The 57,135-nt window shown below is 71.4% G+C and carries 54 protein-coding genes (1 of these 54 only partly in view); 35 read left to right on the top strand and 19 right to left on the bottom strand.

Going from position 1 to position 57,135, the window contains the following annotated elements:
• The 3 genes from ACIPK3_RS32165 to ACIPK3_RS32155 all read right to left on the bottom strand — a co-directional run.
• A protein-coding gene (locus tag ACIPK3_RS32165; protein ID WP_402575463.1) for an ATP-dependent DNA ligase crosses the window boundary here: on the bottom strand, positions 1-301 show its 5' portion. 653 nt of this gene lie to the left of the window's left edge; only the first 301 of its 954 coding nucleotides appear in the window; its start codon is at positions 299-301; its stop codon lies off the left edge, out of view.
• 93 nt (positions 302-394) lie between these two features.
• Entirely contained in the window at positions 395-1,174 is a 780-nt protein-coding gene (locus ACIPK3_RS32160) for a DUF2690 domain-containing protein (RefSeq protein ID WP_402575435.1), read from the bottom strand.
• A gap of 182 nt (positions 1,175-1,356) precedes the next feature.
• Complete coding sequence (locus tag ACIPK3_RS32155) at positions 1,357-1,749, bottom strand: SH3 domain-containing protein (protein WP_402575433.1); 393 nt, start codon at positions 1,747-1,749, stop codon at positions 1,357-1,359.
• A gap of 259 nt (positions 1,750-2,008) precedes the next feature.
• Between ACIPK3_RS32155 and ACIPK3_RS32150 the strand changes: the two genes are divergently transcribed.
• The 3 genes from ACIPK3_RS32150 to ACIPK3_RS32140 all read left to right on the top strand — a co-directional run bounded on the left by ACIPK3_RS32150 (position 2,009) and on the right by ACIPK3_RS32140 (position 5,914).
• Positions 2,009-2,392 carry a hypothetical protein gene (locus tag ACIPK3_RS32150; protein WP_402575431.1) on the top strand — a complete coding sequence of 128 codons (384 nt, stop codon included), beginning with the start codon at positions 2,009-2,011 and terminating at the stop codon, positions 2,390-2,392.
• Positions 2,393-2,477: 85 nt separating this feature from the next.
• Positions 2,478-4,823, top strand: coding sequence for a SpoIIE family protein phosphatase (locus ACIPK3_RS32145; RefSeq protein WP_402575430.1), 2,346 nt, complete (start codon positions 2,478-2,480; stop codon positions 4,821-4,823).
• A gap of 119 nt (positions 4,824-4,942) precedes the next feature.
• Complete coding sequence (locus ACIPK3_RS32140; protein ID WP_402575428.1) at positions 4,943-5,914, top strand: TauD/TfdA dioxygenase family protein; 972 nt, start codon at positions 4,943-4,945, stop codon at positions 5,912-5,914.
• On the opposite strand, the gene ACIPK3_RS32135 is transcribed toward ACIPK3_RS32140, so the two are convergent.
• Complete coding sequence (locus ACIPK3_RS32135; RefSeq protein WP_402575426.1) at positions 5,915-7,417, bottom strand: metallophosphoesterase family protein; 1,503 nt, start codon at positions 7,415-7,417, stop codon at positions 5,915-5,917. It abuts the gene before it with no gap.
• A 296-nt stretch (positions 7,418-7,713) separates the two neighbouring features.
• Between ACIPK3_RS32135 and ACIPK3_RS32130 the strand changes: the two genes are divergently transcribed.
• Positions 7,714-10,110, top strand: a complete 2,397-nt coding sequence (locus ACIPK3_RS32130) for a M4 family metallopeptidase (protein WP_402575424.1) — start codon at positions 7,714-7,716, stop codon at positions 10,108-10,110.
• Between the two features lie 79 nt (positions 10,111-10,189).
• Here the strand turns inward: ACIPK3_RS32130 and ACIPK3_RS32125 are convergent, their stop codons facing one another.
• Positions 10,190-10,945: a dienelactone hydrolase family protein gene (locus tag ACIPK3_RS32125; protein WP_402575422.1), complete on the bottom strand. Its 756-nt coding sequence runs from the start codon at positions 10,943-10,945 to the stop codon at positions 10,190-10,192.
• A 19-nt stretch (positions 10,946-10,964) separates the two neighbouring features.
• Complete coding sequence (locus ACIPK3_RS32120) at positions 10,965-11,585, bottom strand: L-threonylcarbamoyladenylate synthase (protein WP_402575420.1); 621 nt, start codon at positions 11,583-11,585, stop codon at positions 10,965-10,967.
• A 177-nt stretch (positions 11,586-11,762) separates the two neighbouring features.
• Between ACIPK3_RS32120 and ACIPK3_RS32115 the strand changes: the two genes are divergently transcribed.
• The 15 genes from ACIPK3_RS32115 (at position 11,763) to hypE (ending at position 26,896) form a co-directional block, all read left to right on the top strand.
• Entirely contained in the window at positions 11,763-13,289 is a 1,527-nt protein-coding gene (locus ACIPK3_RS32115) for a helix-turn-helix domain-containing protein (RefSeq protein ID WP_402575461.1), read from the top strand.
• Between the two features lie 477 nt (positions 13,290-13,766).
• Positions 13,767-14,852, top strand: a complete 1,086-nt coding sequence (locus ACIPK3_RS32110) for a hydrogenase expression protein HypE (RefSeq protein ID WP_402575418.1) — start codon at positions 13,767-13,769, stop codon at positions 14,850-14,852.
• 82 nt (positions 14,853-14,934) lie between these two features.
• Positions 14,935-16,719: a nickel-dependent hydrogenase large subunit gene (locus tag ACIPK3_RS32105; RefSeq protein WP_402575417.1), complete on the top strand. Its 1,785-nt coding sequence runs from the start codon at positions 14,935-14,937 to the stop codon at positions 16,717-16,719.
• Entirely contained in the window at positions 16,716-17,261 is a 546-nt protein-coding gene (locus ACIPK3_RS32100; protein WP_402575415.1) for a hypothetical protein, read from the top strand. The genes ACIPK3_RS32105 and ACIPK3_RS32100 overlap by 4 nt, the downstream gene beginning before the upstream one ends.
• The gene (locus ACIPK3_RS32095) at positions 17,258-17,947 is read left to right on the top strand and encodes a DUF5947 family protein (RefSeq protein WP_402575413.1); all 690 of its coding nucleotides are present in this window, start codon (positions 17,258-17,260) and stop codon (positions 17,945-17,947) included. Before ACIPK3_RS32100 ends, ACIPK3_RS32095 begins: the two co-directional genes overlap by 4 nt.
• Complete coding sequence (locus ACIPK3_RS32090; RefSeq protein ID WP_402575411.1) at positions 17,944-18,615, top strand: DUF6084 family protein; 672 nt, start codon at positions 17,944-17,946, stop codon at positions 18,613-18,615. Before ACIPK3_RS32095 ends, ACIPK3_RS32090 begins: the two co-directional genes overlap by 4 nt.
• Positions 18,612-20,033 (top strand): hypothetical protein, encoded by a 1,422-nt coding sequence (locus ACIPK3_RS32085; protein ID WP_402575410.1) that lies wholly within the window; start codon positions 18,612-18,614, stop codon positions 20,031-20,033. Before ACIPK3_RS32090 ends, ACIPK3_RS32085 begins: the two co-directional genes overlap by 4 nt.
• Positions 20,030-20,578 (top strand): hydrogenase maturation protease, encoded by a 549-nt coding sequence (locus tag ACIPK3_RS32080; protein ID WP_402575408.1) that lies wholly within the window; start codon positions 20,030-20,032, stop codon positions 20,576-20,578. Before ACIPK3_RS32085 ends, ACIPK3_RS32080 begins: the two co-directional genes overlap by 4 nt.
• Before the next feature lie 10 nt (positions 20,579-20,588).
• Positions 20,589-20,738, top strand: coding sequence for a DUF6893 family small protein (locus tag ACIPK3_RS32075; protein WP_402575407.1), 150 nt, complete (start codon positions 20,589-20,591; stop codon positions 20,736-20,738).
• A 142-nt stretch (positions 20,739-20,880) separates the two neighbouring features.
• Positions 20,881-21,276, top strand: a complete 396-nt coding sequence (locus ACIPK3_RS32070) for a hydrogenase maturation nickel metallochaperone HypA (RefSeq protein ID WP_402575405.1) — start codon at positions 20,881-20,883, stop codon at positions 21,274-21,276.
• 3 nt (positions 21,277-21,279) lie between these two features.
• Entirely contained in the window at positions 21,280-22,053 is a 774-nt protein-coding gene (gene hypB / locus ACIPK3_RS32065; RefSeq protein ID WP_402575403.1) for a hydrogenase nickel incorporation protein HypB, read from the top strand.
• A complete protein-coding gene (gene hypF / locus ACIPK3_RS32060) occupies positions 22,050-24,422 on the top strand; it encodes a carbamoyltransferase HypF (protein ID WP_402575401.1) in 2,373 nt (790 codons plus the stop codon). Before hypB ends, hypF begins: the two co-directional genes overlap by 4 nt.
• 26 nt (positions 24,423-24,448) lie before the next feature.
• A complete protein-coding gene (locus tag ACIPK3_RS32055) occupies positions 24,449-24,712 on the top strand; it encodes a HypC/HybG/HupF family hydrogenase formation chaperone (protein ID WP_402575399.1) in 264 nt (87 codons plus the stop codon).
• Positions 24,709-25,833 carry a hydrogenase formation protein HypD gene (gene hypD, locus ACIPK3_RS32050; protein WP_402575397.1) on the top strand — a complete coding sequence of 375 codons (1,125 nt, stop codon included), beginning with the start codon at positions 24,709-24,711 and terminating at the stop codon, positions 25,831-25,833. The genes ACIPK3_RS32055 and hypD overlap by 4 nt, the downstream gene beginning before the upstream one ends.
• The gene (gene hypE, locus ACIPK3_RS32045; protein ID WP_402575396.1) at positions 25,826-26,896 is read left to right on the top strand and encodes a hydrogenase expression/formation protein HypE; all 1,071 of its coding nucleotides are present in this window, start codon (positions 25,826-25,828) and stop codon (positions 26,894-26,896) included. The genes hypD and hypE overlap by 8 nt, the downstream gene beginning before the upstream one ends.
• 45 nt (positions 26,897-26,941) lie before the next feature.
• On the opposite strand, the gene ACIPK3_RS32040 is transcribed toward hypE, so the two are convergent.
• The 4 genes from ACIPK3_RS32040 to ACIPK3_RS32025 form a co-directional block, all read right to left on the bottom strand.
• The gene (locus tag ACIPK3_RS32040; protein WP_402575394.1) at positions 26,942-27,397 is read right to left on the bottom strand and encodes a hypothetical protein; all 456 of its coding nucleotides are present in this window, start codon (positions 27,395-27,397) and stop codon (positions 26,942-26,944) included.
• 186 nt (positions 27,398-27,583) lie between these two features.
• Complete coding sequence (locus ACIPK3_RS32035; RefSeq protein ID WP_402575392.1) at positions 27,584-28,699, bottom strand: PP2C family protein-serine/threonine phosphatase; 1,116 nt, start codon at positions 28,697-28,699, stop codon at positions 27,584-27,586.
• Between the two features lie 50 nt (positions 28,700-28,749).
• A complete protein-coding gene (locus ACIPK3_RS32030; RefSeq protein WP_402575391.1) occupies positions 28,750-29,619 on the bottom strand; it encodes a fructosamine kinase family protein in 870 nt (289 codons plus the stop codon).
• A 153-nt stretch (positions 29,620-29,772) separates the two neighbouring features.
• Positions 29,773-30,213: a nuclear transport factor 2 family protein gene (locus ACIPK3_RS32025; protein WP_402575389.1), complete on the bottom strand. Its 441-nt coding sequence runs from the start codon at positions 30,211-30,213 to the stop codon at positions 29,773-29,775.
• A gap of 120 nt (positions 30,214-30,333) precedes the next feature.
• On the opposite strand from ACIPK3_RS32025, the gene ACIPK3_RS32020 reads away from it, so the two are divergent.
• Positions 30,334-30,921, top strand: a complete 588-nt coding sequence (locus tag ACIPK3_RS32020) for a TetR/AcrR family transcriptional regulator (protein ID WP_402575387.1) — start codon at positions 30,334-30,336, stop codon at positions 30,919-30,921.
• 174 nt (positions 30,922-31,095) lie between these two features.
• On the opposite strand, the gene ACIPK3_RS32015 is transcribed toward ACIPK3_RS32020, so the two are convergent.
• Entirely contained in the window at positions 31,096-32,235 is a 1,140-nt protein-coding gene (locus tag ACIPK3_RS32015; RefSeq protein WP_402575385.1) for a PP2C family protein-serine/threonine phosphatase, read from the bottom strand.
• Between the two features lie 143 nt (positions 32,236-32,378).
• Here ACIPK3_RS32015 and ACIPK3_RS32010 point away from each other — a divergent pair, with 143 nt between their 5' ends.
• A complete protein-coding gene (locus tag ACIPK3_RS32010) occupies positions 32,379-33,695 on the top strand; it encodes a hypothetical protein (RefSeq protein WP_402575383.1) in 1,317 nt (438 codons plus the stop codon).
• Positions 33,696-33,739: 44 nt separating this feature from the next.
• On the opposite strand, the gene ACIPK3_RS32005 is transcribed toward ACIPK3_RS32010, so the two are convergent.
• Positions 33,740-35,857 carry a SpoIIE family protein phosphatase gene (locus tag ACIPK3_RS32005; protein WP_402575381.1) on the bottom strand — a complete coding sequence of 706 codons (2,118 nt, stop codon included), beginning with the start codon at positions 35,855-35,857 and terminating at the stop codon, positions 33,740-33,742.
• A gap of 168 nt (positions 35,858-36,025) precedes the next feature.
• Here ACIPK3_RS32005 and ACIPK3_RS32000 point away from each other — a divergent pair, with 168 nt between their 5' ends.
• The 6 genes from ACIPK3_RS32000 (at position 36,026) to ACIPK3_RS31975 (ending at position 40,821) form a co-directional block, all read left to right on the top strand.
• The gene (locus ACIPK3_RS32000; protein ID WP_402575380.1) at positions 36,026-36,223 is read left to right on the top strand and encodes a hypothetical protein; all 198 of its coding nucleotides are present in this window, start codon (positions 36,026-36,028) and stop codon (positions 36,221-36,223) included.
• A gap of 128 nt (positions 36,224-36,351) precedes the next feature.
• Entirely contained in the window at positions 36,352-36,990 is a 639-nt protein-coding gene (locus ACIPK3_RS31995) for an HdeD family acid-resistance protein (RefSeq protein WP_402575378.1), read from the top strand.
• A gap of 123 nt (positions 36,991-37,113) precedes the next feature.
• Positions 37,114-37,788 (top strand): hypothetical protein, encoded by a 675-nt coding sequence (locus tag ACIPK3_RS31990; protein ID WP_402575376.1) that lies wholly within the window; start codon positions 37,114-37,116, stop codon positions 37,786-37,788.
• A 128-nt stretch (positions 37,789-37,916) separates the two neighbouring features.
• Positions 37,917-38,162: a ferredoxin gene (locus ACIPK3_RS31985; RefSeq protein ID WP_402575374.1), complete on the top strand. Its 246-nt coding sequence runs from the start codon at positions 37,917-37,919 to the stop codon at positions 38,160-38,162.
• Positions 38,152-39,540, top strand: coding sequence for an NAD(P)/FAD-dependent oxidoreductase (locus ACIPK3_RS31980; RefSeq protein WP_402575372.1), 1,389 nt, complete (start codon positions 38,152-38,154; stop codon positions 39,538-39,540). The genes ACIPK3_RS31985 and ACIPK3_RS31980 overlap by 11 nt, the downstream gene beginning before the upstream one ends.
• 48 nt (positions 39,541-39,588) lie before the next feature.
• Positions 39,589-40,821, top strand: a complete 1,233-nt coding sequence (locus ACIPK3_RS31975; RefSeq protein ID WP_402575370.1) for a cytochrome P450 — start codon at positions 39,589-39,591, stop codon at positions 40,819-40,821.
• Here the strand turns inward: ACIPK3_RS31975 and ACIPK3_RS31970 are convergent.
• Complete coding sequence (locus ACIPK3_RS31970; RefSeq protein ID WP_402575368.1) at positions 40,818-41,792, bottom strand: YhjD/YihY/BrkB family envelope integrity protein; 975 nt, start codon at positions 41,790-41,792, stop codon at positions 40,818-40,820. The genes ACIPK3_RS31975 and ACIPK3_RS31970 overlap by 4 nt on opposite strands.
• Positions 41,793-41,958: 166 nt before the next feature.
• Between ACIPK3_RS31970 and ACIPK3_RS31965 the strand changes: the two genes are divergently transcribed.
• From ACIPK3_RS31965 to ACIPK3_RS31950, 4 genes are all read left to right on the top strand, one after another.
• Positions 41,959-42,225 (top strand): hypothetical protein, encoded by a 267-nt coding sequence (locus tag ACIPK3_RS31965; RefSeq protein ID WP_402575366.1) that lies wholly within the window; start codon positions 41,959-41,961, stop codon positions 42,223-42,225.
• A gap of 166 nt (positions 42,226-42,391) precedes the next feature.
• Entirely contained in the window at positions 42,392-45,766 is a 3,375-nt protein-coding gene (locus ACIPK3_RS31960) for a pyruvate carboxylase (protein ID WP_402575459.1), read from the top strand.
• Between the two features lie 155 nt (positions 45,767-45,921).
• On the top strand, positions 45,922-46,713 hold the full coding sequence (locus ACIPK3_RS31955; RefSeq protein WP_402575364.1) for an SGNH/GDSL hydrolase family protein: 792 nt from the start codon (positions 45,922-45,924) through the stop codon (positions 46,711-46,713).
• 19 nt (positions 46,714-46,732) lie between these two features.
• The gene (locus tag ACIPK3_RS31950) at positions 46,733-47,293 is read left to right on the top strand and encodes a PadR family transcriptional regulator (protein WP_402575362.1); all 561 of its coding nucleotides are present in this window, start codon (positions 46,733-46,735) and stop codon (positions 47,291-47,293) included.
• Positions 47,294-47,301: 8 nt separating this feature from the next.
• Here ACIPK3_RS31950 and ACIPK3_RS31945 read toward each other — a convergent pair whose 3' ends face one another.
• Positions 47,302-47,910 (bottom strand): GPP34 family phosphoprotein, encoded by a 609-nt coding sequence (locus tag ACIPK3_RS31945; protein ID WP_402575360.1) that lies wholly within the window; start codon positions 47,908-47,910, stop codon positions 47,302-47,304.
• Positions 47,911-47,994: 84 nt separating this feature from the next.
• Here ACIPK3_RS31945 and ACIPK3_RS31940 point away from each other — a divergent pair, with 84 nt between their 5' ends.
• Positions 47,995-48,564 carry a TetR/AcrR family transcriptional regulator gene (locus ACIPK3_RS31940; protein WP_402575358.1) on the top strand — a complete coding sequence of 190 codons (570 nt, stop codon included), beginning with the start codon at positions 47,995-47,997 and terminating at the stop codon, positions 48,562-48,564.
• Positions 48,565-48,576: 12 nt separating this feature from the next.
• On the opposite strand, the gene ACIPK3_RS31935 is transcribed toward ACIPK3_RS31940, so the two are convergent.
• On the bottom strand, positions 48,577-49,239 hold the full coding sequence (locus ACIPK3_RS31935; protein WP_402575356.1) for a DUF4232 domain-containing protein: 663 nt from the start codon (positions 49,237-49,239) through the stop codon (positions 48,577-48,579).
• Between the two features lie 380 nt (positions 49,240-49,619).
• Between ACIPK3_RS31935 and ACIPK3_RS31930 the strand changes: the two genes are divergently transcribed.
• Entirely contained in the window at positions 49,620-50,960 is a 1,341-nt protein-coding gene (locus ACIPK3_RS31930; RefSeq protein ID WP_402575354.1) for an SMI1/KNR4 family protein, read from the top strand.
• Positions 50,961-51,042: 82 nt separating this feature from the next.
• Here ACIPK3_RS31930 and ACIPK3_RS31925 read toward each other — a convergent pair whose 3' ends face one another.
• Both ACIPK3_RS31925 and ACIPK3_RS31920 read right to left on the bottom strand, forming a co-directional pair.
• Positions 51,043-52,983, bottom strand: coding sequence for a hypothetical protein (locus ACIPK3_RS31925; protein WP_402575352.1), 1,941 nt, complete (start codon positions 52,981-52,983; stop codon positions 51,043-51,045).
• Positions 52,984-53,597: 614 nt separating this feature from the next.
• Positions 53,598-53,759 (bottom strand): hypothetical protein, encoded by a 162-nt coding sequence (locus ACIPK3_RS31920; protein WP_402575350.1) that lies wholly within the window; start codon positions 53,757-53,759, stop codon positions 53,598-53,600.
• Positions 53,760-53,966: 207 nt separating this feature from the next.
• Here ACIPK3_RS31920 and ACIPK3_RS31915 point away from each other — a divergent pair, with 207 nt between their 5' ends.
• Together ACIPK3_RS31915 and ACIPK3_RS31910 are read left to right on the top strand one after the other, a co-directional pair.
• Complete coding sequence (locus ACIPK3_RS31915; RefSeq protein ID WP_402575348.1) at positions 53,967-54,251, top strand: GNAT family N-acetyltransferase; 285 nt, start codon at positions 53,967-53,969, stop codon at positions 54,249-54,251.
• A gap of 212 nt (positions 54,252-54,463) precedes the next feature.
• A complete protein-coding gene (locus tag ACIPK3_RS31910; protein WP_402575346.1) occupies positions 54,464-55,267 on the top strand; it encodes a hypothetical protein in 804 nt (267 codons plus the stop codon).
• 258 nt (positions 55,268-55,525) lie between these two features.
• On the opposite strand, the gene ACIPK3_RS31905 is transcribed toward ACIPK3_RS31910, so the two are convergent.
• The gene (locus tag ACIPK3_RS31905; RefSeq protein WP_402575344.1) at positions 55,526-56,296 is read right to left on the bottom strand and encodes a transposase; all 771 of its coding nucleotides are present in this window, start codon (positions 56,294-56,296) and stop codon (positions 55,526-55,528) included.
• A gap of 7 nt (positions 56,297-56,303) precedes the next feature.
• The gene (locus ACIPK3_RS31900; RefSeq protein WP_402575342.1) at positions 56,304-56,990 is read right to left on the bottom strand and encodes an HAD family hydrolase; all 687 of its coding nucleotides are present in this window, start codon (positions 56,988-56,990) and stop codon (positions 56,304-56,306) included.
• Positions 56,991-57,135 lie beyond the last annotated feature (145 nt).

Raw genomic sequence — 57,135 nt, 5'->3', positions numbered from 1 at the left:
CGGCGCGGGCCGGGGCGTGCGCCAGCCCCATCCGGCCCTGCAGCAACTGGAAGTCGGCCCGCCCCTGTTCGTCCAGGGCGAGGACCTCGCCGTCGAGGACCGCCGGAGTGCCGCCGAGGGCTCCGCCCAGCGGCTCCAGCTCCGGATAGGCGCCGGTGATGTCCTCGCCGGAGCGGGCGCGCAACCGTACGCTGCCGTCACCGGGCAGGTAGACCACCGCCCGCTGGCCGTCCTGCTTGGTCTCGTAGGCCCACCGGGCGTCCTGCGCGGCGGGCGGCAGCTTTCCGGGGGTGGCGAGCATCGGCGGGATCAGCGGCAGGGTCACGGCTGAAGGTCTCGACCGCGCCCGCGGCCGTCACGCCCCTTTCCGCTCCGGTTCCCCTGAACGGCCCGCTCACGGCTCGGTGGCGTCCTCCTCGACGTTCAGGCCCGTGCAGGCCAGCCGCCCGGCCACTTCCGCGCAGGCCTCCGTCCCCCGGGGTGACGACGCGGCCAGCATCGGGCTGCTGTAGCCGGTGGGGTCGGCGGCCGGATACGAGGCCGAGAGCACGTCCTGTCCCGCGCGCACGGAGACCTCCCGGGCCTGCTGGGAGCGCATCCGCACCTCGGACCAGACGGTGCGGCAGCCGGGCGACCAGCGCAGCCGTACGTCGTAGGCCTCGTCGCTGACCCTGCTCGTGGTCCGCGCGTCACGCGCGCAGACCGAGGTGTCGGGCAGCCGGCCCTGGCAGGACCCGCCGTGGCAGCCCGCGGCCGCCATGACGAGCGGGGTCCCGGGCGAACCGTGCCGGGCCGTCACGGCGAGGGCGACGGCGGTGGCGAGCGCCGCGGTCAGCACGCTGAGCACCGTGAGCCGTCCCGGCCGGCGCCGCCGTGCGGCGGCCCGGCGGTTCACGGCGGAGGGTTCGGCCGGGGGTTCGGCAGGAGGAGGCTCCTCGGTCGCCTCCCACAGCGCCAGCACCGGCGCCGGGTCGGCGCCCGCGAGCCTGGCCAGCGCCTCCACGGCCGAGCGCGGTGGTCGCTTGCCCTCGGTCAGATAGCGGTGCCAGGCGGACTTGCTGTAGGGGGTGCGGGCGGCCAGTGCCGCCAGGCTGAGCCCCGTACGGTCCTTCAGTTCGCGCAGTCTCGCCTCCAAGGGCTCGTCCTGTGTGGTCGGTCCGGCGGGCTGCCGCATCTACGTTCCTCGACTCCAGCGCCACTATGGGCGTTTCATCCCTGTTGCCGGGATGGTTTCCCGGGAAGTGGAGGCCGCAATCCGCCGTGAGGTGTGCGGCGGGACCACGCCGAAGGCCTGTTCGGCAACGGGTCGCTCCCGAACAGGCCTTGCGGGTCAGGGCGTACGGCGACGGGAAGCCGTCAGCACCACGGCAGGGCCGAGCCGACCCGGAGGTAGTGCGCGGAGACGTAGCCCCGGTCGCGGGAGAGCCGGTACCAGGTCCGGGTGCCGCCCACCCGGGAGCCGGTCGTCCGGCAGACGACCGTCACGAGCCGTCCGGTGCGCCGGTGGCCGACCACGCGGTAGCGGGTGCCCGGACCGGAGCGGACGTTCAGCCTGGCCCGGTGCGTGGTCACCCGCCCGAGAGCCGGGGCGCTGTGCCGGGGGAGCCGGGAGGAAGGGGCGAGCTGTGCCGAGGCGGTCGCCGAGTGCCGCGCGGTGGGGGCCGCCTCGGCGGCGCCGGCCGCCGAGGGCAGGAGCGCGAGCACCGCGACCGTCGCCAGCAGGCCGCTCTTCACGGTCCGTCGGATCATCGAAACCTCCGTGCTGTCGTTCTCGTGACCACCAGCCGTGATCACGACTCCAGCGTGTCCGTGACGACCCGCCGCGATGCCGTCCCGGCGTCCCGCGGAACGCCCGGGACGTCCCCGGGGACGAAGCCGGGTCGGGCACCCGCACTCCTTCACGGTTGTGCCGGTACGGCGAAGGTGACCGTGCGCCCGCCCCTTCGCGGCTACTGTCGAGTAATATCCGGCGCCAGGTCGACAGAGGTGAAACAACAGAGGAGAAACCGTGCCCCGGTCCGAACGCTCACCCCTGCTGCTGGCCGGCCTGCTGGCCGCCGCCGGAGTCGCCCACTTCACGGCTCCCCGGACCTTTGATGCGATCGTCCCCAAGGCGCTACCGGGCCGGCCCCGGGCCTGGACGTACGCGAGCGGAGCCGTGGAGCTCGCGCTCGCCGCGGGTGTCGCGCTCCCGCGGACCCGGGTGCCGGCGGCGCGGGCCACGGCCGCCTTCTTCGTCGGTGTGTTCCCCGCGAACGTGCAGATGGCCGTGGACTGGCGGCACCGCCCCGCACCGCTGAAGGCGGCGGCCCTGGCGCGTCTGCCGCTCCAACTGCCCCTCGTGCTGTGGGCCCGCGGTGTCGCCGCGGCCGGCCGAGCCGGTCGTCACTGAGCGTATGGCGGCCGTTCGGGGGTGAGCGGCGGGTCCGTGGCCCCCGCGCTTGATGCACCCGGGCAGAGGGATCATCCTGGGGCGTATGGACCATGTCGCGGCCGCGGCGATCATCGACGCCCTCGGCGTTGTGACGGGGTGGACCGAGGGCGCGCGGCTGCTCACGGGCCTCCGCGCCGAGGACGTCGTGGGACGGCCGGTCACCGGCCTGCTCGCCGCGCGGGTGGCCACCGCGACCGTCGCGGCACGCGCCGGACCCGTCGCCCTGCGTCACCGGGACGGCCACCGGATCGACGTCACGCTGACCGCGCAGCCGATCCTCGGCCCGGGCGGCCACCCCAACGGCTATGTGATCACCACGGACCCGCCCGAAGAGCTCGCGCCCGCCCTGGTGGGCGAGGTCTTCCAGCAGGCTTCCGTGGTGATGTCGGTCTTCGACACCCGCCAGCACTACGTGCGCGTCAACGAGGCGGGCAGCCGGGCACTGGGCGTACCGGAGGCGGAACTGGCCGGACGGTACTTCATGGACACCGCGGCCAACGGCGAGCGCACCCACGCCTTCCTGGGACAGCTGCGCAAGGTGGCCGAAACCGGGCTGCCGGTCCGCTACGAGGCCTTCGCCGGCGCGGTCGACGAGGACCGGGCACACGCCTGGACCATCGACATGTGGCCGGTCCGGGACCCGGCGGGGAAACCGGTCGCGGTGGCCCTCGCCGCGTTCGACAGCACCGAGCAGTACTGGGCCAGAACGCGACTGGCCCTGATCAACGAGGCGACGACCGCCGTCGGTACCACCCTCGACGTGGTGCGCACCGCGGAGGAACTCGTCGAGGTGCTGGTGCCGGACTACGCCGACTTCGCCAGCGTGGACCTGCTCGACTGGGTCCTCGGGGAGGACGAGCTGCCGATGGTCCCGGACGGCGACGTGACACTGCGGCGCGTGGCCCACGGCTCCGCCGTCGAGGGCACCCCGGGAGTCGCGGTGCACTTGGGCGAGGTCGACGTCTACGAGACGAACTCGCCACCGGCCCGTGCGCTGCGGGAGGGCCGGGCCGTGCTCAGCCGGGCCGGAGAGGCCGAGTTCGACGAGTGGATCGCCGCCCGCGGCGCACGCACGCCCGAGGGCTGCTCCCGCCACCAGGGCGTCCACTCCATGATCGCGGTGCCGCTGCGCGCCCGCGGCACCACGCTCGGCGCGGCCGTGTGCATCCGCATGGCACACCCTGACGACTACGTCACCGACGACATCGTGTTCGCCGAGGAACTGGCCGGCCGCGCCGCCGTCTGCATCGACAACGCGCGCCGCTTCGCCCGCGAACGCAGTACGGCGCTGGCGCTCCAGCACAGCCTGCTGCCGAGGGGCCTGCCCGGTCAGGGCCAGGCGGCGGTCGACGTGGCCCACCGCTATCTGCCGAGCGGATCGCTGGCGGGCATCGGCGGCGACTGGTTCGACGTTATCCCGCTGTCCGGCAGCCGGGTCGGACTGGTCGTCGGTGACGTGGTGGGCCACGGAATCCAGTCGTCGGCCACCATGGGACGGCTGCGCACCGCCGTACGCACCCTCGCCGACGTGGACCTCCCCCCGGACGAACTCCTCACCCACCTGGACGACCTGGTCACCCACCTCGCGGCCGGCGGTGTCGGCGACGACGTCGCCGAACTGGGCGCCACCTGCCTGTACGCCGTCTACAACCCCATCACACGCCGCCTCAGCCTGGCCGCGGCCGGACACCCCGCGCCCGCCCTCGTCCTGCCCGGCGGCACCGCCGAACTCATCGGCATGACGGCCGGACCGCCGCTCGGTGTGGGCGGACTGCCCTTCGAGGCGACCGAACTGGAACTGCCCGAGGGCGCCATCGTCGCGTTCTACACCGACGGTCTCGTGGAGGACCGGGACCGGGACGTGGACCGGGCCACCGAGGAGATGCTGCACGCGCTGTCCGGGCCCGCCGACTCGCTGGAGGCGCTCCGGGACAACGTGTTGAAGGCCGTACTGCCGGAGCAGCCCGGCGACGACGTGGCCCTGCTGCTGGCCCGCACCCGGGCCCTCGGCGGGGACCGGGTGGCCACCTGGGGCATCCCGCCGGATCCCGCCTGTGTGGCCGTGACCCGGCAGGCGGCCACCGAGCAACTGGCCGCCTGGGGGCTGGAGGAGATCGCCTTCGTCACCGAACTCGTCGTCAGCGAACTCGTCACCAACGCCATCCGCTACGGCGTACCGCCCATCCAGCTGCGGCTGATCCGCGACCGGGCGCTCATCTGCGAGGTCTCCGACGGCAGTGCCACGTCGCCGCATCTGCGCCGCGCCCACGCCTTCGACGAGGGCGGCCGCGGACTGCTGCTGGTCGCCCAGCTCACCCAGCGCTGGGGCAGTCGGCAGACGGGCAGCGGCAAGACGATCTGGGCGGAGCAGCCGCTGCCCGAACCCTGAACGGCGATCTCGGCCCGCACTCGGCGGAACCGGTCGGCGAAACTGGTCCGTGGAGGGCACTCGCGGCGACCGGGAGCGGCCCCCTCACGACAGACCGACGGCAGGGGAGCGGAGCGCGCATGACGACAGGCCGGGACAGGGCGGACGTGGCCGAGGCGGCGGGAATCGAGGTGAAACCGGTCGCGGGCCACATCGGAGCCGAGATCACGGGTGTCGACCTGGCCCGGGAACCCGACGACGCCGTGGTGGCCGCGATCCGCGCGGCGGTGCTGCGCTGGAAGGTGGTCTTCTTCCGCGACCAGAAACTCGACCACGCCGAACACGTGGCCTTCGCACGCCGCTTCGGCGAACCGGTGGTCCTCGGGCGGCGCGGCAGCGCCTCACCGCCCGGCTTCCCCGAGGTGGAGACCACGGCCGACCGGCTGGAGCTGGGCGGACGGTTCGGCATGGACCACGACGAGTGGCTGCGCAGGCGCCGGCACACGCTGCTGCGCGGCTGGCACTGCGACCACGGCGCCCGCGTCGACCCGCCGGCCGCGACCATTCTGCGCGCCGAGACCGTCCCGCCGTACGGCGGCGACACCACCTGGTCCAACCTGGCCGCCGCCTACGCCGGACTGTCGGCGCCCGTGCGGGCCTTCGTGGACGGGCTGCGGGCCGAACACCGGCTCGGCGTCGGCTACCAGTCCCGGCCCGGCGACGACGGTTACCTGCGGCATCTGCTGGACCGTCAGGTCGCCTCCGTGCACCCGCTGGTGCGGGTGCACCCGGAGACGGGGGAGCGGGTGCTGTTCGTCAACGGCTACTACGTCGAGCAGATCGCCGACGTGTCCCGGCCGGAGAGCGCCGCCCTGCTGGAGATGCTCCTGGAACAGGCGGTGAGGCCCGAGTACACGGTCCGGTTCCGCTGGGAGCCCGGCAGCGTCGCCTTCTGGGACAACCGGGCCACCATCCACCTGGCCCCCAGCGACAACGCGCACCTGGAATTCCCCCGGATCATGCACCGGGTGATGCTCACCGGAGAAGTACCCGTCGGCGTGGACGGCCGACCGTCGCGGGCCCTCGTGGGCACCGAACCCGGCCGCTGGTGATCAGACCAGCGGAATGACCACCTCGTCCTCGACCGGCGGATCGAGTTCCTGCGCCCGGTTGCCCGTCGCCGCGAAGCAGCGCAGCCGGATCTCCCGCGGGCCGACATCCAGCCGCAGGAAGCACTTGAAGAACGGCGGGCTGTATGTCGCCGAACCCGGCGAGAAGAGCTGCGTGTAGATCTTCCGCACGGGCAGCCGGAACCGGGACGGGCGCTCGGGCCGGCCGCCCGCGCCGAGCAGCGTGGCGACCAGTCTGGTGCGGCGGGTGATGCGGGCTTCCGGGCCGGGGGTGCGGCCGGGCCGGGTGCCCAGCCGCTCGGCGATGACGGCCGTGGCATCGGACGCGGTGAGCGTGAAGAAGCGGCGCAGCCCCAGACGGCGGCCGTACAGCCCGCTGTAGAAGGCCAGCGAGTCACCGCGCAGCGGATAGCAGCGGAAGTCGTCCTCGCCCACGCCGGCGACCGACACGCGGGGGATGGTGTGCGTGGCGTGCATGAACGATCCGCCGCCGCCCGAGACCACGTACTGGATGGTGCGGCCGTCCACGTTCACCGGGTAGCGCTGGTAGTTGTGGATGTCGCCGCCGATGGCCGCGACGAAGTTGCGGTCCGGGTCGCGTACGACCTCGTCCACGGTGCCGCCGCCCTCGATGGGGCAGGGGTGGTACTCGCCGTCCACGTACAGCGGCGAGCCGGTGACGAGGATCTTGGCGCGGGGGCCACGCGACACCTCGCGCAGCCACGCGCCCTGTTCGGCGTCGAGCGTGCCGAGCAGACCGGTGTCGATGCCTATGACGCGTATCGGTCCCGCGTCGATCGCCCAGTACGGGCCCGGCTGGACGGCCTGTTGCGCCGGTGCCGGGCGCAACGCCCGTGCGTCGGCGAGGCGTTGCCCGTCCGTCCGGCGCGGCCTGTGCCACAGCAGGGACCGCCACCAGGCGCGGCCGAGCGGGCGGGGCGCCGGTTCGGGGGCGAGCGGCGGCGCGTCGTCGCAGAAGACGCGCATGAACGCGCCGAGGTCCTCGTACCAGTCGTGGTTGCCGGGTATCGCGTATATCGGTGCCTGGTAGTCCCGGAACGGGCGGAAGAACTTGTCGGCGTAGTCGTCGGCGGCGCCCACCGGATAGATCACGTCGCTCGCGAGCACCGTGAAGTCCGTGTCCCGACTCACCTTCAGAAAGCCGGGCACGACCGCGTACTGGGCGTCGCCGCCCTCCCCGGTGTCGCCCACCACCATGAAGGAGAACCGGTCCGCTACGTCCCGTTCGATCAGCCGGTCGGTGGGTGCGCCGGCGGCCGCGCGCTGCGCCGCCCAGCGGTCGCGGGTACGGCCCGTGGGATCGCCGAACCAGGAAGCGAGCACCCCGTTGCGGGCGGCCCACAGCATTCTGGGGTCGAACCAGGACAGTTTCTGGACATGTTCCGGCATCAGCTGTTTGTAGACACCCGGTTCGGCGGCGCCCCAGCCGGCGCCCTCGGGGGTGTCGCGAGAGGAGTCAGACACGGCGTGCACCGTAGCAACGCCCGTCGTGGTGGCTGTCAACGGGCCTCCGGAAGGCGGCTGTTGGGGATGTCACTCGAGCCCCTGCCGTCCATAGGGAAAACCCTCGATTGTTACCCGACCGTAGTGACATGGACGGGTCAGCGCTGACATCCTCCCTGCGCACCCCCCACCACGAATCTCCCCGATCCGTGCACGGATCCACGATCCCGCACAGCTCAGCTCGTCCCGGGCAGCACACCCCGTCTGCCCGGTCTGTCACCGGCCGCGACCCGGCGGCCGCAGCAGGAGGAGTTCGAGTGAGACGCCTTCCCCACAGACGTTCCGCCGTCGGAGCCGCCCTGGTCTCCGCCGCCGCCTTCCTCGCCGTCGGCATGCAGTCAGTTCCGGCAACGGCCACGCCCGTCACAGCCCACCCCAGCCCGCTGCGGGCCGGTGGCCAAGAGGCCAAGCTCAGCCCCGCGCAGCGCGCCGCGCTCATCACGAGCGCCCAGCAGCAGACCACGGCGACCGCCAGGACCCTCGGCCTCGGCGCCAAGGAGAAGCTGGTCGTCAGGGACGTCGTCAAGGACAACGACGGCACCCTGCACACCCGCTACGAGCGCACCTACGACGGCCTGCCCGTCCTCGGCGGCGACCTGGTCGTGCACACCCCGCCCGCCTCCCTGGCGTCCGGCACGGTGAGCACCACCTTCAACAACAGGCAGACGATCAAGGTGGCTTCCACCACCGCGACCGTCAGCAAGAGCACCGCCTCGGCCCAGGCGCTCAGGACGGCCAGGTCTCTGGCCGCGCAGAACCCCTCCGCCGAGAGCGCCCGCAAGGTGATCTGGGCCGGCAACGGTACCCCCAAGCTCGCCTGGGAGACGGTGATCGGGGGCTTCCAGGACGACGGCACGCCGAGCAAGCTGCACGTCATCACGGACGCCGGCACCGGCAAGGAGCTCTACCGCTACCAGGGCATCGACACCGGCGTCGGCAACACCCAGTACAGCGGCACGGTCACGCTGACCACGACGCAGTCCGGGTCGACGTACACGCTGAACGACGCCTCGCGCGGCGGCCACAAGACGTACAACCTCAACCACGGTTCGTCCGGCACCGGCACCCTGTTCTCCCAGACGAACGACACCTGGGGCAACGGCACGACGTCCAACGCCGCCACGGCGGGCGCCGACGCCGCCTACGGGGCCCAGGAGACCTGGGACTTCTACAAGAACACGTTCGGCCGCTCCGGCATCAAGAACGACGGTGCCGCCGCGTACTCCCGGACGCACTACGGCAACTCGTACGTCAACGCGTTCTGGGACGACGACTGCTTCTGCATGACCTACGGTGACGGCTCGGGCAACGCCGACCCGCTGACCTCGCTGGACGTGGCCGGCCACGAGATGAGCCACGGTGTCACCTCCAACACCGCTGGCCTCGAGTACAGCGGCGAGTCCGGCGGCCTCAACGAGGCGACCTCCGACATCTTCGGCACCGGCGTCGAGTTCTACGCCAACAACACCTCCGACGTCGGTGACTACCTCATCGGCGAGAAGATCGACATCAACGGCGACGGCACCCCGCTGCGCTACATGGACAAGCCGAGCAAGGACGGCGGCTCCGCCGACAGCTGGTACAACGGCGTGGGCAACCTGGACGTCCACTACTCCTCGGGTCCCGCCAACCACATGTTCTACCTGCTCTCCGAGGGCAGCGGCACCAAGGTCATCAATGGCGTGACCTACAACAGCCCGACCTCGGACGGCGTCGCCGTCACCGGCATCGGCCGGGCCGCCGCCCTGCAGATCTGGTACAAGGCGCTCACGTCGTACATGACGTCCAGCACCAACTACGCCGCCGCGCGCACCGCGTCCCTGAACGCGGCCACCGCGCTCTACGGCGCCAACTCCACCCAGTACGCCGGAGTGGCCAACGCCTTCGCCGGCATCAACGTCGGCAGCCACGTCAACCCGCCGGCCAACGGCGTGACGGTCACCAACCCGGGCAGCCAGACCTCCACCGTCGGCACCGCGGTGAGCCTGCAGATCTCGGCGAGCAGCACCAACAGCGGCGCACTGTCGTACTCCGCGAGCGGACTGCCGGCCGGCCTGTCGATCAACAGCTCGTCCGGCCTGATCTCCGGAACGCCCACCGCCGCGGGTACCTCCAACACCACCGTCACGGTGACCGACTCGACCGGCGCGACCGGCACGGCCTCGTTCAGCTGGACCGTGAACACCGGCGGAGGCGGCGGCTGCACCGCCAAGCAGCTGCTCGGCAACCCGGGCTTCGAGTCGGGCAACACCACCTGGACCGCCACCAGCGGAGTCATCACCAACTCCAGCAGCCAGGCGGCCCACGGCGGCTCGTACAAGGCCTGGCTGGACGGCTACGGCTCGACCCACACCGACACGCTCACCCAGTCGGTGACCATCCCGGCGGGCTGCAAGGCGAGCCTGACCTTCTACCTGCACATCGACACCGCCGAGACCACCAGCAGCACCCAGTACGACAAGCTGACGGTGACCGCGGGCTCCAAGACCCTGGCGACCTACTCGAACCTCAACAAGGCGTCCGGCTACAGCCTGAAGACCTTCGACCTGTCGTCCCTCGCGGGGACGACGGCCACGCTGAAGTTCAGCGGCACGGAGGACTCCTCGCTGCAGACCAGCTTCGTCGTGGACGACACCGCCCTGACGACCAGCTGACCCGCCCGACCGATCGCACCTGACACGTCCCGCACGCGGAAGCCGTCCGCGTGCGGGACGTCGGTGTGCCTGACGCGTTTCAGAAGGTGCGCTCCAGCAGGCCGAGCAGCGCGGACCAGTGCCGGTCGTCGGCTTCACGGTCGTACGCGGGCGTGTCGGCCTGGGTGTATCCGTGCCCGGCTCCCGGGTAGACCTCGCAGCGGTGCCGCACCCCCGCGGCCGTGAGCGTGTCCTCCAGCAGCCTGATCTGCTCCTCGGGCAGGGACGGGTCCTGGTCCGCGTGGCCGAAGTACAGCTCGGCGGTGACGCTGCCCGCGACCCGGTGCGGACTGTCCGGGCCGTCGGTCGCCAGCCGTCCGCCGTGGAAACCGGCCGCCGCCGCGACCCGGTCCGGGAAGGCACCCGCGGTCAGCAGGGCCAGCCGGGCGCCCATGCAGTAGCCGGTCACCGCCACCGGACCGTCGACGGTCAACGGGCTGTCGGCCAGGAAACGCAGATAGGCTCCGGCGTCCCGCTCGGACAGTCGGGGCGTCAGCGACTGCATCACCGGGGCGATCCGCTCCCAGATCGTGGGGTCGGCAGCCGGGTCGATGAACTCGGGCAGGTCGAAGAGCGGCGCCCGGCCCTGCCGGTAGAACACGTTCGGCACCAGCACGGTGTAACCGGCCGCGGCGAGCCGGTCCGCCATCGCCCTCAGGTGCGGGCGCAACCCGTACGCGTCCTGGTAGAACAGCACGGCCGGACGCGGCCCCGCACCCTCGGGGTGGGCGAGATAGGCGTCGGCGACGCCGTCCTCGGTCGGGATGTCCACGGCGGTTGCCTGTACGGCGGTCATATGTGAGTGTCTCCCGTTGTCATTCGAAGCGTGAGGTGTCGCCCGCTCCACGCCGTACGATCTCCGCCTCGCCACCGGAGAAGTCGATGACCGTGGTCGGCTCGGTGCCGCAGTCGCCGGAGTCGACCACCGCGTCCACCACGTGGTCGAGGCGGTCCTTGATCTCCCAGCCCTGGGTCATCGGTTCGGCCTCGTCGGGCAGGAGCAACGTACTGGACAGCAGCGGTTCGCCCAGTTCGGCCAGGAGCGACTGGGTGACCACATGGTCGGGGATGCGCACGCCCACGGTCTTCTTCTTCGGGTGCAGCAGCTTGCGCGGCACCTCCCGCGTCGCCGGAAGGATGAACGTGTAACCACCTGGGGTCGACGCCTTCACGGCCCGGAACACGTCGTTGTCCACCTGCACGAACTGGCCGAGCTGCGCGAAATCCCGGCACACCAGGGTGAAGTGGTGCCGGTTGTCGAGCTGTCGGATCGACCGGATCCGGTCGATGCCGTCCCGGCTGCCGAGCTGGCACCCGAGCGCGTAGCAGGAGTCGGTCGGATATGCGATGAGAGCCCCCGAGCGCACGGCGTCGGCGATCTGACCGATGCTGCGCGGTTGCGGGTTCTCGGGATGCACGTCGAAGTACTTCGCCATTCACCGAGCTTATGCCGTTCGGCCGGGGCCGGGCGCGCCGGGCGGCCCCACGGGGCACGAACCGGCCCCACGGGGCACGGACAGCCCGTCGGGTAACGTCGGTGCCCGTATGCCGAGGCCGACGCGACGGACCGCGAGGGGCCGCGACGGACCGCGGAGGACGAGGTGGGAGCAGCCGTGGAGGGCAGGGCGGACGACGGCGTGCGGTCGCGGACGCCGTACGGGCCGTACGGGTCGCATGACACGGACTCCTCGTGGGCCGAGGAACTCCTCGACCACCTCCGTCCCGCAGGACGCGATCCGCGGCGGGTCGTCGCCTGGCTCGCCCGCACGCTGCGCGGAACCGCCTGCCTGCGCGACGCCGACGGCACGCTCCTCGCCGGGGAACCGATGGCACTCGACGACGCGGTGGCCGCGGATGTCGTCGCCGGCCGGATCTCCTCCGCCGCGCTCCAGGACACCGACCACCACGTCCGCCTGGTCCCCGTGCGGCACCCCGGGCCGCATCCGGCGCCGACATTCCTGCTGGCCGCCGCCCGGCCGGCCCCCTTCGACCGGCGTGCCGCCGAGATCGTGACTCGTACCGCCGCGGTCGTGGAACTGCTGCTCGGGGACCGCGAGCTGGCCTCCGCCGGGCTACGGCTGCGGCGTGCCGCCGCCGATCTGCGGCTGGCGATCCTGCAACTGCTGATGGTCGAGGACACCGTCTCGGCCCGCCGGGTCGCCGCGGGCCTGTGGCCCGGCCTGCTCGACACCGAGACCGCCCGCGTCTACGTCGTCGAGGGATCCGCCGACGAACGGGACCGCCTCGCCGAGAAGTGCCTGGACGTCACCCGGGGTCAGGCACTCGTCGTGCGCTGCCCCGCGATGGACGGGCACGTCATCGTCGTCAGTCCCGCCCCCGCGGCGGAGGAGCGGCTGCGCGCGCTCGTCGGTGAACGCCCCGGAACCTTCCTCGGCGGCAGCGTCCAGCAGAACCTCGCCCAGACCGCCACCGCCTACGGCCAGGCCATCAGCGCGCTCGCCGTCGCCCGCTTCCGACCGGAGCAGGCGGCCGTCTACGCCGAACGCACCCATCCCGAGCTGCTGATGGACCCGGCGAGCCGGTACGCCTGGGCCGCCGACGTGCTGCGGCCCCTGGACACGCTGCCCCACCACACCCGCGCCGAACTGCTCGCCACCACCCGGCTCGGCCTGGAGTTCACCGCCGTGAGCGCGGCCAAGGTGCTCGGCGTCAGCCGCAACACCGTCCGCGCCCGCATGGACCGCGTCGAAGGACTGCTGGGTGCCGATTTCGCCGACCTCACCGTCCGGGCGGCCGCCCACCTCGCCCTGAACACCCAGGCGGGCTGGGCGGAACCGGTCACCGACGGCTCCGGCCCCCGGAGCGGCGCCGTCCGGCTCGCCGACCTGCTCGCCTCCGCCGCGCTGCGCGACTGGGCGCACGCCCTGCTCGGGCGGCTGACCCGGGACACCCGCGACCTGCGCGGCACCCTCCGCGCCTGGATCGCGGCCGGTGGGAACGCCGAACGGGCGGCCCAGGACCTGGGTGTGCACGCCCAGACCGTGCGCGAACACGTCCGCGGCGCCGAGCCGATCCTCGAACGCCAGCTCCTCGCCGCGGGCACCGACCTCTACGAGGTGGTCCTCGCGCTGCTGGCCGTCGGCGAACTGGTCCCCGCGCGGCCTTTCTCGACGCACTGAGCACCTCGACGGACCGAATACCGCGGCGGACCCGGTACGGGGTGGGGGCCCGACCGCACCCCCGTGACGGTGGGGCCCCCGTGAAAAGTGAACCTACGCGCGGGCGAGCGCCTTGTGTACCGCGCCGGTGCCCGCTCCGCGGCACACGGGACTCACCCGTGCACAGATGAGTCCGAATGGCCCGGTTACGCTCCGTACCGCTCGGTCGGCACGGCCGGGTGGGCCGCCTGCGCCCCGCTTTCGGGTGACCCCCGGCGCCTGTCGGAGCGGCCACCGGCCACCCGTGCCGCAGCATCGCAGTCGGCCCGCTCATCGCCGTATCCGTATCCGTATCCGGCCCGCCGACCGGGGCGCGTGTCACTGGAACGGACGCACCAGAGTCCCATCGGGGCCGAACCGCTGGTAGCAAGAAATGAAAAGGAAGACATCCGCCGCTACGCATGCCTTCGTCCCCTACCTCCCCGAGGAGGCGGTCCCATGACACCGGCGACGCCCGACACGGCGGGCGCGACGCACACCGCCGCGCCCGCCGACGAGACGCCCACGATCCACATCCTCTGGATCAACGCCGGACTGAGCTGCGACGGCGACTCGGTCGCGCTCACGGCCGCGATGCAGCCGAGCATCGAGCAGATCGCGCTCGGCGTGCTGCCCGGGCTGCCGAAGGTCGAGGTCCACTGGCCCCTGATCGACTTCGAATGCGGGCCGGTCGGCGGCGCCGACACGTTCATCGACTGGTTCTTCAAGGGCGAACGCGGCGAGCTCGACCCCTTCGTGCTGGTCGTCGAGGGATCCGTGCCGAACGAAGCGATCAAGCCCGAGGGCTACTGGTGCGGCTTCGGCGACGACCCGGAGACCGGCCAGCCGATCACCACCAGCGAGTGGATCGACCGGCTCGCCCCCGAGGCGCTCGCCGTGGTTGCCATCGGCACCTGCGCCACGTACGGCGGCATCCACGCCATGGAGGGCAACCCGACCGGCGCCATGGGCGTGCCCGACTACCTGGGCTGGGACTGGAAGTCCAAGGCCGGCATCCCCATCGTCTGCGTCCCCGGCTGCCCGATCCAGCCCGACAACTTCGCCGAGACCCTCACCTACCTGCTCTACCAGGCGGCCGGCTCCGCGCCGATGATCCCGCTGGACGACAAGCTCCGCCCCACCTGGCTGTTCGGCGCCACCGTGCACGAGGGCTGCGACCGGGCCGGCTACTACGAGCAGGGTGACTTCGCCGCCACCTACGACTCGCCCAAGTGCCTGGTCAAGCTCGGCTGCTGGGGTCCCGTCGTCAAGTGCAACGTGCCCAAACGGGGCTGGATGAACGGCATCGGCGGCTGCCCGAACGTCGGCGGCATCTGCATCGCCTGCACCATGCCCGGCTTCCCGGACAAGTTCATGCCGTTCATGGACCAGCCGCCCGGCGCGACGCTCTCCACCACGGCCAGCGGTGCCTACGGCGCGGTGATCCGCAAGCTGCGCGCGGTCACCCTGCACACCGTCGACAAGGAGCCCAAGTGGCGCCACAAGGGACGCAAGCTCACCACCGGGTACCGGCGCCCCTGGTGAACGCGCGGCAAGCCCGAACCCTCCCGCTTCAGCCTCCGCCGACCCCCGCCGACCCCGCCAGACGAAGGGCACCACACAGACCATGACCCCCAAGACCAAGGCGGCCGGCGACGGCAGCGGCCTGATGGAGATGTCCTGGGACCCGATCACCCGGATCGTGGGCAGCCTGGGCATCCACACGAAAATCGACTTCAAGCAGAAGCGGGTCGCCGAGTGCTACAGCACCTCGTCGGTCTTCCGCGGCTACAGCGTCTTCATGCGCGGCAAGGACCCGCGCGACGCCCACTTCATCACCAGCCGCATCTGCGGAATCTGCGGCGACAACCACGCCACCTGCTCGGTGTACGCGCAGAACATGGCGTACGGAGTGAAGCCCCCGCACCTCGGCGAGTGGGTCATCAACCTCGGCGAGGCGGCCGAGTACATGTTCGACCACAACATCTTCCAGGAGAACCTGGTCGGGGTCGACTACTGCGAGAAGATGGTCAAGGAGACCAACCCCGGCGTACTCGAACTCGCAGAGCGCACCGAGGCCCCGCACGCCGCCGAGCACGGCTACCGCACCATCGCCGACATCATGCGGTCGCTGAACCCCCTGGAGGGCGAGTTCTACCGCGAGGCCCTCCAGGTCAGCCGCTACACCCGCGAGATGTTCTGCCTGATGGAGGGCCGCCACGTACACCCCTCCACGCTGTACCCGGGCGGCGTCGGCACCAACGCCTCCGTCCAGCTCTTCACGGACTACCTCAGCCGTCTGATGCGCTACGTGGAGTTCATGAAGCGGGTCGTACCGCTCCACGACGACCTCTTCGACTTCTTCTACGAGGCCCTGCCCGGCTACGAGGAGGTCGGCCGCCGCCGCGTCCTGCTCGGCTGCTGGGGAGCGCTCAACGACCCCGAGCACTGCGACTTCACCTACGCCAACATGACCGACTGGGGTCGGAAGATGTTCGTCACCCCGGGCATCGTCGTGGACGGCAAACTGGTCACCACCGACCTCACCGAGATCAACCTGGGCATCCGCATCCTGCTGGGCAGCTCCTACTACGAGGACTGGCAGGGCAAGGACCTCTTCGTCACCCACGACCCACTCGGCAACCCGGTCGACCCGCGCCACCCCTGGAACCAGCACACCATCCCGGCACCGCAGAAGCGGAACTTCGACGACAAGTACAGCTGGGTCATGTCCCCGCGCTGGTTCGACGGCAAGGACCACCTCGCCCTGGACACCGGCGGCGGCCCCATCGCCCGCCTGTGGTCCACCGCGCTGGCCGGACTCGTCGACACCGGCGGGGTCAAGGCCACCGGCCACAGCGTGATCATCAACCTGCCGCGCACGATGACCCGGCCCGAGACCACCTTCGAGTGGAAGATCCCGAAGTGGAGCAACGCGCTCGAACGCAACCGCGCGCGCAGCTACTTCCAGGCCTACACCGCCGCCCTCGCCCTGCACTTCGCCGAACAGGCCCTGGCGGAGGTCCGCGCCGGACGCACCCAGACCTGGGAGAAGTTCGAGGTCCCCGACGAGGCCGTCGGTGTCGGCTTCACCGAGGCGGTCCGCGGCGTCCTGTCCCACCACATGGTGATCCGCGACGGCAAGATCGCCAACTACCACCCCTATCCGCCCACCCCCTGGAACGCCAGCGTCCGGGACACCTACGGCACGCCCGGCCCGTACGAGGACGCCGTGCAGAACACCCCGATCTTCGAGGAGAACTCCCCGGAGAACTTCAAGGGCATCGACATCATGCGCGCGGTGCGCAGCTTCGACCCCTGTCTGCCCTGCGGTGTCCACATGTACGTCGGCGGCGGCAAGACCGTGCAGAAGATGCACGTCCCCACCGGCCTGAGCGGACTGGGCGGATGAGCGCGCCCACGGCGGCCGCCACCCGCCCGGCCAACGCCGAGCAGGCCGGGCGGCGGATCGAGGACGTGCTCGACCGGCTCGCGGGCGCCGGGGACCCCGCCGCGGTCGCCGCGGCGGAGGAACTGGTGCGGTCGCTCATGGACTTCTACGGCGCCGGCCTCGCCCGCGTCCTCGAACTCCTCCCCGCGGACGGCACCGTCGAGGCCCTGCTCGGCGACCAGCTGGTCGCCTCCCTGCTGGTGCTCCACGACCTCCACCCCGACGACCGGGACACCCGCATCGCCCGTGCTCTGGCCACGGTCGCCCAGCAGGACCTCGAGGTCGACTCCTTCGACGAGCCCAGCGGCACCCTCCGGCTGCGGGCCGCGCCCGACGGAGCCGGCTGCGGCTGCGCCGCCACCGCCACGGCGGCCCGGCAGGCGGCCGAGGACGCCCTCGGCTGCTTCGTACCGGAGGTCACCGCCGTGGAGGTACGCACCGACGGCGGTCCGGCCGGGCCCGCGCTGCTCCAGATCGGCGTACGGCCCGGGACCGACAGATGACCGCGGCCCCCACGCGCCCGTCCGGCCTGCGCAGATTCCGCACCGAACGGCCCCCGAGCCCGGAGCGGTGCGGCCTGTGCACGGCCGTCGTGGACGAGGACGAGCACCGCCACCTCGTGGACACCGAGCAACGCGCCCTGGTGTGCGCCTGCGTGCCCTGCTTCCTGCTCATGGACCGGCCCGGCGCAGGCGTCGGCCGCTTCAGGCCCGTCCCCGACCGCTACCTCACCGATCCCGGGCACCACCTCGACGACCAGGCCTGGGACGCCCTGCGCATCCCGGTCGGCGTCGCGTTCTTCTTCCACAACAGCACGCTCGACCGGCTGGTGGCGCTCTACCCGAGCCCGGCGGGCGCCACCGAGAGCGAACTCGAATCCGAGGCGTGGGACGCCGTCCGCACCGCCACCGCGCTCGCCGGGCTGCTCGCGCCGGACGTCGAGGCACTGCTGCTGCGCCGCACCGACGGCGCCGTCGAGTGCCACCTCGTCCCGATCGACGTCGCCTACGAACTCGTCGGCCGCATGCGCCTGTTGTGGACCGGCTTCGACGGCGGTGCCGAGGCCCGCGCCGCCCTGGACACGTTCTTCACCCGCGTGGGCGCCCTCGCCCGGCCCGTCGACCCCGTGGACCCTCCCGTCGGCTCCGCCGGTTCCGCGGGTTCTGTCGCCGAGGAGGACGGCAGGTGAGCGGACTCTCCTTCGTCTGCACCGGCGTACGCGCCGACCGCTACGCCGCCGGACCCACGCTGGTCTTCCGGCTGAGGATCAGCAAGGACAGCGACGAGCCCGTGCACGCCCTGGCACTCAACTGCCAGATCCGCATCGAGCCCGCCAGGCGCGGCTACGACGGCACCGAGGCCCATGGACTCACCGACCTGTTCGGGGAGCGCTCGCGGTGGGGCAGCACCCTCCAGCCCGTGCAGTTCGCCCAGGTCCCGCTCATGGTCACCGGCTTCACCCGGGAGACGGAGGCGGACCTCGTCGTGCCCTGCACCTACGACATGGACATCGCCGCCACCCGATACCTGGACGCGCTGCGCGGCGGCGAAGTGCCCCTGCTGATGCTCTTCTCCGGCACCGCCTTCACCGGGGCCGGCGGCTTCCGCGTCGAACCCGTTCCCTGGGACCGCGAGGCCACCTTCCGCATGCCCGTCGCCGCCTGGCGCGAGATGGTCGAACAGCACTTCCCCGGCTGCGGCTGGATCCGCCTGCCCCGCGACACCATGAACGCCCTGCTCGCCTTCCGCTCGCGCCGCGCGCTGCCCTCCTGGGAGGCGACCGTGAGCGCCCTGCTGGAGGAGACGCCGGGCGCGGCCGCCACCGGCACCGCCCTGACCGGGAGGACCCCCACGTGAGCGTGACCACGTTCACCCCCGAGACCGAGGCACGGCTCGCCCGTGCCCGGCAGGTCGCCGACGCCGTCCTCTTCGAGGGCTATGTGCTCTACCCGTACCGTGCTTCGGCGGCGAAGAACCGGCTGCGCTGGCAGTTCGGTGTGCTGGTGCCGCCCGGCTGGGGCGCCGAGTGCGAGGAACACTCCTTCCAGCACACCGAGTTGCTGATGGAACCCGGCGCGGGCGCCACCCTCGCCGTCGAACTGCGCTTCCTGCGTGCTCGCCGCCGCACGGTCCAACGGCTTCTGCCCGACGGCGGGTTCGAGACGGTTCCCGAACTCCGGCTGCCCGACCGGGTGCTGGTGCCCTGGGACGAGGGCGTCGAGGAACGCGTGGAAGCTGCGGTTCCGGTGGCCGACCTGCTCGCCGAGGACGTCACGATCCCCGTGGAGCGGCCGGCCGGGGAGGAGACCGAGCCCGTTCTGGACGAGACGGGCCGGACCGTCGGCCGCGTCGTCCGCCGCCACGAGGAACTCACCGGCGTACTGCGGCTGTCCGCATGCGAACTCGAAGGCCCCTACCGGGTGATGCGGCTGACCGCCGTCACCGAGAACACCAGCACCTGGGTCCCGCCCGCCGGACACGCCGCCGACCGGGACGCGGCGCTCCCGCGCTCCCCGGTCGCCGCCCACCTCCTCATGGCACTGAGCCAGGGCTCGTTCCTGTCGCTGACCGATCCCCCCGAATGGGCGAAGACCGCCACCCGCGCCTGCCGGAACCTGCACACCTGGCCGGTGCTCGCGGGCGAACCCGGCCGCGCCGACGTGGTGCTGTCCTCACCGATCATCCTTGAGGACCACCCGGCCATCGCCCCCGAAAGCCCCGGCGCCCTGTACGACGCCACCGAGATCGACGAGATCCTCGCCCTGCGCACCGCGGCCCTCACCGACGAGGAGAAGCGCGAGGCCCGCGGCACCGACGAGCGGGCCGCCGCCGTCATCGACCTCGCCGACTCGATGCCGGCGGAGGTGCTGGAGCGCCTGCACGGCGCGGTGCGCGGACTGCGCGAGGTCACCCGGCCCGAACCCGGCGCCGCCTTCCCCGACGAGCACGGCGTACCGCGCCCGGACACCCCCTGGTGGGACCCGGCGGCCGACGCCGGCTTCGACCCCGCCCACGACCGGGTCACGGTCGACGGCCGCGCGGTGGGCGCGGGCACCCGGGTCGTCCTGAACCCCGGCCTGCGCCGCACCGACGCACAGGACCTGTTCCTGCGGGGGCGTTCCGCCACCGTTGAGGCGGTGCTGCACGACGTGGACGGCGTGGTGCACCTCGCGGTCACCGTGGACGGCGACCCCGGTGCCGACCTGCGCCGCCAGCAGGGCCGCTATCTGTACTTCCAGCCCGACGAACTGACCCCCCTGGAGGACGGCTCATGAGCTCGCTCCCCGAACGGGGCTCCGCCGGACGCGTCCTCGTCGCGGGCATCGGGAACATCTTCCTCGGCGACGACGGCTTCGGCGTCGAGACCGTGCGTGCGCTCACCGCACGTCCGCTGCCCGGCCACACCGAGGTCGTGGACATCGGCGTACGCGGGGTGCACCTCGCCTACCGGCTCCTCGACGGCTACGACACCGTCGTGCTCGTGGACGCCTCGGCCCGCGGCGAGGAACCCGGCACGCTCTACGTGATCGAGCACGACGGCATCGACGCCGGCCCGGCGGGACCCGCCGCGGTCGACGGCCACCACATGACCCCCGACGCCGTCCTCGCCCTGCTGGGCACGCTCTGCGCCTCGACCGACGGGCGGCCGCCGCGCCGCGTCGTCGTCGTGGGCTGCGAACCCGAGTCGGTCGAGGAGGGGATCGGCCTGAGCGGCCCGGTCCTGGACGCCGTACCCCGGGCCGTCCGGCTGATCGAAGACCTGCTGGCCGCACCCCCGGCACCCGGAGCACGGCCACTGACCGGCGAGGCCGTCAAGTGAGGAGAGACAGATGAGGAAGAACGAGAGACACAAGTACGAGAAGAACGAGAGCCATATGAGGAAGAACGTCGTGCTCGGAGTGATGTCGGCCGCGGTCGCGGCCATCGTCGTGCAGTCACTGCCCGACCTCAGACGCTATCTGCGCATGAGCCGCATGTGACACCTGCCCAGCCGCACGCCTCGTTGCGGCGAACGGCGTACCCGGCCGCCCGGCGACGGCGTGCCTGGCCGTGAGCCCGTGGCACCGCGCCTCTAATGGGGCCGGTGACCGGCGCGCGCACCGCGCGCCAGGACGGAGAGCGATGCACGAGATGTCCATCGCGCTGGCGGTGATCGGACAGGTCGAAGAGGCGGCCGAACGGGCCGGAGACGTCACCGCCGTGCGCTCGGTGCGCCTGGAGGTCGGCGAACTCGCCGGAGTCGTCGCCGACTCGCTGTCCTTCTGCTTCGAACTCGCCTGCGCCGGAACCGTGCTGGAGGGTGCCGAACTGGTCACCGACACCGTGCCCGGACGGGCCCACTGCGCCCCCTGCGCACACGAATGGCTCGTCGGCATGCCGCCCTCCCTGACCTGCCCGCGCTGCGGCGGCACCACCAGCAGCCTGCGGTCGGGCCGTGAACTGCGCGTCACCAGTGTGCGCTGGGACGACGGAACGGCCCCCGCACCCACCCGCGAACCGATCGTCGAGGAGCGCTGAACCATGTGCCGAGTGGTCGATCTGCAACAGGCGGTTCTCGCCCGCAACGACGAGTCGGCGCACACCCTGCGCACCACGCTCGCGGCCCGCGGCACCACCGTGGTCAATCTGCTGTCCAGTCCCGGAAGCGGCAAGACCGCGCTGCTGGAACACGAGTTGAGGCTGGCCCGCGAACGCTCCCTGCCCGTCGCGGCGCTCACCGCCGATCTCGCCACCGAGAACGACGCGGTCCGGCTGGCGCGTTCGGGTGTTCCGGTCAAACAGGTCCTCACCGACGGACTGTGCCATCTGGAAGCCACGATGCTCGCCCGCCACCTGGAGGGGTGGCTGCCGGACCCGACCCGGCTGCTGTTCGTGGAGAACGTCGGCAACCTGGTCTGCCCGGCCTCCTACGACCTGGGGGAGACCCTGCGCGTGGTGCTCGCCTCGGTCACCGAGGGCGAGGACAAGCCGCTGAAGTACCCCACCGCCTTCGGCCTGGCCCATCTGGTCGTGGTCACCAAGACCGACATCGCCGACGCGGCCGGCTTCGACGAGGCGGCCTTCCGGGCGAACGTGCGGCAGGTCAACCCCGGCGTCGAGGTACTTCTCACCTCGGTACGCACGGGGAACGGCCTCGGCAGACTTCTCGACCGGGCGCTCACCGCCGCGGAGCACGGCCCCGGGCACCGTCCCGTCATGGCCCGGCAGCCCCACCTCCACTCCCACTCCCACGATCCCCAACCCCACGACCACCCGCACGACCACGAGCGCACCTCGGTCCCGGCCCGGCCGTGAGCCTCCTGCCCCCGACGGCCACGGTCGGCTTCCCGCCACGACTGCGCCGCCGGGTCACCGTTCGGGGCGTCGTACAGGGCGTGGGCTTCCGCCCCTACGTCCACACCCTCGCCACCGGCCTCGGCCTGACCGGGCACGTCACCAACACCCCGGACGGCGTCGTCCTGGAGGTGGAGGGCGCACCGGACGCGGTCACCCGCTTCTGCGCCCGGATCGCGCCGGACGCGCCGCCCCTGGCCCGCGTGGACACGGTCGACCACCAGGACGTGCCCACCACCGGGGACACCGGTTTCGCCATCCTCGTCTCCCATGGCGCCGGACCCGCGGGCACCCTGATCCCCCCGGACACGGCGACCTGCGCGCAGTGCCTGCGCGAACTCGCCGACCCCGGCGACCGGCGCCACCGCCATCCCTTCGTCAACTGCACTCACTGCGGACCGCGGTTCACCATCGTCACCGGCCTGCCCTACGACCGGGCACAGACCACCATGGCCGGCTTCCCGATGTGCGTCGGCTGCGCCGACGAGTACGCCGACCCCGCCGACCGGCGCTTCCACGCCCAGCCCGTCGCCTGCCCGGACTGCGGGCCGCGGCTGCGGCTGCTGGTGCGCGGACCGGAGCCCGGCGACCCACCGGTGCCCGCCACCGGCGCCGAACCGGTCGAGGGCGCCCGCGCCCTGCTGGCGAGCGGTGCGATCGTCGCCGTCAAGGGCCTCGGCGGATACCACCTCGCCTGCGACGCCACCGACCCGGCCGCGGTGGCACTGCTGCGCCGCCGCAAGTCCAGGGGCGACAAGCCGTTCGCGGTCATGGCCCGTGGACTCGACGACATCGAGCACCTCGTGCGGCTCGGCCCCGAGGAACGCGCCCTGCTCACCGGCTCCCGCCGCCCCATCGTCCTGCTGCGCCGCTGCGCGGACACCGGTGCCGCGCTGCCGGGACCGGCGGACGCCGTCGCCCCGGGCAGCCCCGACCTCGGCGTCATGCTGCCCTACACCCCCCTGCACCACCTCCTGTTCGGTCTGGCGGGCGACCGCGAGGGCACCCCGCTGCTCGTCATGACCAGCGGAAACGTCTCCGGCGAGCCGATCGTGACCGACGACACCGAGGCGCTGGACCGCCTCGCGCACCTGGCCGACGCCTGGCTCACCCACGACCGTCCGATCCATGTGCCGTGCGACGACTCCGTGGTGCGGGTGTGCGACGGCGAACCCCTCGTCGTCCGCCGGGCCCGCGGCTACGCACCCCTGCCCCTGGATCTGCCCCTGCCGGTGCGCCCCGCCCTCGCGGTCGGCGGCGACCTGAAGAACACCTTCTGCCTCGGCGAAGGCCACCGTGCGTGGCTGTCTGCCCACATCGGCGACATGGACGACCTGGCCACCCAGCGCGCGTTCGAACGCGCCGTGGCACAACTGGAGTCGATCACACCCGTACGGCCCGTGCTGCTGGCCGCCGACCGGCACCCCGGCTACCGATCCGCGCGCTGGGCGGACCGCAACGCGGACGGACGGCCCGTCGTCCGGGTCCAGCACCACCACGCCCATGTCGCCTCCGCGATGGCCGAACACGGCCTGGACGGCAGCCGCCCGGTGCTCGGCGTCGCCTTCGACGGCACCGGCCACGGCGACGACGGGGCGGTGTGGGGCGGGGAGTTCCTCCTCGCGGACTACGACGGCTTCACCCGCCTCGGCCATCTCGCCTATGTGCCGCTGCCCGGCGGCGACACCGCCGTGCGCCGTCCCTACCGGATGGCGATCGCGCACCTGCGCGCGGCCGGGCTCGCCCGGTCCGCCGACCTGCCCTGTGTGCTGGCCTGCCCGCCGGACGAACTCGCCCTGCTGGAAAGACAGCTGGAGCGCAATCTCAACTGTGTGCCCACCTCCAGCATGGGACGGCTCTTCGACGCCGTGTCGTCCCTCGCGGGCGTGTGCCATCGGGCGGGTTACGAGGCGCAGGCGGCCGTCGAACTGGAGGCGGCCGCCCTCGCGGCACCCTCCGAGGACACCGCGACCTACGCCTTCGCCCTCTCCGGCACCCGCCCGGTGCGCGCCGACCCGGCGCCCGTGCTCGCGGCGATCGTGGACGACCTGCGAGCGGGCACCGGCCCGGCCGTCGTCGCCGCCCGCTTCCACCGGGCCGTCGCCGCGCTCGTCCACTGCCTCTGCGTGCGAGCCCGCGAACGGCACGGCGTGCACACCGTCGCGCTGACCGGCGGAGTGTTCCTCAACTCCCCGCTCTCCTCGGCCTGTACGACGGCGCTGACCGGGGACGGCTTCACGGTGCTGCGCCACCACCTGGTCCCGCCCGGCGACGGTGGGCTGGCCCTCGGCCAGCTCATGGTGGCCGCGCGGACGAGCAACCCCGACTGACGAGAGACCCACAGGAGGACAGCCCCATGTGCCTGGCGGTACCCGGCAGAGTGCTGGACATCCAGGAGCGCGACGGCACGCGACTGGCCACCGTCGACTTCGGCGGCGTGGTCAAGGAGGTGTGCCTGGAGTACCTGCCCGACCTCCAGGTCGGCGAATACGCCATCGTGCACGTCGGGTTCGCGCTGCAGCGCCTCGACGAGGAGTCGGCCCGGCAGACACTCGAGCTCTTCGCCGAACTCGGCATGCTCCAGGAGGAGTTCGGCGACCCCTGGGAGGCGGCGAAGTGAAGTACATCGACGAGTTCCAGGACCCGGCGCTGGCGCGACGGCTCCTGGACGAGATCCACGCCACCGTGACCCGGCCCTGGGCGCTGATGGAGGTCTGCGGCGGCCAGACACACTCCATCATCCGGCACGGAATCGACCAACTGCTCCCCGAACAGATCGAGTTGATCCACGGACCGGGCTGTCCCGTGTGTGTGACCCCGCTGGAGGTCATCGACAAGGCCCTGGAGATCGCGTCCCGGCCGGGGGTGATCTTCTGCTCCTTCGGCGACATGCTCCGGGTGCCCGGCACCGGGCGGGACCTGTTTCAGGTGCGCAGCGAGGGCGGTGACGTACGGGTCGTCTACTCGCCGCTGGACGCCCTGCGCATCGCGCAGCAGAACCCCGGCAGCGAAGTGGTGTTCTTCGGCATCGGCTTCGAGACCACCGCTCCGCCCAACGCCATGACGGTCCACCAGGCCCGCAGACTGGGCATCCGCAACTTCAGCATGCTGGTCTCCCATGTGCGGGTGCCTCCCGCCATCGAGGCGATCATGCGCTCACCGAGCTGCCGGGTGCAGGGCTTCCTCGCCGCCGGGCACGTCTGCACCGTGATGGGAATGGCCGAGTACCCGGAGCTGGCCGAGCGGCACCGCGTCCCGATCGTGGTGACCGGCTTCGAACCCCTCGACATCCTGGAGGGCGTGCGCCGAACCGTGGCGCAGCTGGAGCGCGGCGAGCACACCGTCGAGAACGCCTACCCCCGGGCCGTCCGTGCCGACGGCAACCCGGCCGCGCGGGCCATGCTGGAGGACGTCTTCGAGATCACCGACCGGGCCTGGCGCGGCATCGGCGTGATCCCCGGCAGCGGCTGGCGGCTGTCCGCCAAGTACCGTGACCACGACGCCGAGTCACGGTTCTCCGTCGAGGACATCCGCACCAGCGAGCCGGCCGCGTGCCGCAGCGGCGAGGTCCTCCAGGGACTGCTCAAGCCGAACGAGTGCGAGGCGTTCGGCACCCGCTGCACCCCCCGTACCCCGCTCGGAGCCACCATGGTCTCCAGCGAGGGCGCCTGCGCCGCGTACTACCTCTACCGGCGCCTGGACACCACCCCCGCCGCCCGGGAGGCGAGCCCCGTTGCCTGACAGCACCACGACCACCCCCGACCTCACCGCCTGGACCTGCCCGGCGCCACTGCGCGACCAGCCGCGGATCGTCATGGGCCACGGTGGGGGCGGCACGCTCTCCGCCGAACTCGTCGAGCACGTCTTCGCGCCCGCCTTCGGCTCGGCCGTCCTCGCCCAGCTGGGAGACGCCGCCGCGGTCACCCTCGGCGGACAGCGGCTGGCGTTCTCCACCGACTCCTTCGTCGTACGGCCGCTGTTCTTCCCCGGCGGCAGCATCGGCGACCTCGCCGTCAACGGCACCGTCAACGACCTCGCGATGAGCGGGGCGCGAGCCGCCTACCTCTCCTGCGGATTCATCCTGGAGGAGGGCGTGGAACTGGAGACCGTCGCCCGGGTCGCCGAGGCGCTGGGGGCGGCCGCGCGGGCGGCCGGCGTCGAGGTGGCCACCGGCGACACCAAGGTGGTGGAGGCCGGCCACGGCGACGGGATCTACCTCAACACCGCCGGTATCGGGCTGATCCCGGCCGGAGTCGACCTGCGGGCGCAGCGCGTCGTACCGGGCGACGTCGTGATCGTCAGCGGCGCGGTCGGCGTGCACGGCGTGGCCATCATGAGCGTGCGCGAGGGGCTGGAGTTCGGCGTGGAGATCGAGAGCGACTGCGCCGCGCTCGGCGGGCTGGTCGAGTCGATGCTCGCCGTCACCCCCGATCTGCACGTGCTGCGCGACCCCACCCGCGGCGGGCTCGCGGCCTCACTGAACGAGATCGCCGCCGCCTCGGGAGCGGGCGTGGTCATCACGGAGCGGGACGTCCCGGTTCCCGCGGCCGTGGCAGGCGCCTGCGCGGTGCTCGGCCTCGACCCCTTCTACGTCGCCAACGAGGGCAAGCTGGTCGCCTTCGTGCCCCGTCGGCACGCCGACGCCGTACTGGACGCCATGCGGGCCCACCCGCTCGGCCGCCAGGCCGCGATCATCGGCGAAGCGGTCGCGGACCATCCCGGGATGGTGGTGGCCCGCACCGCGCTGGGCGGTACCCGGGTGGTCGACATGCCGCTGGGGGAGCAGCTGCCTAGGATCTGCTGACCTGGGCCCCGCGATCCACCCCTGGCCGTGTCACCCCGGGCCGTGTCACCCCTCGCCGGGCGGCGTGAGCACGGCCAGGGTGGTGCTGGCCTGGCGCAGCGCGAGCTCAAGGGCGCCGGGCCCGTGCAGCGAGCCGGTGCCGTCGGGCGGGACCAGCCATTCCAGGGACCGGGCCGCCCGGTACGGCGGCGGCACCGCGACCCACGCGCCCTTGCTCGCGTAGCGCAGCCCGGCCCCGATCCACAGACCGGACGGGTCCGGCGGAAGGAAGAAACCGACCCGGTGGGCGACGGTGTCCACCAGCGTCGGCCCGGGTACCGGCAGCGACGGCCGCCACAGCAGGTCCAGGGTGAGCAGCCCGAGCCGGTCGGGCACGCTCAGCACGTCCCAGAAGCGGCCTGCCGCCAGCAGGGCGATGCCGTCGCCGTGGTCCCAGGCCCGCTTGCAGGCCCGGGGGTCCGCCGCGGCGGCGGCAAGCCATTCCACGCCCTGCGTCCACATCGGTGCGTCATCCCCTTCGCCGCGGACATGCTCGATACCGGGTACGTGTGCGACCACGTGCGATCGCACGCCGACCCGGCGCCTGCATGCTGGTGGATATTTCCACGCGGCGGAAGGGGTGGCGAAGCCTGGCGTTCGCTCCGTTGACGGATCTGTTGAACGATCCGGTGAACGACGCGTCAACGATCAGCTGTCCACGGCCGTCGGGGAACCGGGCCCGAGGACCAGCATGGTGGCGTCGTCCCTGATGGTGCCGCAGCGGCTCACCAGGTCCTCCCACACCAGACCGGTCAGCGCGGCCGAGTCGTCGGTGAGCAGCGCCGCGAGCCGCTCGGGCAGCGGATAGAAGCAGCCCGAGGCGTCCCGCGCCTCCCACACGCCGTCCGACGCCAGGAACAACCTGTCGCCCGCCCCCAGCGCCACCGTGACCTCCTTCGGCGCGTCCGCGCTCAACGCGCCGAGCCCGAGGGGAGTGCCCGACGCGACGCCGACCTCACGCACCTGCCCGTCGTGCAGCAGCACCGGCACCGGATGTCCGCACGTCACGATCCGCACCGAGCGGGCGTCCGCCGAGAACTCCAGCAGCATGGCCGTGGCGAACAGTTCGGCATGCGGGACATCCGCCGAGTCCACCCGCAGACGCCGGTCCATCCGCGACGCGACCGACTCCAGGCCGGGCTGGTCCAGCACCGCCTCCCGGAAGGCGCCGAGCAGCGACACCACCGTCGACACGGCCGACAGCCCGTGCCCCTGAACATCACCCATCACCGCCCGCACCCCGTACGGCCCGTCCCGCACGTCGAAGAAGTCCCCGCCGATCAACGTGCCGTGCTGGGCCGCCCGGTACAGCCCCGCACAGCGGACCGGCCCGACCCGCTCCGGCAGCGGCGGCACCACGGCCCGCTGCACCACCTCGGCGACCGTCCGCTCCGTGTCCAGCTGGGCGTCCCGGTGACTGCGCACGAAGGACACGAACACACTCAGGCCGGCCACGAACAGGACCGTGAGCAGATCGGTGTCACCCGGACGGTTCAGATGCGTCGCCGGGAGATGCAGGACGGCGATCACCAGTACACCCAGTACCGCGGTGGCCAGCGGCCCGTACGACAGCACGGCCAGCGGTGGGATCGCCCCCAGCAGAAACCCCAGGTCGAGGCCATGGCCCTCGGTCACGGTGGCCGCCGTGACGATCACCAGAAGAATCACGGGCAGCACCCGCACCCACCGCGGCGGCGGCGCGCCCCGCAGCCAGCTGCGCCCGTCCCGGTACCGGTGCGGCGACCGGCTGCCCAGCGTCCTCACACGACCAAGCTACGCCCGGACCCGGACCCGGGCCCGCCCTCCGCCCCCGGTCAGGACGCGCGGCTTGCCCGACGGGCGACCGTGAGGGCCTGTTCGGCGTACCCCCGGCCGAACAGCACCGCGTGCACCAGAAGCGGGAACAGCTGGTGCACGCCGACGCGATCCGCCCAGCCGTCCGCGAGGGGCGCTCCCTCCTGGTAGCCGTCCAGCACCCGGTCCAGGTGCGGGCAGTCGAAGAGGGCGAGCATGGCCAGGTCGGTCTCCCGGTGACCGCCGTGCGCGGCCGGGTCGATGAGCCGGACGTGACCGTCGGATCCCCACAGCACGTTGCCGTTCCAGAGATCGCCGTGCAGCCGGGCAGGTGGTTCGGCGGGTCCCGCAATCTCGGGCAGCCGCTCGCAGAGGTGCTCGACCAGGGCCGCCTCGCCCGGCCGGACGGTGCCCTCGTCGACCGTCGTACGCAGATACGGCAGCACTCGGTGCTCCGCGTACCAGCCAGGCCAGTCGCCGCCGCTGGCATTGCGCATCGGGGCGAGGCCGATGTACGCGTCCTCGGGACCGCCGGGCGGCGGCGCCCCGAACGCGGGTGCCCCGGCGCGATGCAGCGCCGCCAGGTCCCGGCCGAACCGGAACGCCGCCGTGCCGTGCGCCCGCCCCACCGGGACGCGTTCGGTCACCAGCCACGGCCCGTCGGGTCCGTACACCTCCGGAATCCGTACGGCTCCCGCGTCGGCCAGCCAGCGCAGCCCCGCCGCCTCGGCGCGTGCGGCCCGTGCCCCACGCGCGTGTTTGACCAGCACCCCCGGTCCGCCGTCCAGGGCGACCTCGGTCAGCTGCGAGGACAACGCCCGCCCGGCGCCGACGGCCCGCCCGGTCAGCCGGGCCGCCACCTGCCGGGGATGCGCGCCGTGTTCGTACACGGATCCCAGGCTAGATGCGCAATTCCAAGGTGGCGGCCGCGGGCATGAAACGAGGGAGGCCGAAGCCGCAGGGAGTTAGACCGAGCCCGCTCTCGGCGAATGCGCAGCGGTCGAGGCGCCGCAGAATCCGGGATCTGTGGCCCCGCACTTGCGCTACTTGCTGGCCAGCGCCGCCACCATCTGCGGCAGTGCGCCACTGGCCGCGATGAGGGCCAGGTGGTCGTGGAAGTCCCGGCTGTGGACGATCAGGCCGTCGCGGACCCTCAACACCTGGATATTGGCGGACTTGAAATTCCGTCCGGTTGGCCGGTGGTGTACCTGGTAATCCCACTCGGCGACGATCAGCTCCGGGTCGTCGGTCTCCCGGATCACCACGTTCGCCGGTGCCAGCTCCACCGGACTGCTCGCGGCGACCTGCGCAAACCGCTCCTTGAGCGCGGCCCGTCCCTCGGTGCGGCGCGGGCCGACCGGCTCGAAGACGGTCTCCACCACGGCGTCCTCGGCGTAGAGCCCGGCCAGTTCGGAGTAACGGCCTGCGGCGATGCCTTCGAGCAGTTTCGTGAAGACCTCGCGCGGTGACAGCGTCTCGGGCACGGTCCACCTCCGTCGGAATCCGTCGCTAGAATCGGACTGGAGAGTCCGCTTCGAGAATACGGACTAAGCGCTCCGGTTGTCCAGCACGGACTCCGCAGCCGGCGAGGAAGGGTGGAGGGGATGGGAGGCGCCGAGGAACGCCCGCTGCGGGCAGACGCGGCCCGTAACCGGGCCAGGCTGCTGGACGTCGCCACGGAGGTGTTCACCATCCGTGGCGTCGGCGTCCCGACCGAAGAGATCGCCCGAGCAGCCGGGGTCGGAACCGGCACGCTCTTCCGGCACTTCCCGACCAAGGAAGCGCTGCTGGAGGCCGTGATGGTACGCAGGCTGGAGGCGATCGCTGCTCAGACCGCGCAGCTGTCCGCCGAACTGGACTCCGCCGACGCCTTTTTCGCCTGTTTCCGCCTGGTGATCGAACAGTCCGCGGGTAAGAACGAGTTCAGTCAGGCACTCGCCGCAGCAGGCAGGGACGCGCACACGGCCCTGCGGGAGTCCAGCCAGGTGGTCCAGGCGCAGCTCGCCTGCTTGCTGGACAGGGCACAGCAAGCAGGCGCCGTCCGCCAGGAGCTCTGCCTGCCGGAACTGATCGCGCTGATGGCCGGCACCGGCACGACTATGGAGCACCTCGGAGCAGACCCGGCGGCCCGGGAGCGGATCTTCAATGTCGTCTTCGACGGACTCCGACCAGCGCCAGAAGCAGACGGCTGACCCCGTGGAATTGCTCATTAGGGGGCTGGGCGGGCCGGGCCCTGTCGCGAATACTCGAACCCCCGTCGCGTCGACTCCCTCCTCCGCCTTGCAGCCGCACGCACCAGACCCCGCTCACCCCGTCGACAAGACACCGCAGGCACTCTGCGCCCTGATCCAAGCGACAGACCCTGGCTAGGTCCTGATCCGACCGTGGTGGCGACGCTGGACCGTGGAGGTGCGGTGCAGGGCGATGAGTGCCGCGTCGTCGTCCAGCCGGCCGCCGCAGTGCCCGAGCAGATCCCGGCGGATGTGGTGCATGAGCGCTTCCGGACTGGCTTCCGTCCACTGCGCGACGCGCTCCGCGAGCGGGTAGAAGCGGCCGCCCGCGTCGCGGGCCTCGATGACGCCGTCCGTGTAGAGCAGCAGGGTGTCACCCGCCTCGAAGGAGAACACGTCCAGCGTGTAGTCGCCGGGCTCCGTCGCCTGGACTCCCAGCGGCGGTGCCGGATGCAGGGTCGGCACCGTCACCGCGTGACCGGGACTGAGCAGCAGCGGTGGCGGATGGCCGCAGCTGGTCAGCCGGGTCACCGGGTCGTCGTCGGGGATCTCCACCAGCAGCGCGGTCGCGAAGCGCTCCCCGGCCTCATCCGGCGACTCGAAGTCCGCCGTGTACCGGCTGATGCTCTGCTCCAGGGTGACGGCCAGCTCCGGCAGCCCTGTGTGCCGGTGCGCCGCCTCCCGGAACGCGCCGAGCAGCAGCGCTGCCTCGCCGATCGACGACAGACCCTTGCCGCGCACGTCACCGATCAGCACGCGCGCCATGTTCTGGACACGGGTCGTCGCGTACAGGTCGCCGCCTATCTGGGCCTCGTCGTCGGCGGCCAGGTACAGGGAGGCGATCCGCAGCGGGCCGATCTGTTCCGGCAGCGGCCACATCAGGACGTGCTGCGCCGCCTCGGCCACCGACCGGACCTGGGCGAGCTGGGCATTGCGCCGCTCACGGATCGCGCAGTAGATCACGATCAGCATCGACAGGACGGTCAGAGTGACGAGCTGCACGATGTGATTCGCGCTCGTCAGGCCGCCGTGCAAATCGGCGATCACCGCCTGCGCCGCCACCGCGAGCACCCCTACCGCGGCCGTCGCCCGCGGCCCGGCGAACGACGGGGTGAGTGCGGGTGCGATGACCAGCGTGGGACCCAGATGAACGTCCGCGGGAGAGCGGATGGCCGCCACCGTGATCACCACGATGAGGGTGACCGGAAGCAGCAGGAGTGCGTGACTCGACTGCCAGGACCACCGCGGACCCCCCAGGTTCCACCGGGCACTCACATGTCCAGCGTGCCCCAGCGCCGGTGCACCGGCCATCTGCGACGCCGAGCAGCCGCGTACCCCGGATGGACGCCGTCGGCGTGCCGTGCCGTACGCCCCCTGACGCAATGGGATGACCAGGCTCGACTTCCGGCGGAGGCCCCATGAGCGACGCGCACCGGACCGGACCGGCTTCCGAGCCGGGCCCGGAGGGCGCAACCGCTCCCGGCGGCGACGGGACCGGCAAGCCGTCCGCAGCCGTCCTCGCCCGCCGGATCGCCTCGGCCGTACTCATCGTGCTCACCTGTGTCCTGGTCCCCGTCGCCCTGCTGACGACCTGGGTCCACGACATCGTGCTCGACACCGACCGCTACGTGACCACCGTCGCCCCCCTCGCCACCGAACCAGCCGTCCAGGACGCGGCCGTCGACCGGATCACCGAGGCCGTCGCCGTCCACGGCCTCGGGACGCGGGCGGCCGGCGACATCACCGGCTGGCTGCAGTCGCAGGGCCTGCCGACGGGCGCCGGCGACGCGCTCAAGGGCCTGCTGGGCGCGGAGCTGAACACCGTGGTCGACGACCTCGTCGGCAAGGCGGCCGGAGAGGTGGTGCGCAGCGGCGCCTTCGCCACGGTGTGGGACGACGCCAACCGGGCCGCCCACGGACTCGTCGTGCACGCGCTCACCGGCAAGGGGCACGGCGCGGTCGGCGTCTCCGACGGTGCCGTCACCCTCGACGTGGGCGCGGCGGTCGACCAGCTCAAACAGCGGCTCGTAGACGCCGGACTGACCCCGGCCGAGCACATCCCCACCGTCGACAAGCAGTTCGTGCTCTTCCAGTCCGACGACCTCGCCAAGTTCCGCACGTACGCCCGGCTGCTGGACGCGCTCGGCAACTGGCTGCCGGTCGTCGTCGTCCTCATCGGCGTCGCGGGCGTCCTGCTGGCCAGGGGGCGGCGGCGCGCGCTGGCCCGCACGGCGCTCGGAGCGGCCTTCGCCTGCCTGGTCGTGGCCATCGCCCTGTCCGTCGGGCGCGGCTACTACCTGGACCACCTCCCGCCCGAGGTGCAGTCCAAGGCGGCCGCCGGCGCGATCTTCGACACCCTGGTGCGCTTTTTGCGGGTCAGCCTGCGTACGGCGATCGTCCTGGGCGTCGTCGTCGCACTCGGTGCCTACCTCGTCGGGCCGGGACGGCTGCCCGTGGCCGTACGCGGCAGATCCGAGGACGCGGCGGACGCCACGGCCCGGTGGGCGGCGGCCCACCAGCTCCACACCGGCCGGGCGGGCGAGTGGGCGCAGCGCCACCGCCGGGTCCTCACCCTCGCCGCGCTGCTGATCATCGCCCTGGTCTTCGCCCTGTGGAACCATCCGACGGTGCTGACGGTCCTGCTGCTGGTGCTCATCCTGCTCGCCGTCCTCGCGGTGCTCGCCCTGCTGGCCGCGAGCGGACGCGTCGGCGACGACCGGTACCGGCAAGGCTGACACTCCTACCGGCCCCTACTGGCTCCTACCGGTAGGCAGGCTGATCACGCTGCCCTGCCCCGCGGCGGCGGCAGCGGCTGTTCGGTCCAGATCGTCTTGCCGCCGGGGGAGTACCGGGTACCCCACGCCTGGGCCAGCCGTGCGGTGATGAACAGGCCCCGGCCGCCCTCGTCGACGGTGCGGGCGTGCCGCAGATAGGGCGCCGCGGCCCCGCCGTCGCGGACCTCGCAGGTCAGGCCGCGGTCGTTGATCAGACGGAGTTCCAGCGGCGGCTCCCCGTACCGGATGGCGTTCGTCACCAGTTCGCTGACGATCAGTTCCGTGCTGGCGGCGGTCTCGTCGTCCACGTGCCAGGCGGCGAGTTGCTCGCGCGCCCGGTGCCTGGCCAGGGCCACGGAGGCGGGGGTGGGTTCCAGGTCCCAGGCGGCCACCCGCTCGGCGGGCAGTGCGCGGACCCGCGCCACGATCACCGCGGCGTCGCCCGCCCGCAGACCGGTCGGCAGTGCGTAAACGATCGCGTCGCACAGCTCCCGCAGCGACCGGTCACCCTGGTTCGGCGAGGACTGCAGCGGGTTCGGGCACTCCGCCAGATAGGTGGTGACCAGTGGATCGCTGGTGAAGACCAGGACACTGCCCTCCGGCACCTCGAACTCGACGGACGCGAAGGGCTCGTCCTGGTCCGTGCCCAGCCTCGGTCCGGACGGCGGGTTGTGGGTGCTGACCATGTGGTCGGGGGTGACGACCAGCGCCGCGGACTGGCCCGCTCCCGCCATCTCACAGGTGCCGGTGAGAGGGTCGTGGATCGCGAACACACAGCCGGCGGTCAGGCTCTCACGGCGCAGCGGATCGCCCAGCGGCAGCTCCGCCCGCTCCGCGGCCAGATGTGCCGTCGTGTCGTGCAGCCTGGCGAGCAGTTCGTCGGGCGCCAGGTCGAACGCCGCGAGCGAGCGCACGACCGTGCGCAGCTGTCCCATGGTCGCCGCCGCGTTCACGCCGTGCCCGGACACGCTGCCCACCACGAGCGCGGTACGGGCGCCGGAGAGCGGGATCGAGTCGTACCAGGCCCCGGGGTGAGCGCCGGTGAGCGACAGGTACGCCGTGTCCAGGGAGGCGTGGGACTCCGGCGCCCGGGGCAGCAGCTGACGCTGGATCGTGGCGGCGACGGTGTGTTCGCGGGTGATGCGCCGCGCGTTGTCGATGCACAGGGCGGTGTGCGAGGCGAGCTCCACGGCCAGGTGCCGGTCGTTCTCGTCGAAGGGCGCCGTCTCTCCCGAGCGGTACAGGCTGACCAGGCCGAGGACCGTGTCGCGCAGCGTCAGGGGTGCCGCGAGCAGGCAGTGGGTGTGCGAGGAGCGGATGGCCGCCGCGCGCTGCGGGTCGATTCGGAACCACGGCTCGTCGGCGTGCAGCGGCACCACCCGCGGGCACAGGTCGGCGAGGGCCTGGGTGAACGGTGTGGGTCCGGGCAGCCGCCGTACGTCACCCACCGGGTACGCCTCCGGCGGACTGTTGTCGCGACTGCGGGTGCGGAACGCGGTCCGCAGCAGCGGCGTGTCCGCGGGCAGCGGCGCGAGCGGCGGTTCGTCGCCGCGGATCACGGCGTCCACCACCTCCACGATGGCGACGTCGGCGAACGCGGGCACCAGGGCGTCGACGAGCTCCTGTCCGGTCACCGCCGGATCCAGGGTCCGTCCCACACTGCGGCGGACCGCGTCGAGGACCTCGATGCGGAGCCTGCTGCGCTCGCGGTCGGTGACGTCGACCGCGGTGGCGGCCACCCCCAGCACCGTCCCGGCCGGGTTCCGCAGGCGCAGCGCGGTGACCTCGAAGTGGCGCACCTGCGGTGGGTCGGTGCGCAGGCGTGCCTTCACGACGCGGCCCCGCATCGGGATGCCGGTGTCCCGGACCCGGGCGATGCCGGACTCGAAGCCGTCGTCGCCGATGATGTCGTACACCTCCCGGAACGGACGGCCGACGACCTCGTCCTGGGGCAGGTCCTGCATCGCCTGGGTGGCCGTGTTGACGCGGACGACGCGCAGGTCGGTGTCCAGCAGGTGCAGCCCGACCGGGGACTGGGTGAAGAGCGCCTCCAGCATCGAGGCCTCGCGCTCGTCCAGCCTGCCGTCGCTTCCGCCGTACGTCACCGAGTCCACCTCCCGCACCCACGCGCACCTCCAGCGTGCCCCGCCCCCGGGGCCGACGCATATCCGCCCCTTTCACCTCCACCGGGTGAGGCCGGGCGCCATTCGTCGGCGCAGGATCGCAAAGAGGGCCGGAGAAGGCCGGAGAAGGACGCCTGCGCCACACGTCACCCGCGGGGAGAGCAGCTCATGCGGTACGAGATCCGCATCGATGGTCGTCTGTCGCAGACGCTCGCCGAGGCCTTTCCCGAACTCGATCACGTGGTCGTGTCCGACCAGACCCTGCTGTTCGGCCCGGTCATGGACGAGGCGCACCTGTACGGGCTGCTGGCCAGGTGCCAGTCGCTCGGGCTGCATGTCCTGGAGATGCGCAGGCTGCCGGAGTGAGACGGTCACCCGTCGCGGGTGAGCCGGGCCCGACGGGCGAGGGCGCAGGCTGGGGCACGGAGCGGTCCCTCCCCACCGTGTCGTCGGGGGCCCGTCCCGATCCGTGCCCCGTCCGGCGAGGAGGAGCCATGACCGTACCGCCACGCCCGGGGCCGGGCACCGGGCCGGAACTCGACCCCGACGGCACGGGCTTCGGCAACGACGCGGATCCGCTGGACTTCGTGGCCGCCGTCGGCGCCTCCTGGCACTGGGCCTTCGGCTCCGCGCTGATCACCCTGATCGCCGGGGTGCTGATCCTGGCCTGGCCGGACGAGACCCTGCATGTGCTGGCGGTGGTCATCGGCCTGTATCTGCTGCTGAGCGGGATGTTCCGGTTCGTCGCGGCGTTCGCCGGCCGGGCGCACGGCGAGCGGTTCGCGCGCCTGCTGCCGGCGGTGCTGTTCGTGGTCGCCGGTGTCCTGTGCCTGCGCAACCCGCTCCAGACGGTCGCAGCGCTGTCCCTGATCGTCGGCCTGATCTGGCTCGCGTCCGGCATGCTGACCCTCTACACGGCCATCGCCTTCAAGGGCCTGCCGCACCGGGGTCTCGTCGTCGCCGCCGGCGCGCTCGGCGTGGCCGCGGGCATCGTGGTCCTCGCCCTGCCCACGGAGTCCGCCGTCGTCCTGACCCGGTTGCTCGGCCTGTGGCTCGTACTGCTCGGACTGATGGAACTGGCGGTGGCCTTCGCCCTGCGCTCCGTGACAGTGGCCGGCGGCCGTCCTCGCTGAACGGGTCGTGGCAGCGCGGATGGACCGTGCCGAGGTGTCCCGTTCGGCCGATTCCCGGTGGCGGCGCGGCCCGCCGGACGGTTTGCTGGTGGCGAGGACCGCCCCACAGGAAGCGAGCCGCTCATGCCGAGAACGGGTCCGAGGGACCAGGTGCTGCAGACCCCCAGGGCCGCCGGGCTGGCGGGGATCGTCTTCGCGCTGCTGCTGGCGGCGGCCATCATCCTGATCCGGCTGGGCATCCCGGAGGGCACCGACGAGTTCACCCAGGGGCTCACCGACCCCACGAAACGCAAGGCGGTGCGCACGGCCCTCGCGCTGGTGCCGTTCGCCGGCATCTGCTTCCTGTGGCTCCTCGGCGTGGTCCGGGCCCATGTCGGCGACGCCGAGGACAAGTTCCTCGCCACCGTCTTCCTAGGCAGCGGACTCGTCTTCATCGCCGCGATGTTCGCCGCGGCCGCCGCGGGCGGTGCCGTACTGGCCACCCCGCGCTCCACCGGCGGCGGCACCGCACTGCCCACCTGGGACTTCGGCCGCCACTTCGCCTACACCATGATGATCGAGTACTCGATGCGCATGGCGTCCGTCTTCACCTGCTCCCTGTCGGTGATCGGGCACCGCCTCGGCATCCTGCCCCGCTGGCTCACCGTGCTCGGTTTCCTCACCGCGCTGATCCTGCTCTTCGTCGCACCGGGCGTCGCCTGGGCCGAGCTGGTTTTCCCCGCGTGGACCCTGCTGCTGAGCGCCTACATCTTCGCCGCCAGCGGCCACCGCGGCCCCGCCGCCACGGTCGCACCCTGACCGTCGGTCCGGCGCCCACGCCCCCGCCTCGCATGCCCCGCCTCACCCGATCGGCCGTGCCCGGCGAGCGTGGCACCCGGCGCGGCTTCCATCCTGAAAGACACGGCAGACGGAAAGGCGGAGCGTCGATGAGACTGGTCGTCGATCTCAACAAGTGCCAGGGATACGCGCAGTGCGCGTTCCTCGCGCCGGAAGTGTTCGCCCTGCACGGCGAGGAAGGGCTCATCTACAACCCGCGGGTCAGGGAGGAGCTGCGGGAGAAGGCCGCCCGAGCCGTCGCCGCCTGCCCCGTCCAGGCGATCACCGCCGACGGCCTGGACGTCATGGCCGGCGCGTCCGCCGCGGCGAGCGGGGGGCCGTCGGATGGCCGCTGACTATCTGGACTGGTTCAGGCGCGAGGGTCGCATCGTCGTCGTCGGCGCCTCGCTGGCCGGACTGCGGGCCGCCGAGACGCTGCGCGCGGAGGGCTTCGCCGGTTCGCTCACCATGATCGGCGACGAACCCTACGAGCCGTACGACCGGCCGCCGCTGTCCAAGTCCGTCCTGCTGGGCAAGGCCGACCCGCAGTACACCGAACTCCCGCGGCGCCGCGAGATCGACGCCAAGTGGCGCCTCGGCGTCGCCGCGGCCGGCCTCGACATGACCGCGAAGCGGGTTCGGCTGGCCGACGGCGACGAGGTCGAGTACGACCGTCTGCTGATCGCCACCGGGGTCCGCGCCCGGCCCTGGCCCCGGGAGGCGGAGGCCCAGCTGGACGGCGTCTTCGTACTGCGGACCCGGGACGACGCGGCCGCGCTGTACCGGCGGCTGAAGGCCGGGCCGCGCCGGGTGCTCGTCATCGGCGCCGGGTTCTCCGGCTCGGAGGTCGCCTCCGCCTGCCGGGAGATGGGCCTCCCGGTCACCGTCGCGGAACGCGCCGGCGCACCCCTGGTGGGCGCCCTCGGCGGCGTCATCGGCGCGGTGTCCGCCGAGCTGTACCACGAGAACGGCGTCGATCTGCGCACCGGAATCACGGTCACCGGCCTTGAGGGCGACGCGGTGGGCCGGGTGCGGGCCGCGCACCTGTCCGACTCCAGCGTGGTCGAGGCGGACGTCGTGGTGGTCTCGCTCGGTTCACTGCGCAACACCGAGTGGCTCGCCGGATCCGGGCTCGGCGCGGGCCCCCGCGGCATCGCCTGCGACGCCGGCTGCCGTGCCTTCGACTTCCGCGGCATCGTCACCGACGACGTCTTCGTCGCGGGCGACGTGGCCCGCTCCCCGCACGCGCTGTTCGGCTACCAGTTCCTCTCCCTCGAACACTGGGGCAACGCCGTCGCACAGGCCGAGATCGCCGCGCACAACATGATCAGCCCCAGCAGCGACCGCCGCCCCCACCTGTGGGTGCCCGCCTTCTGGTCGTCGCAGTTCGGGGTGAACATCAAGTCCGTCGGTGTGCCGCCCATGGGCGAGCAGCTCATGATCACCCAGGGTTCCCTGGCGGAACGCCGCTTCGTCGGCGTCTACGGCTACCAGGGCCGTGTCATCGCCGCGGTGACTTTCGACAACTGCCGGTGGCTCGAGTTCTACGAGCGGCAGATCGAGGCCGGCGCGCCGTTCCCGGTGGAGTTCACCACGGTGGACCGGCGTCCCGAGGGGCGCCAGCCGGTCGCCGCCGACTTCCCCGACCCGTCGCTGCCGACCCACGGCCCGACCGTGACCCTCAGCGGCTACTCGCCCACCGACCGGCAACTGGTCTTCACCCCGGGCCGCTGACCGAGCCCGGCCCACTCTCCCCGGCCCTCCACGCCCCTAGGACCCCGCATGACGACGCACGCCTCGCTCCTGCGCCAGATCACCGACTTCGCGAATCGAGCCGACCCGTATCCGCTGTACAAGGAGCTCCGCAAGACCCCGGTGCTGCACGAGGAGGAGGGTCCGTTCGTCATCAGCTCCTACTGGGACATCGAGAACCTGCTCCACGACCCGCGGATCAGCTCCGACGCCAACAACCTCGCCAACCCGACCGCGGAGGAGCTGAGCTCGACCGAGGCGTCGGGGCTGCCACCGGCCTTCATCCGGCTCGACCCGCCGGAGCACGACCGCCTGCGGCGCATCGCCAACAGTTCCTTCGGACCTCCGCACCAGCCCACCCGAATCGACTCCATGCGGGACGAACTCCACTACATCACCAAGGAACTGATCGACGGTCTCGGGGACGCGCGGCAGATCGACCTGGTCGACCAGGTCGCCTACCCCCTCCCGGTGACGGTGATCTGCCGCCTGCTCGGCGTGCCCCGGGAGGACGAACCCCGCTTCCGTTCCTTCGTGGACCCGATCGTGGCCGGGCTCGACCCCGACACCCGTACGAGTGAACAGTCCATGCGCACCGCGCAGGAGGCCCGGCTCCAGCTCGGCATGTACCTGAACGGGCTGGTGGAGGAGCGGGTCCGGGAACCGCGCGACGACATGCTGTCCGACCTGGTGAACAGCCGTGGCCCGGACGGCGCGATGACCACGATGGAAGTGCTCAGCACCTCGGTGCTGCTGCTCATCGCGGGCCATGAGACGACCGTCAACCTGATCACCAACGGCATGCTGACGCTGCTGCGCTACCCGGAGCACCTCGAACGGCTGCGCGACGACCCGACCCGGTCCGTGAAGATCGTCGAGGAACTGCTGCGCTACGAGCCGCCGGTACAGCTCCTGCCGCAGCGCACCTGCATCACGGACATCGAGGTACGCGGCGTCACCATCCCCAAGGGCGCCCGGATCTGGCTCGCCCTGGCCGCGGGCAACCGGGACCCGGAGCGCTTCAAGGACCCCGACCGCTTCGACCCGGACCGCGAGGACCTGGCCCACCTCGGCTTCGGCAGCGGTGTGCACAGCTGCTTCGGCGCACCGGTGGCCCGCCTGGAGGCCCAGATCGCGCTCGCCGAACTCGCCCGCCGCCTGGTGAACCCCCGGCTGGTCGAGGACCCGCCGCCATATCGCCAGAACGCCGTGCTGCGCGGCCCGCGCCACCTGAACATCGCCTTCGACGACGTACGTCCCTAGGACCTGCCGGAGTCCTGTTCCGTCGAAGAGTCCGTCGAAGAGTCCTTCGGAGAGTCCTGCGCGGACTCCCCTCCGGTCCCCTTGTGCCGCCGGTGGGACATCTGCTCGCGGGTGGTCCGCCACCGCGAGCGGGCCTGTTCGACGACGCTGTCCCACTGGCGGCGGACCTCGCTCTCCGAGGGCCGGTGCCCCTGGCCGATACGGACGAGTTCGTCGCGCACCTCCCGGCCGAGCGCGGCCGACAAGACGAGGGCGAACATGGCGCCGAAGAGACCCGAGATCATTGCGAAGACGCCGCCGACCGAGCCGTACCGCGCGGCGTACGAGTTGAACAGACGCGGCAGATAGACGCTCGCGCCCACCGAGTACAGCCCCGTCAGAGCGGCCCCGGTCACCGCGAACGGCAGCACGTCCGCGCGGCCGAGCCGACCGGCCGACAGGAGCCGGCCGCTCCACAGCAGGAAGACGGCCGTCACCGGCACGTCCAGGAGTACGGCGGTCAGGCCCAGCCGGCCCTGCCCCAGCGCCGAGTGGAGCCATCCGCTGACGGTCAGATAACCGCCGAGCGAGAGGATCCACCACAGACCACCCCGCGTGTTGCGCACACTGAGCGGCTTGAGTTCCCAGGTCTGCTCGAACAGCCGCTGTGTCGTCCGCGCGAAACTCAGCGCCGAGACGATCAGGAACAGGACACCGAACACGCCCACGCTCGTGCTGGTGCCGTCCGCGGGGGTGAAGAGCGCCCTGACCGAGTCGGCGCCCTCCCCGGTGAGGCCGTAGCGCCGGATGATGCGGGCGGCCACGTCCTCGTCGCGCAGGAACGTGCCGAGCACGGCACCGATCACGATCGAGAGCGGGATCATCGCCGTCAGCGCACTGGACGCCAGGGCCATCGAGCGATCGAAGCCCACGATCTTCTGGAACCGGTTGACGACGCGCAACGCGAAGGCGGGGCGCAGCCAGAACGTCAACGTCCTGAGGAGGCGTTCGCGATTGATCCTGGCCGTCCTGTCCTCCGGGAAGCGCGGGACCTGTGGGGCGGCGCCAGCCTAACGGGCGATCCCGCCCATACCGGGCGGACGCGCGGACGAACCCGTGACGGGTCCGCTGTCAGTGCCTCCTGGCAGGCTGAACGGCATGGATGAGCGTGAGTTCATGCGCGGCAGGGTGTACGGGGCCGATCACGAGGACGCGGGTCCCCGGCCGGACCGCAGCTATGTCCAGCTGGTCGGGGGGCCGCTGGACGGGCTGCTCCTCGACATCACCGGACGGACCACCCGGCCGCCGGGGGAGCCGGTGGCGCTCGGCACGGAACTGGGCCGCTACGGCCCGGGCGGCCGCTCCCTCTACGCGCCCCGGCCGGGCGGCGCGGACCGCTACGACTGGTACGGCGACGCGCCCTGACCGGCCAGGACTGCTTCCCCGCCACGGCCGTGTCCATGCTCAGCTGTCAATGTGATGTTTCCCGTCTTCAGCGAGCCACCGGCCCGCCCCTAACGTGGCCGCGTGGCACGGCGGGAGGATGGCCGGGACCATGGTGTTCGTCGCCGGCAGGCTGAAGGGATCCAGAATGTTCCGCAAGGTGCTGGTCGCCAACCGTGGCGAGATCGCGATCCGCGCGTTCCGCGCGGGTTATGAGCTCGGTGCGCGGACCGTGGCTGTCTTTCCGCACGAGGACCGCAATTCGCTGCACCGGATGAAGGCCGACGAGGCCTACGAGATCGGTGAGCCCGGGCACCCTGTGCGGGCGTACCTCTCCGTCGAGGAGATCGTCGCCGCGGCGCGCCGGGCGGGAGCGGACGCGGTCTACCCGGGGTACGGCTTCCTCTCCGAGAACCCGGAACTGGCCCGTGCCTGCGAGGAGGCGGGCATCACCTTCGTCGGGCCGAGCGCCCAGACCCTGGAACTGACCGGCAACAAGGCCCGCGCGGTGGCCGCCGCCCGCGCGGCCGGGGTCCCGGTGCTCGGTTCCTGCGCCCCCTCCGACGACGTGGACGAACTGGTACGCGCCGCCGACGACATCGGTTTCCCGGTCTTCGTCAAGGCGGTCGCCGGCGGCGGTGGCCGAGGCATGCGCCGCGTCGAGGATCCCGCCCAGCTCCGCGAGTCCATCGAGGCCGCCTCCCGCGAGGCCGCCTCCGCCTTCGGCGACCCGACCGTCTTCCTGGAGAAGGCGGTCGTGGAACCCCGCCACATCGAGGTGCAGATCCTCGCCGACGGCGAGGGCAACGTCATTCACCTGTTCGAGCGCGACTGTTCGGTGCAGCGCCGTCACCAGAAGGTCATCGAGCTCGCCCCCGCACCCAACCTCGACCCGGAACTGCGCGACCGGATCTGCGCCGACGCGGTACGGTTCGCCCGCGAGATCGGCTACCGCAACGCGGGCACCGTGGAGTTCCTGCTCGACCGGGCCGGCAACCACGTCTTCATCGAGATGAACCCGCGCATCCAGGTCGAGCACACGGTGACCGAGGAGGTCACCGACGTCGACCTGGTGCAGGCCCAGCTGCGGATCGCGTCCGGCGAGACCCTCGCCGACCTCGGACTGTCGCAGGACACCGTGCGGCTGCGCGGAGCGGCCCTCCAGTGCCGTATCACCACCGAGGACCCGGCCAACGGCTTCCGCCCGGACACCGGCCGGATCAGCGCCTACCGCTCGCCCGGCGGTTCCGGCATCCGGCTCGACGGCGGCACCACGCACGCGGGTACGGAGATCAGCGCGCACTTCGACTCCATGCTCGTGAAGCTCACCTGCCGCGGCCGGGACTTCAAGACCGCTGTCGGCCGGGCCCGGCGCGCGGTGGCCGAGTTCCGGATCCGCGGCGTCGCCACCAACATCCCGTTCCTGCAAGCCGTCCTGGATGACCCCGACTTCCAGGCCGGACGGGTCACCACCTCGTTCATCGAGCAGCGGCCGCACCTGCTCACCGCGCGCACCTCCGCAGACCGCGGTACCAAGCTGCTCACCTACCTCGCCGACGTCACGGTGAACAAGCCGCACGGCGAACGCCCCGAACTGCTCGACCCGCTCAGCAAGCTGCCCGTGCTGCCCGCCGGGGAGCCGCCCGCGGGCTCCCGGCAGCGACTGGTCGACCTGGGCCCGGACGGCTTCGCGCGCCGGCTGCGCGAGTCCCCCACCATCGGCGTCACGGACACCACCTTCCGCGACGCCCACCAGTCCCTGCTCGCCACCCGGGTGCGGACCAAGGACCTGCTCGCCGTGGCCCCCGTGGTCGCCCGGACCCTGCCCGAGCTGCTCTCCCTGGAGTGCTGGGGCGGCGCCACCTACGACGTCGCCCTGCGCTTCCTGGCAGAGGACCCCTGGGAGCGGCTGGCCGCGCTGCGCGAGGCGGTCCCCAACATCTGTCTCCAGATGCTGCTGCGCGGCCGCAACACCGTCGGCTACACCCCCTACCCGACCGAGGTGACCGACACCTTCGTCCAGGAGGCCGCGGCCACCGGCATCGACATCTTCCGCATCTTCGACGCCCTCAACGACGTCGGCCAGATGCGGCCCGCGATCGACGCCGTACGCGAGACCGGTACCGCGATCGCCGAGGTCGCGCTCTGCTACACCTCCGACCTGTCCGACCCCGGCGAACGCCTCTACACCCTCGACTACTACCTGCGGCTGGCCGAACAGATCGTCGACGCGGGCGCCCACGTCCTGGCGATCAAGGACATGGCCGGTCTGCTGCGCGCCCCGGCCGCGGCGAAGCTCGTGTCGGCGCTGCGCCGCGAGTTCGACCTGCCGGTGCACCTGCACACCCACGACACCGCGGGCGGCCAGCTCGCAACCTACCTCGCCGCGATCCAGGCGGGCGCGGACGCGGTGGACGGCGCGGTGGCCTCGATGGCGGGTACGACCTCGCAGCCGTCGCTGTCGGCGCTGGTGGCCGCGACCGACCACTCCGAGCGACCCACCGGGCTCGACCTCCAGGCCGTCGGCGACCTGGAGCCGTACTGGGAGAGCGTCCGACGCGTCTACGCCCCCTTCGAGGCGGGTCTCGCCTCCCCGACCGGACGCGTCTACCACCACGAGATCCCCGGTGGCCAGCTCTCCAACCTGCGCACCCAGGCCGTGGCCCTCGGCCTCGGCGACCGCTTCGAGGACATCGAGGCCATGTACGCCGCCGCCGACCGGATCCTCGGCCACCTGGTCAAGGTCACGCCGTCCTCCAAGGTGGTGGGCGACCTCGCCCTGCACCTGGTGGGCGCCGGGGTGCCTCCGGAGGCCTTCGAGGCGACGCCCGACCGGTACGACATCCCGGACTCGGTGATCGGCTTCCTGCGCGGCGAGCTGGGCACCCCGCCCGGCGGCTGGCCCGAGCCGTTCCGCACCAAGGCACTCCAGGGCCGCGCCGACGCCAAGCCGGTCCAGGAACTGGCCGACGAGGACCGCGAGGGACTGGAGAAGTCCCCGCGCTCCACCCTCAACCGGCTGCTGTTCCCCGGCCCGACACGCGAGTTCGACACCCACCGCCAGGCCTTCGGCGACACCAGCGTCCTGGACAGCAAGGACTTCTTCTACGGTCTGAGCCCCGCCACGGAGTACGCCGTCGACCTGGAGCCGGGTGTACGGCTGCTGATCGAGCTCCAGGCCGTCGGCGAGGCCGACGAACGTGGCATGCGCACCGTGATGGCCACCCTCAACGGCCAGCTGAGGCCCATCCAGGTCCGCGACCGGGCGGCCGCCTCCGACGTACCGGTCACGGAGAAGGCCGACCGCGCCAACCCCGGCCATGTGGCAGCGCCCTTCGCCGGTGTGGTGACCCTCGCGGTCGCCGAGGGCGACGACGTACAGGCGGGCGCAACGATCGCCACCATCGAGGCGATGAAGATGGAGGCCACGATCACCGCGCCCAAGGCGGGCACGGTGTCCCGGCTGGCCATCAACCGCATCCAGCAGGTGGAGGGCGGCGACCTGCTCGTCGAGATCGGCTGACCCTCGTATCGGAGGCGGCCGTACGGAGGCGGCGTACCGGAGGCGGGCCGGACCGCGGTGGCGGTCCGGCCCGCCTTCGTTCACTCCTTCGGTATAGTCAACGACGCACATAGATGCATAGTTGAATATGCAGATTGGCGGGAGGGGATCGTCCGATGCCGGTCGACGGGTATCTGCGCTATGTGGCCCTGGGGGACAGCCAGACCGAGGGCGTCGGCGACGGCGACGACGTGAGCGGTCTGCGCGGCTGGGCAGACCGGCTGGCCGAGCGGCTCGCCATGGACAACCCGGACCTGCGCTACGCCAACCTCGCCGTGCGCGGCCGGCAGGCCGGGCAGATACGGGCGGAACAGCTGGCCCCCGCCATCGCGCTGCGGCCCGACCTCGCCACCGTGGTCGCCGGAATGAACGACGTGCTGCGCCCCCGCTTCGACGCCGACGAGGTCGTCGGCCACCTGGACGCGATGTTCGCGGCGCTGACCGCACAGGGCGCCAGGGTTGCGACATGCACCTTCCCGGATCTCGCCCGCATCACCCCGCTGGCCCGCCCGATCGCCCCCCGGCTGCTGGCGCTCAACGCCGGCATCTGGGAGGCGGCCCGGCGCCATGGCGTCGCGGTGGCCGACGCCACCCGGTATCCGGTGGTCAACGACCCCCGGCTGTGGAGCTCCGACCGGCTGCACGCCAACTCCCTCGGACACGCGCGCATCGCGGCCGCGGTCGCCCACGCCCTCGGGCTGCCGGGCGACGACGAGTGGACCCGGCCGCTGCCCGGCGCCCCCGCAGCGTCCCGGCTGCGGGCCGCGGAAGCCGAACTGCGCTGGGCCGGCTCCTTCCTCGGGCCCTGGCTCGTCCGCCGCGTCCGCGGCCGGTCGTCCGGCGACGGCCGCAGCGCCAAGCGCCCCACACCGCTTCCGGTGGGCACGGCCGCCGGAAAGCCCTTCTGAGCCCTGTTAGGTTGACGCCATGGCTCTGCGCAACGCGGTGATGGCCGCGCTACTGGGAGGAGAGGCGTCCGGATACGACCTCGCGAAGGGATTCGAGGCCTCCGTCGCCAACTTCTGGATGGCCACCGCGCAGCAGATCTACCGTGAGCTGGAGCGGATGGAGAGCGAGGGCCTGGTCTCGGCCCGCCTGGTGCAGCAGGAACGCAGGCCCAACAAGCGGCTGTTCTCCCTCACCGAGACGGGCCGCGCCGCCGTTCGCGCCTACACCGCCGAATCCTCCAGCAAACCCATGGCCATCCGGGACGAGCTGATGGTCAAGGTCCAGTGCGTCGACCTCGGCGACCTGGCGGCCGTACGGGCCGGGATCACCGAACGGGTCGAGCGGTCCGCCGCCAAACTGGCCCGCTTCGAGCGCATGCGGGACCGACTGCTGGCCGGCCGGACCGAGGAGGAGTACCTCGCCACGGCCGAACGCGTCGGCCCGTACCTCACGCTGCTCGGCGGACTGACCCTGGAACGGGCCAACATCACCTGGGGCCGGACGGCCCTGGCCACCCTGGACCGGCGCGCCACGAGGTGACAGGACGTTCAGGGAGCCCGCCAGATGTTGTCGAAGGCGTCCTCCTCGATCTGCTTGCGCTGCCGCACCGCGCCCAGTTCCGCCACCGCGTCGTGGACCGCGTTGAGTACGGTCGCGACCGCGCCCTCACCGATGTCCGCGAGGTCCTCCGCGGCCGCCTCGTCACCGAGGCCCGCGGCGGCCCCGAGCACCGTGAGCACCGGCTCGCCCGAGGTCCAGCGCTCGGTCGCCCGGCGGTGCTCCGGCGAATCGTGCCGTACCGTCGGGCCGGAGCGCAGCGGCAGCCAGCCGCGCCGCCGCCCGGCCACCTCGCCGTCCGCCTCCAGCGCGGCGACATAGACCCCGGCCAGCCCGCGGCCGCGCCGCCACAGCCAGTCCTCGACCGACTCGTACGGCGCCTGCCGCACCAGCACGGACTGCGCCTCGTCCAGCAGACGGTCGCCCAGCGCGCGCTCCGCGCCGGGCACGATGGCCTCCTCTTCGAGCGTGAGCGCATGCGCGCCGACGAGGTCGATCAGTTCCGCTCCCGCGAGGGCCAGCGAGAGATCGCCCTGCTCGACCTGACGGTCGGGGGCGACATCGAGGGCGACGGTCAGCAGGTCCCGCGGTGTGGTCATGTCGGACTCCAAGTCAGGGGCGACCTCTTTGCCCCAAGTGTTCGGGTGACCGCATAATCCCCTCTGAACAGCAGAAGGAGGCACATGGCGCGCGCGGGACTGACCGTGGATCGGCTCACCCTGGCAGGGGCGGAACTGGCCGACGAGGCGGGGTTCGACCAGGTGACGGTCGCCGCGCTCGCCAAGCGGTTCGACGTCAGGGCCGCGAGCCTCTACTCGCACCTGAAGAATTCCCGGGAGCTCAAGACCAGGATCGCCCTGCTCGCTCTCGAGGAACTCGCCGACCGGGCCGCCGCGGCACTGGCCGGCCGGGCCGGCAAGGACGCCCTGGCCGCCTTCGCGAACGTCTACCGCGACTACGCGCGCGAGCACCCCGGCCGCTACGCCGCCGCCCGGCTCAGGCTGGACCCGCGGACGGCGGCCGAGAGCGCCGGACCGCGGCACGCCCAGCTCACCCGCGCCGTCCTGCGCGGCTACGACCTGCCCGAGCCTGACCAGACCCACGCGGTCCGGCTCCTGGGCAGCGTCTTCCACGGCTATGTCAGCCTGGAGGCGGACGGGGGCTTCAGCCACAGTGCCCCGGACTCGCAGGAGACATGGACACGCATCGTGGACGCCCTCGACGCCCTGCTGCGCAACTGGCCCGCCCCCTGAGGCCCCGTCGGCTCAGGACGGCCGCGCCGCCGACACGGCGGTGACGGTGACCTTGTCGTCGCACTCGGCGAACCGACCGTCCTCCAGCGCGACCTGATGGGCACCGGCACCCGGCAGGGCGACCACCAGCGTCGGATACACGACCGGTTCTGCGCCGGACGCGCAGTAGCCGTCGCCCTCGCCCTGCACCTGGACGAACGTCAGCTTCACCCATGCCTGCCCACCCGGCGCCAAGGTCACCGGCGTTCCGGTGCCCTTGGGCGTCACCGCCAGCGGACTGCTGTGCTCCGGCGAACCATTGCCCGCCCCGGCCACCGACGGGTGCCCGTTCAGCACACATGCCTTGCCGGAAACGTTGGTGAACCCGACGACCGCCGCGCCCGTCCCGGTACCGTCCGGCCGCTCGTCAGCCTGCCGCGCCGAAGCCTCAAGGGCGTCAGCCGCACACGTCTTCGGCGCGTCGACCGGGGCACCCGAGGCGGGGGAGGAGGCCGCGGGGGACGACACCGCCGGGGAGGACGCCGCCGAGGCGACCGGCGCCCGCGAGGGAGCTCCGGCCGCTGCCCCGCCGTCGTCGCCCGGCTGACACGCGGTCAACGCCAACGCGGCGACGACCACGGCCGTCGCAGCCACCACCGTACGGACGTTCCCTCGGCCCTGCGCTCGATACTGCATGACGCCCCCCGAAACCGGATCCACGCACCGGCGCGGTCGCCGACGCTCGCTGCTGATGACAACCGGCCCGGGACGCCGGGTTTCCAGTGTTGACCGCCTGTGACAAGTCGGTTACAGGAACCGAGCCGCACCCGCCGCTGCGGCGGCGCCGCCCTGGCAGGGTGCGCACTGGTTCGGGGCAACCGGGTCCGGTCCGCCGTGGCGACAGGCGAGCCTTGTGTACGGCAGACCGGCCGGCCACGGAAGTCCGCAATGAGCCCGTGGCGTTGTGAGGGCCGGACCGTCGTCCTCGAGACCCGCGAGGCGCCCCCAACCTGTCCTGCCGGCGATCGACGCCGCCGAAGCGGTCCCAGTCTCGCCGAGGCACACTACGAGCGTGTGTGTGGCCGGTCGAGCTCGGCCGCGAAGAAACTCGCCGCGGCCTTCAGGACTCCGTTGACCCGCTTCAGTTAGGCATTCTCCTGGCAGGGCTATGGCCCGGGCCTTTCCTCACCGCGCGGGCTATCGGCAGGTTCCGCCCTGGCTGCCGCGGCATCGCCTGCTTCCCTGCACCGCTCAACGGCGGCCCCAGCGGCCCCGACAACGAAAAGACCCGACTGCCGGCCATCGCCATGCTCGGCCAGGTCTGGGAGTGGATCGGGCTTGAGTACTACCGTGACGGCGTGTTCGCCCTCAACCTCGGGACCGAAATACTCGAAGAGCGGCTCAAGGCACTCGGCAGCCGAAGCGGCCGAACGCACCCAGTGGTAAGCCCGAGCCCTACACAAGGAGCATGCTTCCCAGTGACCGTCATTGTTGACCTGCCCGATCACGTACGCGCACGCTGCGCCGAGCTCGGCGCCGGTGTCCTGTACGCGGTCAAGACCCTGGCCCGACAACTGGCCGACGATCCACGCCTGGGCGAACGCGCCGGCAGACTCGGCCTGTACACGGCGACGATCGACAGCGACACCTTCGATGCCTGCCCACCCCTGATCGTGCGCTACGCCTACGGTCCGCCCCTGCTGGACGTGGACCGGATCGAGATCCGAGATATCGAGGCGACCGGGCCACTCCCCGACGCCGGCGACGAGCAGGCCCCCGCGACCGCGCCGGATCCGCGCATGCAGCAGATCACCACGCGACAGGTGACCGAGGCGTGGCGGCGGATCACCAGGTGGCTTGAGAAGCACGCGCCTGCTAGCCGTGCGGCGCTGCTGCCCGGCGCTTCCACGTACGAGATTGTCGAGCTGGAGCAGGCACTTGGGGTACGCGTACCCGTGGAGCTGCGGGCGTTATGGCTGCTGTGCGCGGGAGGCGAGGACACCCCGGGGGCGGGTGTGCTGCCCGACTACGGCTGGGCGGTGATGCCGCTGGGCACAGTGGCCACGTCCTACCGGTGGCACAGCGGCAACCAGCGCGAGACAGGAGTGAGGTGGGGCGATGAAGACGCGGTGGTATGGAAGCCGTCATGGATTCCGTTCTGCTCATGGTCGGTGACCGACACCAGCATGGGCCTGTTTGTCGACGCCGAGACAGGCAAGGTCGGGCACTGGGACGACACGAGCGTGCGCACGGTCGGGGGCCAGACACTGAGCATGCTGCTGGAGGAGACGGCCGACAAGCTGGAGAATCCGCAGCTGGCCACCGGCATCCTGCCGGGGCTGATCGGCGGCAGACTGGTGTGGGGTCCGCCGCTCGCTGCGGATGAGGCTGCCCTGTGGGAGCCGTTCACCGGCTGATGTACGGGAACGCCGAAGGCGGGCGGACAGGTGATGATCTGTCCGCCCGCCTTGCTTTGCCCTGTCCGAGGGCTGGGCGGTGCTAGACCTTACGCCAGATGCAGGTCGTCGCCGTCCCCGAGCAGTGGTTGAAGCCGGGGGTGTTGACGAAGAGCCCGTCATCGTCCAGCAGCCGCCACACGCTGGGCTGGAGCTTGCTGAACGCGCCCTGGTTCTGCGCGGAATCGATCGCCGCCCGTCCGCAGCGCTCGGTGCCGGTGGGACCGTTGGTCGCGGTGCGGGTGTCGGCGAACAGACCGTACGACGTCGATCCGTCACCGGTGCCGTTGAATGCCCAGTCCGTGTACAGCTGGGCGCACTTGCTGCCGTCGGCGACCTGGTTGACGCCGCCGGGGAATCCGCCGCTCTCGTGGGTGGAGGCGGGGGCGTACTCGTCGCAGTCGGTGCTGCCCACGATCGGGTCGGCGGGGTGTTTGGTCCAAGTGGACGGGCACACCACCTTGCGGCTGTCGCCTGACGACCAGGCCGTGCCGGTGGACGGGTTCTTCACCGTGGTGTCCGGGCCGAGGTAGTGGAGCAGGCTGTCCCACTTCTTCGATCCGGCGTGGTCGGGCATGCGTTCCTGCATGACCCAGTAGTAGGCGCCGGCTGCCGGGTAGAGGTTGGTGTCGACGGTGAACGTCGGCTTGAAGAACGGGAACACGCAGCCCGGTGTGACCGCTCCACGGGTGATGTCGTCGCAGCGAGGTGCCAGTTCGCGGACCGCGCTGGTGCCGCTGCTGCCGAAGTCAGCCGTGGCACGGACGGAGTCGCTGACGTCGACGCTCGCGGTGATTGACCAGTCCAGGTCGATCTTTTCCTTACCCGTGCCGGTCCATCGGGTCACGACTGTGCCCCACCGGCCTGAGTAGTCGCTGGTCGGTTCGAACGTCCAGTGTGCACCCGCGGTCGGGTTGGCGCCGGAGTCGGTCCACTGGATCGGTGCGACGTCACACGACGAGCATGACGAGGTGATGTTCCACTTCATCGTGACGCCTTGGAGTACGGGGTCGATGTAGGTGGGAATGATGACCAACTGCTGGTCGAACTCAGCGAAGTCGCTGCCGCTCTCCGACTTGTTGCGGTACGTCTTCATGCGCTGCTCGAACAGGAATTTGCCGCGACCAATGGCCGGTTTCTGCGGGTCTGAGTCGAAGAACCACAGCTCGCCCTCGCCCAGGTCCTTCAGGCAGGCTTCGGTACGGTTCATGTAGTCCAGGCCGTCGGCGGCGTTGGTGCACCAGTCGACCAAGTCCACCGCGTCATTGCCGCCCGGAGTCGGGGACCCCGTCAACGCCTCGGCAGAGGCATCAGTGAAAGTCTGCGTCGTCTCCCTGGTCTTGCCGGGTTTGGGTGCCTCGGACCGCTTCGCCTTGTCCTTGTTGCTCTTGCTGAGCGTGAAGCAAACCCGCCGGTCCTGCTTGTCCGGCTTGGAACAGTCATCCTCGGCGAACTCCGACAGGGTCGGCTCGGACGTCGCGAACTGCGGGGCGGCGGCAGCGGTGGCGGACCCGTCCGGATCCGTGCGGGTGAATTCCACCGTTGTCTGCGCCACCGGGTCGATCCCCGACGTCGACTGCGCCCCCGGGAACGTCGCGTACGGCTCGATGGTGAACTTGGTCCATGGCGACCAGGTCGTCTCGTACAGGCTGCCGTCGTAGGCGTTGGTGTGGAACATGTACTGCGTGCGGGGCTTGAGGACCCCGTAGCCGACCTTGACGCTGGCGAGCGACCCCGACGCCACATACGGCGACACCAGGACACCGTAGGGGTTGGCGCCGGTCAGCTTGACCTTGGTGCCCGCGGTGCCGTCCGCCTTGACGGTCCACACCTCGAACGTCAGCGTCGACTTGTCACCGTCAGCGTCAGTCACCGTGTTGCGCAGCACGGCCTCCGGGGCGATCACTCGCCACTGGGTGCCCGACTTGGTGAACCTCGGCCCGGCCGACGGGGCCGTACCCGACACCGGACGCGCCCCAGCCATGGTCGACATTTGTACTTCCGGGCCGTGGACCTTTGGCGGCGCGGCAAGCGGACCGGGCTCGGCAGCCGAAGCGGGTGACGCCCCGGCCAGAACAGCGAGGACGGCGCCGGCTGTCATGCAGCGCAGCGCCGTCGTTAAGTGTGTGCGTATCAACTGTCCCCCTTGAATAGTACAAATGTTCGACGCGAGAACATCACCGCGCGGTAGGTGAAGGTTGTACCCTCTGTGTCGATCACGTTCGACGGGAGTCGAGCGGCCAACTCCCTTACGCCCCGGCCGCATTGACGGCATGCAAACACAACCGGCTCTTGGGGCGCATCGGATTCGCACCCCAACCTGGTCACTTCCGGCCAGGGGGTGCCGGGGAGAAGTGCGAGGACATCGCACGTGCTGGACAGAGAGTGACCGGTCCGACCGGGCATTCCGGTCGGACCTCGATCCGCTGCCACCGCCAGCAGCGACTCTCACCAGCCGGTGGATCCGTATGAGCATCTGCAGGCGGACCCACCGGCTTCGCATTTACGGCTCAATTCGAACACCCGCGCGCCCACTGCGGGTGTGCTGGTTTGCTGACCTGCGTCGACCGACTCAACTGCCGCTCGGGGGAAGGCCGTTCAGCCCCTTGTAGGGAACTGGCAGGCCGGTGATGCGTCGAGCAGGACGCGGTCATCCAGGGAGTGCTTCAGTTTCACCGTCACCTGCTGCAACTTCGCCTGCTTGGTGGTGCAGTTGCCACTGTCTTTACGGTCTTCGACGGAGACCGGCAGTACGTTCATCCAGCACCGTCTGCACCTTCGTGAAGTCCCTCGGACTCGGATCGTCGAAACGGCTTCGACGTCGGCCGCATCCATCTCCCGCACGTGCACAGCAACTCGAGGGGGGTCCACAATCAGGGCCGGGATCAACAGCGTGGACACGACGGGCCACGGCGTACGCCGACATCGTTCCCCAGACGTACTTGGATGCCATGACGGTGGAAGGTGATGCCAGCCAACGGCGGCGGTGGGTTTCTCAACCCGGACGAGGTCCACGCCCTGTACGTCTCGCCGGATCTGATCGGCGAGGGCATCGGCCGGAGACTGCGGGAGGAGCCTCACGCACAGATGCGGATTCAGGGCTTCGAAGCGTCGGCCTTACGGGTTCTCTCTGACAATCAGCGAGGCCGGTCCTTCTGCGAGCGATATGGCTATCAAGCCGACGGTGCTACTCAGGACGACCCCTACGACGAGATCACGCTCACTGAACTTCGCTACCAGCGCGTGCTCTGAGTTCAGCGGCACACCTCAAGAAGTGGGCCTGCAGTCCACATCGATAGCGCACCGCACGCCATGGTCCTCGACACCTACCGCATCTCCCACCTGTGGGCTGATTGGCTCCAGCAAAAGCCGTTCAGCGCCGGAACCGGCTGCCCCGGGGAGGCGTCTCTGCCGCCGCAAGTGGACAGCACCGTCGGCACCGACCATCTGGGGGAGCATCCGCGATGACCTGGAGAACCTGGAGAACCTGGAGAGCACTGATCGCGTGTCTGGCCGTACTCATCGGCCTGACCGCCGCCGGAACGTCACCCGCCTTCGCCGGCATCGATGCGCGGGATCCCGACATTGACCAGCACTGTGGCGTGAACACCATCGGGAGCGGTACGACGACCATCGCCGTACCCGTGAACCGGCTCAGCCTGAATTTCCTGGCCGTCGGGCACGACCCCGCCGGATCCAAGATCACCGTCGTCTACACCATCCCCGGCACCAGCAAATACGGCACCCTCTTCGGCCAGTACGACCCCGCCAGGGGAAACGCCGCTTTCAACTACACGATCGACAACCCGCCCGCGGACTCGACGCTGAGTATCAGCTTCGAGATCGCCTGGCCCGACGGCACCTACTACAGCAACACGGTGACGCACCCCCTGCTCCACTGCACCCGGGACAACGCGGGCGAGGTCGACAAAAGGTGGTGGCAGGACCCCGCCCACACCACCGTCTTCCAGCAGTGCACCACCGTAGGCAAATGGCCGTTCCTCGTCCGTGCGGTGGACGTGACCGTGCACCTCTCGCACGATGGGACCGGCTACGCGGGACTGCCGGTCTGGACCGACTACTGGATCCCCGGCAAGAAGGGCTACACCACGGGAGCGTCCGGCACCGCCGATTCCACCGGTGACGCCTGGCAGACATTCAGGCTGGTCGCCCCGCCCACCGGCGCCGAACTCGACATCCTGTCGACCTTCAGGGACCCCGCCCCCTGGACCTACTCCGTGCACACCTGGGTTCCGATCGCCTGCTAACGGACGGAGCCGCTGGGGCGCGTTGATCGACGCCGATGCTGCCGACCGGCACACCGCCACGGCGGCCGGACAGAACTGATCCGAGGGACACACCGCAGACCCCGCGCCGCCTGGGGGTCTGCGGTGGGCGATGCAGTTGCCTCAACGTCCCGGCCTCGTAGTGCCCCGTACGGCCCGAGAGAATGCCGGCTAAGGGTTGTCCCGTAAATGATCTTCGGTGAGGTAGGAGTGCGGGCCCTCGTCGCCCAGGCGGTTCGCTCAGCCTGTGATCGCGAGGTTGTGCAGGCGGGCGATGCCGAGCATGGCGTGGTGGACGCCGTCCCCCTTGAGGCGGCAGTCACGCAGAATCTTCCAGCCCTTCATGCGGGCGAAGGCGTGTTCGACGCGGGCGCGAACTTGCTTGTGGGAGCGGTTGTGTTCCTGCTTCCAATCTGGGAGTTCGACCTGTCCTTTCGCGCGGCGGTGCGGCATGACCAGACCGGTGCCCGGATGGCCGCCGTCCGCGATGGTCATGGTCTTGCCGACGGCGTCCTTCGCGCCGGATTCCGCCCAGGCCTGGCAGTCGTTGCGGTTGCCGGGCAGCGGCCGGCCAAGCGCCACGACCAGGCGGGTGTCGGCGTCGATGACCACCTGATGGTTGGTGGAGTAGCGGTAGTTCTTCGATTGTTCGGCGACCGAGTGATCGCGCGTAGGCACCAAGGTGCCGTCCACGATCAGCACGGTGCCCTTCGCGAACCGCTGCCTGGGCTGGAGCGCGATCTTGGGCCCGAGATGGTGGATGATCCGGTCGGCGGCAGACTTCGAGACACCGAAGAGCGGAGCGAGTTGACGTAGCGTCAAGTTTGTGCGCCAGTAGGTCACGACCAGCAGTACCCGGTTTTCCGGCGGCAGACTCCAGGGCCGCCCGCGCCGCGGCTCGTCCGGTACCTTGCGCCGCACCAGGGTCACCAACTTGCCGAAGCGTCGCGGGCTCAGCCCGGTGAACGGCGTTATCCAGGACGGCTCCGACGCCGTGATCACACCAGCCACAGCAAGATCATTCCACTGTGGCTGAACCCTCCAACCGATCAGGATGGACCCCGGACGCGAAGGCGAGGATGTCTCGCACCGCTTCACGCAGACTGGGGAAGTGACGATGCACGCCATCGACTGCCGTAGGGGCGTTTACGCCCCACACCGGCATCCCGGCACGCAGTCCGGACTGCACCCCGGATGGGGCATCCTCGACAACCAGGCAGTCCTCCGGCCTGGCACCGAGTTGTGCGGCCGCCTGCAGATACGGCACCGGCGACGGCTTGCCGTCCGTCACAGCGGCCGCATCTACGACAACCTTCGGGACCGGCAAGCCTGTCCGTGCGAAACGTCCGCGCACCCGGTGCTCGTAGTTCGAGGTCACGAGCGCCCATGCCTCGGGCTCCAAGGCGTTCAGCAGTTCAGAGGCACCCGGGAAGGCCGCATATGAACCGGTGCGAACGTCCTCGTCCTCCAGCTCGTGCAGAGCGGCCAGGCACTCCCTGGCGTCCTGATCCGGAGCAACCTGCGCGAACGTCTCCATCGGCCTCGTCCGCAGCGCCACTCGGTAGACCTCATCAGGATCGAGTCCGTACCGCTCCGCCCACGTGCGCCAGACCACGCGCTGATTGTCCACGGCGTCGATCAACGTGCCATCGACATCAAACAGGACATACCTCATCGCACCGGGACGGCCGGGTTCACTGATCACGCCCCGATCATGCCATCAGGTCCTGAGCAGGCAGTTTGTGGGACAAGCCTTAAAGGGTGTTGCACAAGGCTCTGAGCTGGGCATCTCTGAGGTATGGCCGCGGTGTTACGTGCTGAACGGGTGTGGGTGGAGACGTTCACGGGGC

Origin of the sequence: Streptomyces sp. NPDC086787 (assembly GCF_044745865.1) — a bacterium.
Taxonomy (GTDB): domain Bacteria; phylum Actinomycetota; class Actinomycetes; order Streptomycetales; family Streptomycetaceae; genus Streptomyces.
This window is presented reverse-complemented; position numbering and strand designations above follow the sequence as displayed.

Bases quoted from the DNA above. Each gene is read 5' to 3' on its own strand.
- ACIPK3_RS32160 (WP_402575435.1), bottom strand. From the start codon at position 1,174: ATGCGGCAGCCCGCCGGACCGACCACACAGGACGAGCCCTTGGAGGCG.
- ACIPK3_RS32155 (WP_402575433.1), bottom strand. From the start codon at position 1,749: ATGATCCGACGGACCGTGAAGAGCGGCCTGCTGGCGACGGTCGCGGTG.
- ACIPK3_RS32145 (WP_402575430.1), top strand. From the start codon at position 2,478: ATGGACCATGTCGCGGCCGCGGCGATCATCGACGCCCTCGGCGTTGTG.
- ACIPK3_RS32140 (WP_402575428.1), top strand. From the start codon at position 4,943: ATGACGACAGGCCGGGACAGGGCGGACGTGGCCGAGGCGGCGGGAATC.
- ACIPK3_RS32125 (WP_402575422.1), bottom strand. From the start codon at position 10,945: ATGACCGCCGTACAGGCAACCGCCGTGGACATCCCGACCGAGGACGGC.
- ACIPK3_RS32120 (WP_402575420.1), bottom strand. From the start codon at position 11,585: ATGGCGAAGTACTTCGACGTGCATCCCGAGAACCCGCAACCGCGCAGC.
- ACIPK3_RS32110 (WP_402575418.1), top strand. From the start codon at position 13,767: ATGACACCGGCGACGCCCGACACGGCGGGCGCGACGCACACCGCCGCG.
- ACIPK3_RS32105 (WP_402575417.1), top strand. From the start codon at position 14,935: ATGACCCCCAAGACCAAGGCGGCCGGCGACGGCAGCGGCCTGATGGAG.
- ACIPK3_RS32100 (WP_402575415.1), top strand. From the start codon at position 16,716: ATGAGCGCGCCCACGGCGGCCGCCACCCGCCCGGCCAACGCCGAGCAG.
- ACIPK3_RS32095 (WP_402575413.1), top strand. From the start codon at position 17,258: ATGACCGCGGCCCCCACGCGCCCGTCCGGCCTGCGCAGATTCCGCACC.
- ACIPK3_RS32080 (WP_402575408.1), top strand. From the start codon at position 20,030: ATGAGCTCGCTCCCCGAACGGGGCTCCGCCGGACGCGTCCTCGTCGCG.
- ACIPK3_RS32075 (WP_402575407.1), top strand. From the start codon at position 20,589: ATGAGGAAGAACGAGAGACACAAGTACGAGAAGAACGAGAGCCATATG.
- ACIPK3_RS32070 (WP_402575405.1), top strand. From the start codon at position 20,881: ATGCACGAGATGTCCATCGCGCTGGCGGTGATCGGACAGGTCGAAGAG.
- hypB (WP_402575403.1), top strand. From the start codon at position 21,280: ATGTGCCGAGTGGTCGATCTGCAACAGGCGGTTCTCGCCCGCAACGAC.
- ACIPK3_RS32055 (WP_402575399.1), top strand. From the start codon at position 24,449: ATGTGCCTGGCGGTACCCGGCAGAGTGCTGGACATCCAGGAGCGCGAC.
- ACIPK3_RS32040 (WP_402575394.1), bottom strand. From the start codon at position 27,397: ATGTGGACGCAGGGCGTGGAATGGCTTGCCGCCGCCGCGGCGGACCCC.
- ACIPK3_RS32020 (WP_402575387.1), top strand. From the start codon at position 30,334: ATGGGAGGCGCCGAGGAACGCCCGCTGCGGGCAGACGCGGCCCGTAAC.
- ACIPK3_RS32010 (WP_402575383.1), top strand. From the start codon at position 32,379: ATGAGCGACGCGCACCGGACCGGACCGGCTTCCGAGCCGGGCCCGGAG.
- ACIPK3_RS32000 (WP_402575380.1), top strand. From the start codon at position 36,026: ATGCGGTACGAGATCCGCATCGATGGTCGTCTGTCGCAGACGCTCGCC.
- ACIPK3_RS31995 (WP_402575378.1), top strand. From the start codon at position 36,352: ATGACCGTACCGCCACGCCCGGGGCCGGGCACCGGGCCGGAACTCGAC.
- ACIPK3_RS31990 (WP_402575376.1), top strand. From the start codon at position 37,114: ATGCCGAGAACGGGTCCGAGGGACCAGGTGCTGCAGACCCCCAGGGCC.
- ACIPK3_RS31985 (WP_402575374.1), top strand. From the start codon at position 37,917: ATGAGACTGGTCGTCGATCTCAACAAGTGCCAGGGATACGCGCAGTGC.
- ACIPK3_RS31980 (WP_402575372.1), top strand. From the start codon at position 38,152: ATGGCCGCTGACTATCTGGACTGGTTCAGGCGCGAGGGTCGCATCGTC.
- ACIPK3_RS31975 (WP_402575370.1), top strand. From the start codon at position 39,589: ATGACGACGCACGCCTCGCTCCTGCGCCAGATCACCGACTTCGCGAAT.
- ACIPK3_RS31965 (WP_402575366.1), top strand. From the start codon at position 41,959: ATGGATGAGCGTGAGTTCATGCGCGGCAGGGTGTACGGGGCCGATCAC.
- ACIPK3_RS31960 (WP_402575459.1), top strand. From the start codon at position 42,392: ATGTTCCGCAAGGTGCTGGTCGCCAACCGTGGCGAGATCGCGATCCGC.
- ACIPK3_RS31955 (WP_402575364.1), top strand. From the start codon at position 45,922: ATGCCGGTCGACGGGTATCTGCGCTATGTGGCCCTGGGGGACAGCCAG.
- ACIPK3_RS31950 (WP_402575362.1), top strand. From the start codon at position 46,733: ATGGCTCTGCGCAACGCGGTGATGGCCGCGCTACTGGGAGGAGAGGCG.
- ACIPK3_RS31945 (WP_402575360.1), bottom strand. From the start codon at position 47,910: ATGACCACACCGCGGGACCTGCTGACCGTCGCCCTCGATGTCGCCCCC.
- ACIPK3_RS31940 (WP_402575358.1), top strand. From the start codon at position 47,995: ATGGCGCGCGCGGGACTGACCGTGGATCGGCTCACCCTGGCAGGGGCG.
- ACIPK3_RS31935 (WP_402575356.1), bottom strand. From the start codon at position 49,239: ATGCAGTATCGAGCGCAGGGCCGAGGGAACGTCCGTACGGTGGTGGCT.
- ACIPK3_RS31925 (WP_402575352.1), bottom strand. From the start codon at position 52,983: ATGGCTGGGGCGCGTCCGGTGTCGGGTACGGCCCCGTCGGCCGGGCCG.
- ACIPK3_RS31920 (WP_402575350.1), bottom strand. From the start codon at position 53,759: ATGAACGTACTGCCGGTCTCCGTCGAAGACCGTAAAGACAGTGGCAAC.
- ACIPK3_RS31915 (WP_402575348.1), top strand. From the start codon at position 53,967: ATGCCAGCCAACGGCGGCGGTGGGTTTCTCAACCCGGACGAGGTCCAC.
- ACIPK3_RS31910 (WP_402575346.1), top strand. From the start codon at position 54,464: ATGACCTGGAGAACCTGGAGAACCTGGAGAGCACTGATCGCGTGTCTG.